Origin of the sequence: Belliella buryatensis (genome assembly GCF_900188245.1) — a bacterium.
Taxonomy (GTDB): Bacteria; Bacteroidota; Bacteroidia; order Cytophagales; family Cyclobacteriaceae; genus Belliella; species Belliella buryatensis.
Window position 1 is genome coordinate 1 of record NZ_FZOK01000002.1, and the last position, 57,671, is coordinate 57,671.

Annotated in this window: 50 protein-coding genes and 1 tRNA gene (1 of these 51 running past the window's edge); 25 read left to right on the top strand and 26 right to left on the bottom strand. The window is 39.3% G+C overall.

What is annotated here, in order from left to right; translation table 11 throughout:
* Positions 1-476: 476 nt before the first annotated feature.
* The 3 genes from era (at position 477) to CHB66_RS01965 (ending at position 2,974) form a co-directional block, all read left to right on the top strand.
* Positions 477-1,367, top strand: a complete 891-nt coding sequence (gene era, locus CHB66_RS01955) for a GTPase Era (protein WP_089237464.1) — start codon at positions 477-479, stop codon at positions 1,365-1,367.
* A gap of 11 nt (positions 1,368-1,378) precedes the next feature.
* A complete protein-coding gene (der, locus tag CHB66_RS01960) occupies positions 1,379-2,692 on the top strand; it encodes a ribosome biogenesis GTPase Der (RefSeq protein ID WP_089237466.1) in 1,314 nt (437 codons plus the stop codon).
* A gap of 84 nt (positions 2,693-2,776) precedes the next feature.
* Entirely contained in the window at positions 2,777-2,974 is a 198-nt protein-coding gene (locus CHB66_RS01965) for a hypothetical protein (RefSeq protein WP_076497502.1), read from the top strand.
* Between the two features lie 411 nt (positions 2,975-3,385).
* Here the strand turns inward: CHB66_RS01965 and gcvP are convergent, their stop codons facing one another.
* Positions 3,386-6,280, bottom strand: a complete 2,895-nt coding sequence (gene gcvP, locus CHB66_RS01970) for an aminomethyl-transferring glycine dehydrogenase (protein WP_089237468.1) — start codon at positions 6,278-6,280, stop codon at positions 3,386-3,388.
* A gap of 203 nt (positions 6,281-6,483) precedes the next feature.
* Here gcvP and CHB66_RS01975 point away from each other — a divergent pair, with 203 nt between their 5' ends.
* From CHB66_RS01975 to trxA, 3 genes are all read left to right on the top strand, one after another.
* Complete coding sequence (locus CHB66_RS01975) at positions 6,484-7,980, top strand: M28 family peptidase (protein ID WP_089237470.1); 1,497 nt, start codon at positions 6,484-6,486, stop codon at positions 7,978-7,980.
* A 225-nt stretch (positions 7,981-8,205) separates the two neighbouring features.
* Positions 8,206-8,793, top strand: coding sequence for a hypothetical protein (locus tag CHB66_RS01980; protein WP_089237472.1), 588 nt, complete (start codon positions 8,206-8,208; stop codon positions 8,791-8,793).
* 52 nt (positions 8,794-8,845) lie between these two features.
* Entirely contained in the window at positions 8,846-9,154 is a 309-nt protein-coding gene (gene trxA / locus CHB66_RS01985) for a thioredoxin (protein WP_089237474.1), read from the top strand.
* 200 nt (positions 9,155-9,354) lie between these two features.
* On the opposite strand, the gene CHB66_RS01990 is transcribed toward trxA, so the two are convergent.
* The 5 genes from CHB66_RS01990 to CHB66_RS02010 all read right to left on the bottom strand — a co-directional run bounded on the left by CHB66_RS01990 (position 9,355) and on the right by CHB66_RS02010 (position 14,846).
* Positions 9,355-11,103 carry a M14 family metallopeptidase gene (locus CHB66_RS01990; RefSeq protein WP_089237476.1) on the bottom strand — a complete coding sequence of 583 codons (1,749 nt, stop codon included), beginning with the start codon at positions 11,101-11,103 and terminating at the stop codon, positions 9,355-9,357.
* Positions 11,104-11,208: 105 nt separating this feature from the next.
* On the bottom strand, positions 11,209-12,825 hold the full coding sequence (locus CHB66_RS01995) for a M14 family metallopeptidase (RefSeq protein ID WP_089237478.1): 1,617 nt from the start codon (positions 12,823-12,825) through the stop codon (positions 11,209-11,211).
* A 469-nt stretch (positions 12,826-13,294) separates the two neighbouring features.
* The gene (locus tag CHB66_RS02000) at positions 13,295-13,861 is read right to left on the bottom strand and encodes an anthranilate synthase component II (protein ID WP_089237480.1); all 567 of its coding nucleotides are present in this window, start codon (positions 13,859-13,861) and stop codon (positions 13,295-13,297) included.
* A complete protein-coding gene (locus tag CHB66_RS02005; protein WP_089237482.1) occupies positions 13,845-14,390 on the bottom strand; it encodes a CvpA family protein in 546 nt (181 codons plus the stop codon). The genes CHB66_RS02000 and CHB66_RS02005 overlap by 17 nt, the downstream gene beginning before the upstream one ends.
* A 6-nt stretch (positions 14,391-14,396) precedes the next feature.
* A complete protein-coding gene (locus CHB66_RS02010) occupies positions 14,397-14,846 on the bottom strand; it encodes a GatB/YqeY domain-containing protein (RefSeq protein ID WP_076497479.1) in 450 nt (149 codons plus the stop codon).
* Positions 14,847-14,907: 61 nt separating this feature from the next.
* On the opposite strand from CHB66_RS02010, the gene CHB66_RS02015 reads away from it, so the two are divergent.
* From CHB66_RS02015 to CHB66_RS02040, 6 genes are all read left to right on the top strand, one after another.
* Positions 14,908-15,624, top strand: coding sequence for a pyridoxine 5'-phosphate synthase (locus CHB66_RS02015; RefSeq protein WP_089237484.1), 717 nt, complete (start codon positions 14,908-14,910; stop codon positions 15,622-15,624).
* 402 nt (positions 15,625-16,026) lie between these two features.
* A complete protein-coding gene (locus CHB66_RS02020; RefSeq protein WP_089237486.1) occupies positions 16,027-16,788 on the top strand; it encodes an alpha/beta fold hydrolase in 762 nt (253 codons plus the stop codon).
* A gap of 142 nt (positions 16,789-16,930) precedes the next feature.
* A tRNA-Pro gene (locus tag CHB66_RS02025) sits at positions 16,931-17,004 on the top strand.
* A 153-nt stretch (positions 17,005-17,157) separates the two neighbouring features.
* Entirely contained in the window at positions 17,158-17,436 is a 279-nt protein-coding gene (locus CHB66_RS02030) for a hypothetical protein (protein ID WP_089237488.1), read from the top strand.
* Entirely contained in the window at positions 17,436-18,248 is an 813-nt protein-coding gene (locus CHB66_RS02035) for a Cof-type HAD-IIB family hydrolase (protein ID WP_089237490.1), read from the top strand. Before CHB66_RS02030 ends, CHB66_RS02035 begins: the two co-directional genes overlap by 1 nt.
* A gap of 103 nt (positions 18,249-18,351) precedes the next feature.
* Positions 18,352-20,778 (top strand): penicillin acylase family protein, encoded by a 2,427-nt coding sequence (locus CHB66_RS02040; protein ID WP_089237492.1) that lies wholly within the window; start codon positions 18,352-18,354, stop codon positions 20,776-20,778.
* Between the two features lie 25 nt (positions 20,779-20,803).
* Here CHB66_RS02040 and CHB66_RS02045 read toward each other — a convergent pair whose 3' ends face one another.
* The 3 genes from CHB66_RS02045 to CHB66_RS02055 form a co-directional block, all read right to left on the bottom strand.
* Entirely contained in the window at positions 20,804-21,481 is a 678-nt protein-coding gene (locus CHB66_RS02045; RefSeq protein ID WP_089237494.1) for a DUF2461 domain-containing protein, read from the bottom strand.
* Positions 21,482-21,524: 43 nt separating this feature from the next.
* Positions 21,525-24,089, bottom strand: a complete 2,565-nt coding sequence (locus CHB66_RS02050) for a leucine-rich repeat domain-containing protein (RefSeq protein WP_141107354.1) — start codon at positions 24,087-24,089, stop codon at positions 21,525-21,527.
* A gap of 258 nt (positions 24,090-24,347) precedes the next feature.
* Entirely contained in the window at positions 24,348-25,649 is a 1,302-nt protein-coding gene (locus CHB66_RS02055; protein ID WP_089237498.1) for a UDP-N-acetylmuramoyl-tripeptide--D-alanyl-D-alanine ligase, read from the bottom strand.
* Between the two features lie 279 nt (positions 25,650-25,928).
* On the opposite strand from CHB66_RS02055, the gene CHB66_RS02060 reads away from it, so the two are divergent.
* The 3 genes from CHB66_RS02060 (at position 25,929) to CHB66_RS02070 (ending at position 30,007) form a co-directional block, all read left to right on the top strand.
* A complete protein-coding gene (locus tag CHB66_RS02060) occupies positions 25,929-28,043 on the top strand; it encodes a T9SS type A sorting domain-containing protein (RefSeq protein WP_245812649.1) in 2,115 nt (704 codons plus the stop codon).
* 112 nt (positions 28,044-28,155) lie between these two features.
* A complete protein-coding gene (locus CHB66_RS02065; protein ID WP_089237502.1) occupies positions 28,156-29,187 on the top strand; it encodes a hypothetical protein in 1,032 nt (343 codons plus the stop codon).
* A 67-nt stretch (positions 29,188-29,254) separates the two neighbouring features.
* Entirely contained in the window at positions 29,255-30,007 is a 753-nt protein-coding gene (locus tag CHB66_RS02070; RefSeq protein WP_141107355.1) for a hypothetical protein, read from the top strand.
* A gap of 5 nt (positions 30,008-30,012) precedes the next feature.
* Here CHB66_RS02070 and CHB66_RS02075 read toward each other — a convergent pair whose 3' ends face one another.
* The 8 genes from CHB66_RS02075 to CHB66_RS02110 form a co-directional block, all read right to left on the bottom strand.
* On the bottom strand, positions 30,013-30,630 hold the full coding sequence (locus CHB66_RS02075) for a response regulator (protein ID WP_245812650.1): 618 nt from the start codon (positions 30,628-30,630) through the stop codon (positions 30,013-30,015).
* 104 nt (positions 30,631-30,734) lie between these two features.
* Positions 30,735-32,738: a tetratricopeptide repeat-containing sensor histidine kinase gene (locus CHB66_RS02080; RefSeq protein ID WP_089237508.1), complete on the bottom strand. Its 2,004-nt coding sequence runs from the start codon at positions 32,736-32,738 to the stop codon at positions 30,735-30,737.
* A gap of 241 nt (positions 32,739-32,979) precedes the next feature.
* A complete protein-coding gene (gene panB, locus CHB66_RS02085; RefSeq protein ID WP_089237510.1) occupies positions 32,980-33,801 on the bottom strand; it encodes a 3-methyl-2-oxobutanoate hydroxymethyltransferase in 822 nt (273 codons plus the stop codon).
* Positions 33,802-33,807: 6 nt separating this feature from the next.
* Entirely contained in the window at positions 33,808-34,311 is a 504-nt protein-coding gene (locus CHB66_RS02090; protein ID WP_089237512.1) for a phosphoribosyltransferase family protein, read from the bottom strand.
* 62 nt (positions 34,312-34,373) lie between these two features.
* The gene (rsgA, locus tag CHB66_RS02095) at positions 34,374-35,297 is read right to left on the bottom strand and encodes a ribosome small subunit-dependent GTPase A (RefSeq protein WP_089237514.1); all 924 of its coding nucleotides are present in this window, start codon (positions 35,295-35,297) and stop codon (positions 34,374-34,376) included.
* A 10-nt stretch (positions 35,298-35,307) separates the two neighbouring features.
* A complete protein-coding gene (locus tag CHB66_RS02100) occupies positions 35,308-36,549 on the bottom strand; it encodes a 3-deoxy-D-manno-octulosonic acid transferase (protein WP_245812651.1) in 1,242 nt (413 codons plus the stop codon).
* Between the two features lie 134 nt (positions 36,550-36,683).
* Positions 36,684-37,313, bottom strand: a complete 630-nt coding sequence (locus CHB66_RS02105) for a peroxiredoxin (protein ID WP_089237516.1) — start codon at positions 37,311-37,313, stop codon at positions 36,684-36,686.
* Positions 37,314-37,330: 17 nt separating this feature from the next.
* Entirely contained in the window at positions 37,331-37,759 is a 429-nt protein-coding gene (locus CHB66_RS02110) for a Fur family transcriptional regulator (RefSeq protein WP_089237518.1), read from the bottom strand.
* 311 nt (positions 37,760-38,070) lie between these two features.
* Here CHB66_RS02110 and CHB66_RS02115 point away from each other — a divergent pair, with 311 nt between their 5' ends.
* Complete coding sequence (locus tag CHB66_RS02115; protein WP_089237520.1) at positions 38,071-38,556, top strand: low molecular weight protein-tyrosine-phosphatase; 486 nt, start codon at positions 38,071-38,073, stop codon at positions 38,554-38,556.
* Positions 38,549-39,424, top strand: coding sequence for a fructosamine kinase family protein (locus CHB66_RS02120; RefSeq protein ID WP_089237522.1), 876 nt, complete (start codon positions 38,549-38,551; stop codon positions 39,422-39,424). Before CHB66_RS02115 ends, CHB66_RS02120 begins: the two co-directional genes overlap by 8 nt.
* On the opposite strand, the gene CHB66_RS02125 is transcribed toward CHB66_RS02120, so the two are convergent.
* Positions 39,416-40,687: an aspartate kinase gene (locus CHB66_RS02125; protein WP_089237524.1), complete on the bottom strand. Its 1,272-nt coding sequence runs from the start codon at positions 40,685-40,687 to the stop codon at positions 39,416-39,418. The two genes, CHB66_RS02120 and CHB66_RS02125, sit on opposite strands and share 9 nt — an antisense overlap.
* A 57-nt stretch (positions 40,688-40,744) precedes the next feature.
* Between CHB66_RS02125 and fbp the strand changes: the two genes are divergently transcribed.
* A complete protein-coding gene (fbp, locus tag CHB66_RS02130) occupies positions 40,745-41,782 on the top strand; it encodes a class 1 fructose-bisphosphatase (RefSeq protein WP_089237526.1) in 1,038 nt (345 codons plus the stop codon).
* A 1-nt stretch (position 41,783) separates the two neighbouring features.
* Here fbp and CHB66_RS02135 read toward each other — a convergent pair whose 3' ends face one another.
* From CHB66_RS02135 to yihA, 3 genes are all read right to left on the bottom strand, one after another.
* The gene (locus tag CHB66_RS02135) at positions 41,784-42,086 is read right to left on the bottom strand and encodes a hypothetical protein (protein ID WP_089237528.1); all 303 of its coding nucleotides are present in this window, start codon (positions 42,084-42,086) and stop codon (positions 41,784-41,786) included.
* An 88-nt stretch (positions 42,087-42,174) separates the two neighbouring features.
* Positions 42,175-42,594 (bottom strand): DUF5606 family protein, encoded by a 420-nt coding sequence (locus CHB66_RS02140; RefSeq protein ID WP_089237530.1) that lies wholly within the window; start codon positions 42,592-42,594, stop codon positions 42,175-42,177.
* Between the two features lie 57 nt (positions 42,595-42,651).
* Positions 42,652-43,260, bottom strand: a complete 609-nt coding sequence (yihA, locus tag CHB66_RS02145; protein ID WP_089237532.1) for a ribosome biogenesis GTP-binding protein YihA/YsxC — start codon at positions 43,258-43,260, stop codon at positions 42,652-42,654.
* Positions 43,261-43,439: 179 nt separating this feature from the next.
* Here yihA and ubiE point away from each other — a divergent pair, with 179 nt between their 5' ends.
* The 3 genes from ubiE to CHB66_RS02160 are packed head-to-tail and all read left to right on the top strand — an operon-like array spanning position 43,440 to position 45,926.
* Positions 43,440-44,162 (top strand): bifunctional demethylmenaquinone methyltransferase/2-methoxy-6-polyprenyl-1,4-benzoquinol methylase UbiE, encoded by a 723-nt coding sequence (gene ubiE, locus CHB66_RS02150; protein ID WP_089237534.1) that lies wholly within the window; start codon positions 43,440-43,442, stop codon positions 44,160-44,162.
* Entirely contained in the window at positions 44,111-44,890 is a 780-nt protein-coding gene (gene porT / locus CHB66_RS02155) for a type IX secretion/gliding motility protein PorT/SprT (protein ID WP_089237536.1), read from the top strand. The genes ubiE and porT overlap by 52 nt, the downstream gene beginning before the upstream one ends.
* A 25-nt stretch (positions 44,891-44,915) precedes the next feature.
* Positions 44,916-45,926, top strand: a complete 1,011-nt coding sequence (locus CHB66_RS02160) for a cyanophycinase (RefSeq protein WP_089237538.1) — start codon at positions 44,916-44,918, stop codon at positions 45,924-45,926.
* Here CHB66_RS02160 and CHB66_RS02165 read toward each other — a convergent pair.
* Positions 45,913-47,040, bottom strand: a complete 1,128-nt coding sequence (locus CHB66_RS02165) for an App1 family protein (RefSeq protein ID WP_089237540.1) — start codon at positions 47,038-47,040, stop codon at positions 45,913-45,915. The genes CHB66_RS02160 and CHB66_RS02165 overlap by 14 nt on opposite strands.
* Positions 47,041-47,137: 97 nt before the next feature.
* Between CHB66_RS02165 and rlmN the strand changes: the two genes are divergently transcribed.
* From rlmN to CHB66_RS02180, 3 genes are all read left to right on the top strand, one after another.
* Complete coding sequence (gene rlmN / locus CHB66_RS02170; protein WP_089237542.1) at positions 47,138-48,202, top strand: 23S rRNA (adenine(2503)-C(2))-methyltransferase RlmN; 1,065 nt, start codon at positions 47,138-47,140, stop codon at positions 48,200-48,202.
* 255 nt (positions 48,203-48,457) lie between these two features.
* Positions 48,458-51,160 carry a TonB-dependent receptor plug domain-containing protein gene (locus CHB66_RS02175; protein ID WP_089237544.1) on the top strand — a complete coding sequence of 901 codons (2,703 nt, stop codon included), beginning with the start codon at positions 48,458-48,460 and terminating at the stop codon, positions 51,158-51,160.
* Positions 51,161-51,247: 87 nt separating this feature from the next.
* Positions 51,248-51,718 (top strand): hypothetical protein, encoded by a 471-nt coding sequence (locus CHB66_RS02180; protein WP_089237546.1) that lies wholly within the window; start codon positions 51,248-51,250, stop codon positions 51,716-51,718.
* A gap of 1 nt (position 51,719) precedes the next feature.
* On the opposite strand, the gene CHB66_RS02185 is transcribed toward CHB66_RS02180, so the two are convergent.
* Genes CHB66_RS02185 through CHB66_RS02200 form a run of 4 tightly spaced genes read right to left on the bottom strand, consistent with a single transcriptional unit; the run spans position 51,720 to position 55,744 of the window.
* Entirely contained in the window at positions 51,720-52,649 is a 930-nt protein-coding gene (locus tag CHB66_RS02185) for a rhomboid family protein (RefSeq protein WP_089237548.1), read from the bottom strand.
* Positions 52,650-52,660: 11 nt separating this feature from the next.
* Complete coding sequence (locus CHB66_RS02190) at positions 52,661-53,452, bottom strand: rhomboid family intramembrane serine protease (RefSeq protein WP_089237550.1); 792 nt, start codon at positions 53,450-53,452, stop codon at positions 52,661-52,663.
* 4 nt (positions 53,453-53,456) lie between these two features.
* Entirely contained in the window at positions 53,457-55,337 is a 1,881-nt protein-coding gene (mutL, locus tag CHB66_RS02195; RefSeq protein WP_089237552.1) for a DNA mismatch repair endonuclease MutL, read from the bottom strand.
* Positions 55,334-55,744: a hypothetical protein gene (locus CHB66_RS02200; RefSeq protein WP_089237554.1), complete on the bottom strand. Its 411-nt coding sequence runs from the start codon at positions 55,742-55,744 to the stop codon at positions 55,334-55,336. The genes mutL and CHB66_RS02200 overlap by 4 nt, the downstream gene beginning before the upstream one ends.
* A 165-nt stretch (positions 55,745-55,909) precedes the next feature.
* Here CHB66_RS02200 and CHB66_RS02205 point away from each other — a divergent pair, with 165 nt between their 5' ends.
* Positions 55,910-57,671: the 5' portion of a glycoside hydrolase family 3 N-terminal domain-containing protein gene (locus CHB66_RS02205; protein ID WP_089237556.1), read on the top strand. It continues 1,301 nt past the right edge of the window; 1,762 of the gene's 3,063 nt are visible here — the first part of the coding sequence; it begins with the start codon at positions 55,910-55,912; its stop codon lies off the right edge, out of view.

Genomic DNA, 57,671 nt, shown 5'->3' on the forward strand with positions numbered 1-57,671 from the left:
GGCAAAAGCAAACTGAGGTAATCCTTTTCTTCCAATTCTTTTTTTTAACAAAGAAAATCGATTGAACCCAATTCCCCAACTTTTAGGACTGATCCGTAGTCTGGTGGCTTGTGAATAGGGCAGTTAGACCTTTGAGGTGTTTTTTCTCCTAGAAGGTCTTTTTTTTGCCGCAGAGGACGATAGGGAGCACGGGGGTTGGATATTAGCTCCTAGGGATTGGAGAGATTCTAGATTTTTCGGGGGAGATTGGACATTATGGGGTCAAACCGATTAAAAAGGGGAGGAATGATGCCTAATTTCTATTTTTCTACTTCACAATAGCTTCATCCACCTGATTTAATCCCCTAAGCCTCGTGCAGGTACTTGGCACTTCATGTCACTCTGATCTAGCCATCTTCCCAAACTTTCTTTGGTTTATTCCTGTGTATGTGTGTCTTCACGGAAAATTTCAGCTACCTTTGTGAAAAATTATTGTCATGACCGAACAAACACACAAATCTGGCTTTGTCAATATTATCGGGAAACCTAATGTTGGCAAGTCGACCTTGATGAATGTGCTGATCGGTGAAAGACTTTCGATCATCTCCTCCAAGGCGCAGACCACTCGTCACCGCATCATGGGTATCATCAATGATGACAACTATCAGATTGTCTTTTCTGATACCCCAGGTATGCTGAAGCCGAAGTATGAGCTGCACAAAAACATGATGAGTTTTGTGCACATGTCTCTGGAGGATGCAGATGTGATCCTTTTCGTAACCGATCTATTCGAAACAGACGAAGAAATAGAAGACGTAATTGAAAAGATCAACCAATCGGGTGTACCCGTGCTACTTGTCATCAACAAGATTGACCTCAGTAAAGAAGGTCAATTGGAAGCGGTGACAGCTTATTGGACTCAACGCATCAAGACAGAAACGATCATTCCGATCTCTGCTACCGAAAGCTTCAACACCGAGCGTATTCTTCAGGAAATTTTAGACCGTCTTCCAGTACATCCGCCGTTTTATGATAAAGCGGAACTGACAGACAAGCCGGAGCGATTTTTCGCTTCGGAAATCGTACGCGAAAAGATTTTCATCAACTATAAAAAAGAGATTCCTTATAGCACCGAGGTCGCTATTGAGGATTTTTATGAAGAGGAAAATATCATCCGGGTACGTGCCATTATTTATGTAGAGCGAAATAGTCAAAAAGGCATCATCATAGGTGAAGGAGGGAAAGCCCTAAAGAGAGTTGGTATTCAAGCCAGAGCCGAAATGGAAAATTTCTTTGGCAAGAAAATCTTCCTCGAGACCTATGTCAAAGTAGAAGATGATTGGAGAAAGAACAAAAATAAGTTGAAGAAATTTGGTTACGACCAATAAGAAATAAGAAAATGTCAAATATAGTAGCAATTGTAGGGAGACCTAATGTAGGTAAATCTACATTTTTCAATCGTCTGGTTGAAGAAAGAAAAGCCATCGAAGACAATATGTCTGGAGTGACTCGTGACAGGCATTATGGCCATGCACAATGGGGAGGGAAATACTTTTCTGTCATCGATACAGGTGGCTATGTCACGGGGTCGGATGATGTATTCGAAGCTGAGATCAGAAAGCAAGTTACGCTCGCCTTGGAAGAGGCTAGTGTCGTTCTTTTCGTAGTAGATTGTCATGATGGATTAACTGACTTGGATAAGGAGTTTGCCAATGTACTTCGTACCTCTAAGAAGCCAGTTTATATAGTAGCCAACAAAGCGGACAATCAGTCGCAAGTATTGATGTCTTCGGAGTTTTATGCTTTGGGCTTGGGCGACAATGAAGTTTTTCCTATCGCCGCGATTTCAGGAAGTGGGACAGGGGAGCTGTTGGATGCCGTGATTTCCAATTTTCCAGATGAGGGAATCGAAGATCCAGATGCAGGAATCCCTAAGATTTCTATCCTAGGTAGACCCAATGTAGGGAAGTCTTCCTTCTTGAATGCACTCTTGGGAAAAGAGCGGTCTATCGTGACTGACGAAGCAGGGACTACGCGTGATGCAATCCATACCAGGTACAAGTTATATGGTCAGGATTTTATTATCACCGATACTGCGGGGATTAGGAAGAAGGCCAAGGTCAAAGAAGATATTGAGTTTTACTCTGTGATGCGTTCACTGCGGACCCTTGAAGAATCTGATGTTATTATTGTGATGGTAGATGCATCGAGAGGCTTTGAGGCTCAGGATATGAATTTGATTTCCTTGGGCATCAAAAACAATAAGGGCATCATGATCATGGTGAATAAGTGGGATTTGATCGAAAAAGATCACAAGACCATGGAGAAGTTTAAGAAGGATATTATGGAAAAGCTCGGTGAGAACCGTTGGATTCCGATGATCTTTACTTCTGTGATGAACAAGCAGCGAATTTTCCAAGCGATAGAATTAGCGGTGAAAGTTTACGAGAATAAAAATAGAAAAGTAGCCACTTCTAAGATCAATGATGTAATGCTTGCGGAGATCGAGAAGTATCCGCCACCAGCATGGAAAGGAAAGTACATCAAGATCAAGTATGTCACTCAGCTTCCTACCAAGAATCCGGTGTTTGCGTTCTTCTGTAATCTTCCTCAGTATATCAAAAACCCATACACTAGATACCTTGAAAATAGGTTGAGGGAAAACTTTGAATTTGAGGGTGTTCCGATTAAAATTGTGTACAAGAAGAAGTGAAAAATAAATTTTGTGCAAGTGCTTGACAATTACATAAACGGTTGTACATTTGCGTGCTTAATTTAAGAAACAAACAAAAAAACAATGAAAAAGGTATTTGCATTATTCGCTGTAGCTGGTATGCTATTCACTGCATCTTGCGGTAACAAAGAAGTTTCTGAAGAAACTGAAATCGAAGTAATCATCGAAGAAACTGAAGAAGCTACTGAAGAGGCGATCGAAGGTGCTGAAGAAGCAGTAGAAGAAATCGTTGAAGAAGTTGAAGAGACTGTAGAAGGTTAATCAACCCATTCTTCCAAAAAATAAAGGCCTCTGAGAAATCAGGGGCTTTTTTTTGCACACACAATATCAATGATTAATACTTTATTATGAGTATCCTCAATGTTGCACATTATGAAAGAAGAGGCTTTACATTTTGCTGATACTCGTCAACAGCAGAAAGTCAACCGAACATGAAATCGTACATTCTCCTATGGATTGTTTGGCTTCGTGCAAGAAAGCGGATATACATGAAAATAAATTCCCCTTGAAAAATAGGTTTCACATGTGACTCAAGATTTAAACACTCGAGCTTGCCTTCCATAGAGGATGGGTCAAAAAAAGACCTCAAGGGTTGTAGCAGGTAGTCCAATTCTACCAAACCCCACTAAAAACAAAAAATCCCCTGTCACTTTTGACAGGGGATTTTTTGTTTTACTCTGCTACTTCTGAAGCATATTCCTCAACAGGGATACAGCTACAGATCAAGTTTCTGTCTCCATAAGCAGAATCAATTCTTCTTACAGTTGGCCAGAACTTGTTACCTTTCACATAAGGTAGTGGGTATACAGCTTTGGTTCTGCTATATGGGAATTCCCAAGTGTCAGCCAAAGCCAGTCCTGCTGTGTGAGGGGCATTTTTCAGCACGTTATTTTCTTTGTCTGCTTCACCATCATAGATTTCTTGAATCTCAGCTCTGATCGCGATCATGGCGTCACAGAATCTATCCAATTCAGATACAGTTTCTGATTCTGTAGGTTCTACCATCAGTGTTCCCGCTACTGGGAAGGATACAGTCGGTGCGTGGAATCCATAATCCATCAAACGCTTCGCAATATCTTCAACTTCAACACCTACTTCTTTGAAAGCCCTACAATCCAAGATCATTTCATGTGCAGCTCTTCCACCTTTTCCTGTGTAGAGAATAGGGTAGTGAGACTCTAATCTATATTTGATATAGTTGGCATTGAGAATAGCTAGTCTTGTTGCATTTGTCAGGCCATCTCCACCCATCATAGCGATATATGCATAAGAAATTGGCAAAATACTCGCACTTCCAAATGGTGCGGCAGAAATTGCGTGGATTGCTTGCGTGCCACCAGTTTTTACGACAGGATTGCTTGGTAGGAATGGAACAAGCTGCTTGGCTACAGAGATAGGTCCCATGCCAGGTCCACCACCGCCATGAGGAATACAGAAGGTCTTGTGTAAGTTCAAATGACATACATCAGCGCCGATCAGACCAGGACTGGTCAGACCTACTTGTGCATTCATATTGGCGCCATCCATGTATACCTGACCTCCATTGTCATGGATGATCTGACAAATTTCTCGGATAGCTTCTTCAAACACACCATGAGTAGAAGGGTAAGTCACCATCAAACAAGCCAAGTTACTGCTGTGTGCTTCTGCCTTTTCTTTTAAGTCAGTGACATCTATATTTCCTTTTTCATCACATTTGACAAGGACTACTTTCATTCCCGCCATTACAGCAGATGCCGGGTTGGTTCCATGTGCAGATGTAGGGATTAGGGCGATATTTCTGTGATGATCTCCTCTACTTTGGTGATAAGCTCTGATGACCATCAAGCCAGCATATTCACCTTGTGCACCAGAATTAGGTTGCAAAGAAGTATCAGCAAAACCGGTGATTTCTGTCAGCCAGTTTCTCAAGTTTTGGAACATTTCATAATAACCCGCTGCTTGATCTTGTGGGCAGAATGGGTGAAGTTGACCAAATTCTGGCCAAGTCACAGGGATCATTTCCGCGGTAGCATTGAGCTTCATGGTACAAGAACCCAAGGAGATCATGGAATGAACCAAGGATAGATCCTTGTTTTCCAATCTTTTGATATACCTCAACATTTCGTGCTCAGCATGGAACTGATTGAACACTGGATGTGTCAGGAAATCTGAAGTTCTAGCCAAGCCTTGAGGCAGGTTGATATCCAAGTCAGCGGTCAATGCATTCCAGTCTAAATCTACCTTCTGATTGGTAGACATGGCGAAAATCTCTACTACAGCAATAGCATCTTCCAATGTTTTGGCTTCGTCAAATGATAAGAAGATAGCTCCTGGTTCGTACCTGAAGTTCATCTCTGCCGAGAGGGCAAAAGCTTGAATTTTGGATTGCTCTACATCGTTTACTTTGATCTTGATGGTGTCAAAGTAGGATTTATTTTCTTGCTCAAAACCGAGTTTTGCCAATGCTTTTGCAGTCAATTGTGCTAATCCATGGGTTCTTGAAGCGATTTCTTTTAGTCCTTTTGGTCCGTGATAGACAGCATAGAATCCAGCCATAACAGCTAGGAGTACTTGAGCAGTACAGATGTTTGAAGTTGCCTTCTCTCTTTTGATATGTTGTTCACGGGTTTGGAGGGCCATTCTGTAGGCTTTGTTGCCATCACGGTCTACGGAGACACCGATGATTCTACCAGGGACTTGTCTTTTGAAAGCTTCTTTGGTAGCGAAAAATGCAGCGTGAGGTCCACCAAAACCCATTGGTACGCCGAATCTTTGGCTGGTACCTACAACTACGTCTGCGCCCATTTCACCCGGAGGTGTCAAAAGCGTCAAGGCCAATAAGTCGGTTGCAAAAGCCGTCATTACATGATTTTCTTTCGCAGCAGCAACCAAGGCAGCATGGTCGATGGCTTCACCATCAATATTTGGGTACTGAATCAAAACACCAAACAGGTCAGAATCAGTCAAATCCAATTCGGACAATGGAGCGATATGCAATTCGATCCCGATCGGCGTGGATCTGGTGATTAACAAGTCTTTGGTTTGAGGAAATATTTTTTCGTCTACAAAGAATTTGTTAGCGTTTTTCTTTTCTCTTGGCTTGGATGCATGGAGCATGGTCATGGCTTCAGCAGCTGCGGTTGCTTCATCGAGAAGCGAAGCGTTTGCCATTTCCATCCCAGTCAATTCCATGACGGTAGTCTGGTAATTGATCAAAGCTTCCAATCTACCTTGTGCGATTTCGGCTTGGTATGGGGTGTAAGCAGTGTACCATCCTGGGTTCTCGAGGACATTTCTCAAGATTACTCCAGGGACAATGGTGTCATAATATCCCAAACCGATAAATGATTTGAAGATTTTATTCTTAGATGCCAAAGCCTTGAATTCCTTTAAGAAGGCTGCCTCAGATTTTGCCGCCGGCAGATCTAAGGGTCTGTTCATTTGGATAGACTTTGGGATGGTCTGGTCGATCAATTCTTCCATTGATGACGCACCGATTTTTTCCAGCATCATGGAAATATCCTCAGGGGAAGGTCCATTATGCCTGTTTTCAAACTTTGTAGTAGGGGAAAGATTAATCTTCATAATCAATATTGTAAAGGGAAATTATTCGGGTTATATCCTCATTGATTTTGGGTAGTGCAAAGGTATAAATTATTGATTCAATACAAGTTTCTACACCTAAGATTTCTACCTGCATAACCCTTCAAATTGATAAACGGTTTTAATCTGACAAGAATAATTTTTAAGTTTGATTTCTAATATTGTCAAACCATTAGAATATACTTATGAAGAGAAATTATTGGATAGCTGGACTGCTATCTTTGTGTCTGACTGCTCAAGTCAGCGCACAAGACGCCACAGCCTTGAAATATGCAGAAAAAATCACTGCGGCGGGCTTGGAAGAGAAGTTGACTTATCTCGCTTCTGATGAAATGGAAGGAAGAGATACAGGTGAAAAAGGCCAAAAAATGGCTGCAGAGTATCTTGCAAATCATTACAAAAGCCTAGGATTAGCTGGCCCAGTGAATGGGGACTACCTTCAAAAATTCAATTTGGCTTCAGTTTCTTTTTCTGATGTAAACCTCACTGTAGGCAAGCAAAAGTTGGTGAACAATGAAGACTTTGTGTTCATCGGAGACGGTGATATGAAGAAGGCCGAAAAGGCTGATCTGGTATTCTTAGGTCTAGCATCCGAAGAAAACCTAGCTAAAGTAGATGTCAAAGGAAAGTTAGTGGGGCTTTGGGCCATTGGTGAGAGAGCACAAACTGTCGTGAGAGATGTGATGGATGCAGGTGCTGCTGGTATCGTGATCGTGACCATGGAAGGTCAAGCCAATTTTGACAGATTGGCAAACAGGTATAAATCCCTGAGTGGAAGAGGTAGACTAGGTTTCGAGCAGCCATCTAAGCAGGAGCCGATCTTCTTGGTGAGTTCTGATAAAATGTCCTCTCTTTTTGCTACCCCAGTGGAGATTTTGAAAGAAGCTGCCAAAAACAACCCACAATCAATCAAGTCCCAGAAAGCTTCTTATTTGATTAAGAAAGCTACCAAATTGGTTCCTACTGAAAATGTGATGGGCTACTTAGAGGGTACAGACAAGAAAGATGAAGTTTTGGTGATTTCATCTCACTATGACCATACGGGTATCGATAGCCAAGGAAGAATCAATAATGGTGCAGATGATGATGGTTCTGGAACTGTCTCTGTGATGCAGATTGCTGAGGCATTTGCAGCTGCGGCCAAAGATGGCATCAAGCCAAGAAGAAGTATCCTTTTCTTGAATGTAACAGGTGAAGAAAAAGGACTATTGGGTTCTGAATACTATGCTAACAACCCAATCTTTCCTTTGGAAAATACTGTGAACAACATCAATATCGATATGGTGGGTAGAATTGATTATGAATATCAAGATGCTGAAGACCAAGACTATGTATATGTCATCGGTTCTGAGATGCTTTCTTCACAATTGAAAGTGATCAACGAGTATAATAATATTACTTACACTGGTTTGAAGTTGGATTACAGATATGATGCAGAGGATGATCCCAACAGATTCTACTACAGGTCTGATCATTACAACTTTGCTAAAAACAACATTCCTGTAATCTTCTTCTTCAATGGTGTTCATGATGATTACCATCAGCACACAGACACAGTGGACAAGATCGAATTCCCATTGATGACCAAAAGGGCAAAATTGATCTTCCACACTTCTTGGGATCTAGCCAACAGAGAGCAAAGAACCCCTGTAGATGGCACGAATACGAGAACGGATAGATAAGATTTAGAATTCAGATTTTAGATTGATTCCAAAGAGCCTGCTGGACATTATGTTTGGCAGGTTTTTTTGTTTTTGAAATGAGATTTGAGACGCAAGATAAAAGACATAAGATTCTATGGCGAACTTTGCCTCTTAGCTCACCTTTGCGAGAAACCAATAGACGCTCCATTTCCCTTTTCAATGAATATTCCTTAGCTTTAAGAGAACCCTAAACTCTGAGAAGCTATGAAGTATCAACTTACTTTTATCTGTATAATGCTATTTGTCACTTTTGTAAGTGCTCAAGAAATCCCCAGCAAGGCAATCCAAATCAAAACAGCCTTGCTTGCTGCTCCTGATGAGTTGAAAGAAGGGGCAATGATTTACGGTTATGATGAAAGAGGAGATTTTATTGTTTTGAGAAAGGGGAGTAATGATTTGATTTGCTTAGCAGATGATCCCAAGACCCCTGGGTTCAATGCTTCTTGTTATCATAAGGATTTAGATATTTTCATGGAGCGAGGTAGGCAATTGAAAAAGGAAGGGAAAAATGCCAAAGAGATTTTTGATATCAGAGAAGCAGAGGCTAAGAGTGGAAAATTGAAGATGCCAAAGGATGGGGCGACATTGTTTGTTTTGACTGCCGATGAAGCCGATTATGATCCGAAAACAGGTGAAGTCAAGGATTCTTACCTCCGCTATGTGGTCTATATCCCATGGGCAACTTCTGAAAGCACCGGTTTGCCACTTCGCCCTTCTGGTCCAGCCATGCCATGGATTATGGATCCAGGGACTCACCGTGCACATATTATGATCAATCCGCCAAGAAATTAATGAAGGCACTAATTGAATTCTTTTTTGGTTAGAATGCTGGAAATAGAAAATCATGGCAAAGAAGAAGTTTAAAGAGGTTATTCAGAAAAATGAGGAGGCAGTGTTGGTGGATTTTTATGCGGATTGGTGTAGTCCTTGTCAGACCATGAATCCTATCCTTGAGGCAGTAGTGGCTGAGCTAGATGGGAAAGTGAAATTATACAAACTCAATGTAGATAAGAACCCACAGGCAGCACAACAGTTTGGCGTGCGCTCGATTCCGCATTATATACTTTTCAAAAGAGGGAAGATACTTTGGAGAAAAGGAGGCTACATGACCAAGAGGGATTTATTGCAGGCGATGAAGGGATTTGTGGGATGAAGTAGTCCACAGACCAGAGTCAGCAGTCCACAGTTTTCGCTGAAATGGATAAAATTTTTTTAAGTATATATCTGTTAGGTAGTGGTTAGGTGTATGAAAAAACCTCCTCTGAATTTCTTCAGAGGAGGTTTTTTCATTAGGTATTAGTCTATTTAGCTATTGTATTTGATACCTAGTAACTAATAACTAATTCACCAAACTTACTTTTTCCAACTTGTCTTTCCCCCTTTGGCAGAATCTACGGTGATGCTGTAGTTGCCACCACCACTGACGATCCATCTCACTTTCACAGTGCCCATGCCTGGGATATTGGCTACTGAGAGTTTCTCAGGGCTGACTTTTTGCTCAGTCACTCTATTGAAATCTTCATTTTCTACAGTGAATCCAGCTACTACTTTTGCTCCAGAGATTGTCACATAATCAGGTCTTTCGATTTTGTATTTCAGATCTTGGCTAGAGTGTGTAGGGATCAATCGCTCATTGTATATGGTTGCAGTGATTTCTTTCAATCCACCACCAAGGTCTTTTTCATTGACCTCTGTTACACTAAGCTTAGGTGTATGGTAAGCATGAAGAATGGAGAAGGCTGCATTTCTATGTGCATCTTGTTCTAGCAAGAAGCCAGGATGCAATCTTCCGAAATTTTTCTTAAATCCACCGATCTCTACTTTTCCAAATTGCGGATGGTCGTATTCTTTCCAGTCTACGAAGGCATCACCGAAAGTTAAGTACTTATCTACTTTCATTTGTTCGTCTTGATTGCCTCTACCAGCATTTTCATGGAAATACAGGTAAGAAGTCATCAATTCATTGGAGTATGTGAAAATTCCTCTACCTCCATAGAACCAATCCAACTGTCCTCCAAATACAGAGTACAAGTCTTTGTATACTACCAAGTATCTGTATCCTGGCATGAATTCTTCACCTTTTTTTGCAATGGCATCATAAATTCTAACATCAGTTGCATTGTAAGTTCCCAAATCTTCCTCAGCACCAGGACCTCTTAGGATCATGCCGCCATAATTATGGTAAGATTGTGCTGCTGCGATATTTGGATGCTTCATGATGAATTCCATTACGGCTCTATTTTCAGGCACTGTGAAAGGGTACCTCAAGGCGCCACTTTGTACATAATCTGGCTGCCAGTTCCAGCCCCAGTCTCTGTTCGGGTCATAGTAACCGATGCCATCGTCATTGACTCTACCGTCACCATCTCTATCTAGGCCTTCTTGACCGATCATTTCGTATTCGCCTTTCTCATCGATTCCTACTCTGATCAATTTTCTAGGATCCATTGGGTCTTTGATCAAGTTGCCATAAGGAGACTTTCTGATCATTTGTGTGATGCTGCCATCACCATCCAAATCGTCCATTGGGTCTTCGCCAAACTCACCGTCACCGTCATTATCAAATACCATCATCCCTGATCTTGGGGAACTTCCAGTATTTGGCCCGGTCATGAAGTAATCATGGGCGTCAGGATTGATCGTAGGGGCAAAATAGAATGTCTTGTCTTTCAATAATTCTGTAATGAAGTCTAATTCTCCATACATTTCCATCAAGTACCAAGCTGTGTAAAGGGTGAACTCAGTACCTTGGATTTCATTGGAGTGGATGTTTCCATCGATCCACATAGCAGGCTTGTCTTCTGCTTTTCCAGCTTTGAAGTCTGTGACTGTCAGTACCCAGATGTCATTGCCTTCGTAAGATTTTCCGATACTTTCTAGCTTTACCAAATTAGGGTGTTTGGCTACCATGTCACGCATGATTTCCAAAAGTGCTTTGTTGGTATGGTACCTGTTCCAGGAAACCTGAACTTTTGGATTGTGCGGCGTACCGGCAGCACGGAAGTAGCGTCCGTCAGCTACCTGAGCTTCGGAGACTTGAGTCGCTCCTAGGCACATTGCTGCGCCGAGGGCGGTTGTATATATCCAGTTTTTAATTTTCATGTGTTTGTTATTTTTTTCAAAGGTCACATGGAATGCCTTTTCGAATTGGGTTCTATTTGTGAGAACTTACTTGTGTAGGCATTTCATTTAGCAGAATTTCTATGATTAGAGTTTTACATTCAAGGTTGCAAATCCGGCATGTGCTGCACCTGCCTTGATGTCTACACTACCGCTACCTCTAACTACCCAGCTGAGGGTTGTTTTCTCAAAAGCACCTACGCTTCTGATCAGTTGGATTTTTTCACCTGCTACAAGGTCTTTCTGATCCTTGGAGATATCGACTCTGATTTTTCTCAACCATCTAGAGCGCTCTCCTAGTTGTGAATGCGTTGGTAGGGGTGAGTTATTGAAAAGATCAGCGGTAATTCTTGTTAAGCCATTGCTCAATTTTTCAGTTTTGACATTGTGAAACTCCAGCTTAGGCTGCATGTCTGCTAGCTTGAGTATAAAGTTCGTGTGCTCTTCTGCAATTTCAGCTACTTTGCTGAAAGGAGGGTTGTACATTACAAAAGGTTTGATACCTCCTACTTCGACTTTTTGTCCTGGAAGGTCTGGGTGATCGATGGCTGTCCAAGGGACAAAGACATCATTCATGCCTTCTTGTTCTGCCCAAGCAAGGAAGTTTGCTTCTGGGTTGCCCAATGGCTTACCATCTGCATCTTTTGCTTCAGGCGCCCACCATCCCGGGGTACCGAAGCTTAATCTACCAAAGTGGAAATATGCCCACTGGAAGAAGTCACCATCTGTACCTTGGTTGGTTTGGTTGTATGCTTTTTGAGTGATTGTTTCATTGTAAATTCCAGATACCATGCTATTGATAGCTACATCCTTATCTAGCATGGAAGTTAGGATTCGCTTTCTGGCATCGGCTGGATTGTATTTCAATGGCGCTGAAAGATTGTTTGCAGGACTGAAGGTCACGATGGAAAAAATGTTCCACTGATCAAACAAGTAATCCAACATGGCTCTTGTCTCAACTTGAGAAGCAGCAAAGTCACCTGCCAAAGGCTGGAAGATTGGGAATTTGTAAGTCAATGATTTGTTGAAAGCGATACCTTCAGTCAGGTCTTCACCAAATTGACCATCCTTATCCTTGTCTCTACTTTCTGGGTAGATCATATAGCTTCCTTTTTGTCCTTTGCTACGATCTGCTTTGACCAAGATTCTTGGGTCTTTGTCAAGTGGCATGTAATCACCCATAGGGCTTTCTACACGCATCATGGTAATGACTCCATCTTTGTTGAGGTCTTCATATCCATCTTCGCTCACTTGACCATCTCTGTCATGGTCTACTTTGGCAGCATTACCCCTTCTTTCATACTTCAATGCAGCATGGTATTGCTCGTATGCATCAGGAGACATATTAGGGAAAATGTAAAAAGTAGTGTTGTCAAGCTTTGCGGAATGTTCTTTGACCAGTTTTTCAGCAAACTGCAAGGCTAGCTCAACGCTGAGTACATGAAAACCTTCAACCCCGCCTACTACAGCGATCCCAGGCTTATTGTCCATGTCGCCACGGCCCACTTTGAGTACCCAAATATCTTTTCCACCCTCTGTTTTGGTCAGAGAAGTGAGTTTGGCAGGGCTTCCGCTGCCAGAAAGGGCCTGAAGCCTTTGATTGACCTGACTCAGAGTTGGGTAATCACCCTGCGCCAGCGTGGTTGATGCTTGGGAAAATAAGAGTCCCGCACCAGCAACCAACGACAGATAAATCTTCTTCATAAAGTATAATTTGGTTTAGATTATTTGCCAGATGAAAATGTACTTGGCGCATCTATGTTACAAAAAATAATTAGCATAATTAAACGCTCTGTGGCTTGTGTAAAAAGCGGTATTTTGAAAGGTGTTTTGGGTGGATGAGTGGGAGAGGAGATAGTTTCCCGAGGGATCGGGAGTTGATTGAGAGATTGGGGCTGGAAGGTTGGGAAGGTTGTAAAATTGAAGGTTATTGGGATTGTAAGATTTGAAAATTGGAAGATTAGGAGTAGAAATAGAGGTTGGAAAGTTAAAGGTTTTAAGGTTTTGTTTTGAGTTGGATGTTATGTTTTGGAATATAAAAGACCCTGTATTGGTCAGATTTCTGTAGAATTTAAAAAAGATCAACGCACAGATATTGTTAGGATTTGAAATGAAAACCTTAGGAGGGGTGGGTAAATTTCTTACATTGTTTGAAAGTAAGAAAAGGAACAATTTAAGATTGTAGATTGGTTACCCAATTTTTGATCAGGGCTAGTCCGAATGCCGTCAGGTGGGCTTCAGGGTGGTATTGGATGCCTAAGATCGGGAGATTTTTGTGAGAAATGGCCATGATTTCAGCTTGATCAGTTTCTAGCAAACATTCCAATGAAGTTGGTAATTCCTTCAAAATCAAAGAGTGATAACGGGTCACTTCAAAGGTGTCCGGTAGACCAGTTAATACGAGGTGGTCAGCAACTTTTTTTACCTGATGAACCTTCCCGTGCACTGGGTGTAGCCCTTTTACTAATTGAGCGCCAAAGTATTCGCCTATGGCTTGGTGTCCCAAGCAGACGCCTAGGACGGGGAGTTTGTCATGGTAATAGTCTAAAACTTGCATTAGGTTGCCTGCCTTCTGAGGAGATTCGGGACCAGGGGAGAGGATTATAGCTTCATATTCTTCTATGATGATTTCAGCAAGTGGGACATCATTTCTGACGATTTTCAGATCCTTTCCCGTTTGTCTGATGTAATCCGCCAAGATGTATGCAAAAGAGTCGAAGTTGTCAATCAAGAGCAGCATCCTTGGCCGTGTTTACAAGTTTCTGAATAGATTCTACTGCTTCTTTGACGATGGGGGTATAAGCATCGAGTATGTTGATGGTAAATGGGGCTATGGGCTGTAAGAATGGGTACACCTTGGATTCAGAGATCCATGTTTCTGAAAGTTCAAATTCAAAAGAATTGGCTACCCAAAGCAGTAAACTCAAAATGAAACCAGTTTTGAGAATACCCAAAATGGCGCCAGCCACATTGTCCATAGAGCCAAGCATGGTGAGGTCTATGGTTTTTTTGACCAAATATGCCAAAGACCTGATACTGATGATCACGATCAGGAAGATGATCAAAAATGCCACAAAGGGCAACATAAAAGTAAGGTTTTCTACTTTATTAGCTAGTAGTTCTGCACCCCAATCCATCAACTGGAAAGCCAATAAAATGGCGAGAAAAAAGGCCACTATAGAGATGATTCCGATAAAGAGACCTTGCTTGTACCCGCTATAGGTACCAATAGTCAATATTGCCAGAATGATGATGTCTAGAATGGCCAAATTGAATTATGAAAGTAGAGATTTGACTTTGGCTGAAATGGCTTTGCCATCCGCTTTTCCAGCGAGCGACTTGGTAGCGGCTCCCATGACTTTTCCCATATCTTTAGGGCCTTCAGCACCTACCTCTGCGATGATCGCTTTCAGAGCTGCCTCAAGTTCTTCTTCTGTAAGCTGCTTTGGCAAAAATTCTGAGATGATTTCTAATTCAGCCATTTCAACAGCATAAAGGTCTTCTCTGCCTTGCTGCTGATAAATATCTGCTGAGTCCTTTCGTTGCTTGGCCGCTCTAGTCAAGAGCTTCAATTCTTCATCTTCAGAGATGCTCCCAGCTGCTCCACCTTTGGTTTCTTCTAACATGATCAAGGATTTGATAGATCTCAGTGCACGCAATCTATCCTTGTCTTTAGCCAACATGGCTTTTTTAATTTCACTTTCTACACTTAGCTTTAAACTCATTCCCTTGTTGTTTGTGTTATAGGTGTAAATTTGTCACAAAATTATCTTTTAATCTAGGAAAATGACCAAGTTAAGCGTAAATATTAACAAAATCGCTACCCTGAGAAACGCCAGAGGAGCCAATAACCCTAATGTAGTACAGGTGGCTATGGATGCTGAGCGCTTTGGTGCTGAGGGGATCACGGTGCACCCAAGACCAGATGAAAGGCATATTCGCTATCAAGATGTATTGGACCTGAGTAAGGTAGTCACTACGGAGTTCAATATAGAAGGCTATCCCGATCAGCGATTCATGGATTTGATCAAGACCGTCAAGCCAGCACAAGCTACTTTGGTACCAGATCCACCTAATGCCATTACTTCCAATTCTGGCTGGGATACCATTACCCATCAGGAATTTTTGAAAGATATAGTTGCAGAATTAAAAAGCTATGGCGCTAGAGTTTCTATTTTTATCAACCCCGAGACAAAGTTTTTTGAACCAGCAAAGACTACAGGGACAGACCGTGTGGAACTCTACACAGAACCATACGCTGTACAATTTCATCAGGATAGGCAGGCTGCAATTAAACCTTATGTGGAGGTGGCAAATTTAGCCAGGGAATTAGGTTTGGGTTTGAATGCAGGTCATGATTTGGATTTACATAACTTGAAATTCCTCAAAGGGAGCATTCCGTTCCTAGATGAAGTATCTATTGGTCATGCATTGATTTGCGATGCACTTTACTATGGTTTGGAGAATACCATTCAGATGTATAGGAGGCAGTTGGAGGTTTAAATGATATTGATGGGTACTTAGATATTAATTGATATTTGGATTTAAGTGAAGGGGGTGGAATAAAGTTGAAATAGGGTAGAAATAAGGTGGAAATATGGTAGAAATAAAGTTGAAATATGGTGGAAATAAAGTGGAAATAGGGGGGAGTTTTAAATGATATTGATGGATACTTAGATATTAATTGATATTTGGATTTAAGTGATGGGGGTGGAATAAAGTTGAAATAGGGTAGAAATAAGGTGGAAATATGGTAGAAATAGGGTTGAAATAAAGTAGAAATATGGTGGAGATAGGGGATTGATGAGGTGGGGATAAAGTGGGAATATGCCTGTGGTGAAATATTTACAAATTAGTAGACTGATTGAGGGAAATTCTTGATGTTGAAATTTATTGGATAAGGAAATGAAACTGAATTTTAGAAAAACTGGCTCAGGAGAGCCATTGATTATATTACACGGGCTTTTTGGATCGGCAGATAATTGGTTTAGCATTGCCAAGGAGTTGGAGAAGGAGTTTACACTGTACTTGGTAGACCAAAGGAATCATGGAGACTCACCTCACAGCGAAGAATGGAATTATAAAGTCATGGCTGAGGACCTTGCAGCATTGATGAAAGATGAAGGGATTGAAACGGCATACCTGATGGGGCATTCGATGGGTGGCAAGACTGTAATGAATTTTGCGTTGCGGTATCCTGAGAAGGTTAAAAAGCTGATCGTAGCAGACATTGCGCCAAGATACTATCCCATTCATCACCAAACCATATTAGAAGGCCTTTCCTCCATCAATCTCCATGAAATCAAATCCCGAAAGGAAGCTGATGACCAATTGGCTCAGTATGTTGCTGAGGCAGGAATCAGGCAGTTTTTGCTCAAAAGTCTGGGCAGAAATAGTGCTGGAGACTTTATCTGGAAGATCAATCTTTCGGTGATTATAGATAAAATCGAAAACGTAGGAGAGGCTCTTGATTATGAAGGCAGTTTCGACAAACCAACACTTTTCATGGGTGGAGCCAATTCAAAATATATTCAAGAAAAAGACAAAAAAGACATTGACAGGTTCTTCCCTAATAATCACCTGATCTACATCAAAAATGCAGGACACTGGCTTCATGCAGAACAGCCTCAAGCGGTGGTTGAGACAGTGAAAGCTTTTCTCAATTAAGATTGGGATTATCTGCGATGATGTCACAAACTAAACGGGAGGGAGGGGTTTAATGTGCATAATTCACTATTGTGATTTTAATGTGATCGAGTTTATTCCTATTTTGAAATAAAGTTTTGATCTATTTATTTCGCAAAATATTCGGGGTGTAGCGCAGCCTGGTAGCGTACTTGCATGGGGTGCAAGGGGTCGCTGGTTCGAATCCAGTCACTCCGACAATTTTCAAAACACTGATGAAATAGCGTCGGTGTTTTTTTGATTTTATGGCTTTTTAAAAATAATGGCTTAAATTAAAAGCGCTGAATTAAGCGATCAAAGCTGTTTTCAATATAGATTAATAAAAAATTTTATACCAAAACCCCACTCACTATGTACATCAATCAAGAGTTTCAACATCCACCTGTCAATACTTCCGACTGGTTTTTGACTGTATTTATTGCCAACATTCCTGTTGTAGGTTTTATCATGCTGATTGTCTGGGCACTGGACAAGAATGGAAACCCGAGCAAAGCCAATTGGGCTAAAGCGAAGTTGATTTGGACGGCAATGGCAGTAGGGTTGGGCTTATTAATCCTCTTTATCGTAGGTTTCGGAGCGATATCAGGGTTTTTTGATAACTTTGATCCGAATGATTTTGATATAGCCTGATGCAGATTAAAGCGATTTGTACTGATATAGATGGTACATTATTGAATGGGGACAGGGTGCTGTCCCCAAGATTACTTCAAGCGATAGCGCGATTACCCAAAGATTTTCCAATTATTCTCGCTTCTTCTCGGATGCCTGATGCCATGCGGCATTTGCAGCAAGATATGGGACGCTTGGGCGAACCATTGATATGCTACAATGGGGGATTTGTGATTCACGACAGCTATCAAGAGGTCTTGGATGATGTGGCGATAGGGCTTGATCATTGTGAAGCCTTGGTGAAAATAGCCAAGGGTACGCAGGTGCATGTGAGTCTTTATCAAGGAGAGGATTGGTACGAGCCTGCTTTTGATTACTGGGCGGAGCGGGAGGCTAGAAATACAAGAGTAGATCCCACCATTCAGCCCGCAGATCAAGTATTGGCCATGTGGAAAGCAAGGAGGAAAGGAGCGCACAAAGTCATGTGTATGGGACCTGCCGAAGAGATAGATTTTTTCTTTCAAAATGCCCAGCAACACCTTGGTGAGGACTTGCACCTCTACCGCTCCAAGGATACCTATATAGAAATCGCTCCCAAGTCTATTTCTAAAGCATCTGCACTGCAACTACTTCTAGAACGAAAATATGATATCGCAATAAGTGAAGTGATGGCTTTTGGGGACAATTATAATGATATAGATATGCTCCAAGCTGTAGGGATGGGAGTTGCCGTAGGCAATGCCCGAGCGGAAGTCAAGGTAATTTCAGATCGAGTGACTTTGAGTAATAAAGAAGATGGGGTGGCGGTGATGATTGAGGAGGTGTTGCTATGAAAATGCTCAACATTTTATCAATTTATATAATTGGTAGTTTTTTGTCAGTAAATATTGAGAAATTGGAGAGAAAGTAAAATTTAATACTAACTCTGGTTTAGCGATGAAAAATCCTTTTTTATTAAGATTAAGCTTACTCTTGTTTTTCTCAAGCCTTTTATTTTTTCAGGATCTCAAATCCCAAGAAATCCCGCTGAACTTACTCCAGGATAAGGTAGAAGTGATCCGGGATGAAAATGGTATCAATCATATTTATGCACAAAATGAACATGATCTGTTTTTCAGTCAAGGATATTTGGCAGCTAAAGACAGGTTGTTTCAATTTGAAATTTGGAGAAGACGGGCTACTGGAACAGCTGCTGAAATTTTTGGAGCTAGAGAATTGGAAAGAGATAAAGGAGCTAGACTGTTTCAGTTTAGAGGAGATAAAAAAAGTGAACTTTCTCACTACCACCCAAGAGGTGAAGCTATAGTAGATGCTTTTGTAGCAGGAATCAACACATATATTCAAGAAGTATTGGACAATCCTGAGTTGCTTCCCATAGAATTTCAGCTTTTGGATATTTTACCAGAGTTCTGGACTTGGGAAGTGGTGATTTCTAGACATCAAGGTTTGCTCCAAAATGTACAGGATGAATTGCGATACAGTAGGGTGGTTAGTTTGATTGGAGAAGAAAAAGCTAAAAACCTTTTTTATTTCCATCCCCAAGAGCCTGATTTGGAAATTCCTGAGTCAATTCCCCACGAGCTACTTTTCAAAGATATTTTGGCTCCATACAATGCTTTTCGGGCAGGTCTGATTTTCCATCCGGAAGACATCAAAAGTAAGAAGAAAGCGGATTTGCTGGCTTTTCAAGAAGGAAAAGTCGCTTATGAGCAAGAAGTAATGGAGACTTTGGATTTTGAAAAATTCTCCATAGGAAGCAATAATTGGATTGTGTCAGGTAAATACACCGAAAGTGGCTTTCCCTACATGGCAAATGATCCACATCGAGTTCATGCGATCCCGTCACTTCGATACATGGTTCATCTTCACGCCCCAGGTTGGAATGTTGTTGGTGGTGGTGAGCCTGTGATTCCGGGAGTTTCAATAGGCCACAATGAATATGGAGCTTGGGGATTGACGATTTTTGAAACAGACAATGAAGATCTTCGTGTCTATGACATCAATCCAGAAAATCATTTGCAATACCACTATAAAGGAGAGTGGAAGATGATGGAAAGTGTTCAGGATACGATTAAAGTTCTTGGTGAAAATGATCATTTGGTGACTCATTATTATACCATTCACGGACCTGTTACTTTCATTGATAAGGAGCTTCATAAAGCCGTGGCTGTAGAATGTGCGTGGCTCAAATCCGGAGGTGCTCCATATTTGGCCTCTTTGCGGATGGATCAATCTAAAAGCTGGGAGGAATTTAGAGATGCTTGTACATACAATCATATTCCAGCGGAAAATATGATCTGGGCAGATCGTGAAGGGAATATTGGATGGCAGGCAACAGGCATTAGTCCCATTAGAAATACACATTCTGGCCTAATCATCAGTTTAGGAGATGGCAGCATGGACTGGGATGGGTTTTTGCCCATTGAAAAAAGACCTAATGTGCTCAACCCAGAGGTAGGATACGTTGCTACTGCAAATGAAAATGTTACTCCCAATGATTATCCACACATGAATACGATTGGTTTTGAATGGGCAGATTCATTTAGAGGTGATAGAGTGAGAGAAGTTTTGGCTGAAGGTAGAAAGTTTACCATGGAAGAAATGGGAGCATTGCAGAATGACTACTTGGCTCTCCCTGCCAGAATTTTGATGTCTTACTTAAAGTCCTTGTTCTTTGAAGAGGAGTCAAGTCAAAAGGCAGCAGAGATGCTTTTGGAATGGGATTTTGTTCTGGATAAAAACTCTATCCCTGCTGGAATCTATGTAATGTGGGAACGGGTTTTGAGAAGAAAATTTAGAGAAGAAACGGTTCCGCAAGCAGTAAGGAAGTATATAGGAAGTATTCAATTTTCTCGAATCCTTGAATGGATTGCGGATCCAAAAATGATTTTCTCAGAAGATGCTGATCAAAATAGAGATCTGATTTTGAAGACTTCTTTTGAACAAGCCTTGGTTGAATTGGAGCAAAAACTTGGTCCAGATCGATCTCAATGGCAATATGGTCAAGCGGCCTATAAGCATGCGTTATTTAGGCATCCTTTAAGTTTAGCTTTGGGAGATAATTGGGATGAAATTCTGAATTCTGGACCAGTTCCGAGAGGTGGATATAGTTTTACTCCAGGAGCAAATGCATATGGCGACAACAATACGGCAGGGGCTTCATTCAGAATTATTGTGAACACCGGTGATTGGGAAAAGACTTTGATGATCAATACTCCAGGTCAATCAGGTGACCCCAAAAGTCCATATTATAAAAATCTTTTTCAGCTTTGGGCTGATGATGGCTATTTCGTCAATCCATTTTCTTATGAAAATGTGAAAGCTATCTCCAAGAAAAAAATAATGTTGGTTCCCGCAAAATAGAAAATTGGCATAAAAAAACACCTTATTAAAGTAACCCCTCTCCACTTTCAGCTTCATCCACCGCTTGATGCAGAAAATCGTGAAAGGGTTTCATCAGTCTGAAAGCATTGAGGGTTTTGGTTTTGAAGTCACCAGAAACAATGTCTTTGTCAGCCACAGGCGTAGATACGATAAAACTCTTGTATCTCAGCAAATCAATATGTGGATGCTCAGCATCGTAATCTCTTGGGCTTGTTTTAAGTTGCTCGCCTTCTAAGCTGGAAAAATGTTTCTTGAAATTGGGTTCATTGAGTATCTTAAGCAGTTCTTCCCCAGAGTAGTCGATTTCTTGACGGATTTTTTTCAAAATATCAGCGGGAGGCATCCATATCCCTCCAGCGATGAAACTGCCACCGGGTTGTATGTGGAGATAATACCCTGGATTATTGGATTTTTTGCCTCCTGTGGAGAAGTATGCTGCTAAATTGGTTTTGTAAGGGGCTTTGTTTGCAGAAAACCGAATGTCTCTATTTTGTCTGAAAACACAATCTTTGGCCTTAAATCCGGTAAGAGCTGGTTCCCAAGAACTAACTCCTTCCAGTAACTCAGCTACATCCTCCAAAAACACAGCCCTCACTTCTTGATACCAATCCCTATTGGCATCCATCCATTCTTTGGAGTTGTTTTCTGCGAGTGCTTTTAAAAATGATAGGTAGTCAGGCATGAATTATTGAATTTAGAGATAAATGTCAAACAGTTAAGTTAATCTATTGTTTTGCATGATTATCATGCCAATCACTTAGGGTATTTTTAAGATTTGGATCTTTGATCAAAGCAATCCATTGCTGAATCAATCCAAAATTCCAACCTTGGATTTTTTCTTCTGATTGCAGAGGAGGTTGGTTTCCATTTGAAATGGTAATCATACCATCCAAATATTTAAAAATTCTTTTTCTGTTATCATCGGCAGTATCAGACCAGGTAGAGAATAATTTTTTTGCTTTTTCTTGATGATAGTCATCACCAGCTATTAAAGCAACTTCCAAATAATCTAATGTCATGCCTATATCTTGGCGATTATTTGAAACATTCCAATCCATATTTTTTTCATGGGCAATCAATCCAAGATTAAGTAATGAGTCTGCCTTTGGTTTATTATCATCCCAGATTCTCAAAGCTGCTTTTGTGAAATTTGATAATTGATTGAACTCTACGGCTGTTTCTAACCATAAATCAACCAAGCTTTTTTCATTGCCATTTGATAAATATATCTTTTCTAATTTTTCAATTAAATCAGTAATACTATTTATGAATCTAAAAGAAGACTCTGATTCTTTTTTTAGCTCATTCAATATTATTGGTAGAGCTACTTCATAATTTTCATTTTCAAAAGCGGCCTTTCCAAGTGATGAGATTTGTAGTTTTTGCTGTGTTAATGATGGGTTTCGGCTATATGCTTTATTGTAAAATCCAAAGATAATCTCGGGAGCTTTACTTGAGGAGTATTTATTCATTAGATTTTCAATTCCTGCGATATACTGGTCATCATTCAAGTCATCCAAATCGACAGAATAACCGTGGGCATCCAAAAAGACCTGAAAGTCAGTTTTCGAATTGAACATAAAATTACTTGGACTCTTAGGGAAGGATTCTATTTTACCTAAACCCACCCAATTAAATTTTAAACCTCTTGCCCAACTTTTAGGTAATTTTGGAATAATGTTTTCTGTAAGATCTAAATATGTCCAATCAATTGAATTCCAAAAATCTCCCTCTGGTAACGTGACATACCCTATATCTCTTAGATCTAAAAAAAAAGGATGCTTTGGAGGTGTCTCTTTCAATAATATCCAGAGTGGATCAAGAATTAAGTTTTTGTTGCCACGAAGTTGAATCCTTTCCAACTGTGAATAGGTTTCAAAATCTTTTGAAAGGTGAGTTAAAGTACTTCTTCCTTCATTATCTCCATCAATATAAACTTTTTGATTCATCGCCATTAAGATTTGCAAGGATTTTAAGCCTGGAGGAAGACGATTTAAGGAATTATAGTTTAAATTGAGAAAGGTTAAAGTTTCTAAGTTTTCGAAACTCAGAGCTATTTGAGAAAGTCGGTTCCCTTCTAAATTGATATGTTGTAATGAAGAATGTGATGGAATTGGACCAGTTATTTCTTGAATCACATTTTTTTGAGCTTCCAGACGATTTAGTTTTGGTAGACTCGATAAATTTAAGGAAAGTGCAACCAGTGAGTTGTTATTTAATCTTAAGATTTCTAAATCTGGTAATCGGAGATGTTGATGATTAAATGAAGTTAAGGAGTTGTTTGAAAGGTCAAGGACTTTTAAATTAGAAAGAGAATTTAACGAAGGGACTTCTGACATTTCATTATCAATCATGTACAGTTTCTCTAATTTTTCATTTTGGAATGTATTCGGTGACAAATTGAGTTTTGGTAAAGAAACTAGGGAAAGTTTTTTGAGATTTTTAAAAGTTGAGAATTGTAATCTTTCTAAAGTCACGTTACTTCTAGCTAGATGAAGGATTTCAAGGTTTTTGAAATTATGTAAAAACTCAATCTCATTCAAGGAAGCGATATTGGATAAGGAAAGTCTCTTAATCTGGGTGAGTTTCCCAATAATAGCTATATTTTGTAAAGTGTCTTTGTCATTAAAAATATCTAATTGCTTTAAGTGCTTAAGGGTACTCAGTTCCTGATAGAAGTCAGTATTGGTTAAGGAGTCCAAGTTATTGATTTCTAGTTTCCTAACTCCTTTTACATGCTCAAAATATCTTTGTCCTTCGAATCTTGCATGATCTAAGTAAAGATTTTCAAGATTGGGAAAAGCTTTCATTTGTTCCATAGAATGATTGACGTTTCGATCATTTCTGGCAGAAAGTAAACCTACGTTCTTGACGCGTGGATTTATTGGGAGTTCTTGACCACGAAAATTTTTGCTTGTTAAAAGAATACTGTTCAGAGAAGGGTGATCCAGCACTTCCGCTCCAATGGAGTCGTAAAGAGATATGAAAAACAAACCTTCCAATTGGGGCATTTTTTTGGTATAAGCACTCAAATTGTCCAATGGAAAGTCAACGTGGAATTTGAAACTTAATACTTTTAATTGTTTTAATTCGGTTATGTACTCAGGGAATGGATTGTTTTTTTCAGGGAATGGCTTGAATAATGATCCAGCGGAGAACTGGATAATATCTAGGTTTGGAAATTGGGATAAAATTTCTCTAGTTGCATCTACTGGGAAATTCCCAATGGAATTTTCGAGTTGGATTCCACGAACCTTCTCTTTTGGTACTATCTGTGCAAAGTTATCCAACTGCTCAAATTTTTGAAAAGTGACGAAATATTCTTCAATATTGCTTAAGTTGTTGGCTGAAGGAGTGTATTGGAAGGATAGCTTGTGATAACTATCAAAGGCAGAATGAGACAAAGTGTCAAAATACCACTCTCCTGAAAATTTTTTTTGGGCGTAATTTTCTCCAAAAAACAAAAAAAGCCCTATTATCAGAAATAATTTTTTCATGATTGAAAGTAAGAGCAATTTAGTTTATGCCCAAATTATAAGACTTATTTCCTAAATAAAATCAACCAACCCCTCCAATTTCATTCCCCTACTACCTTTGATCAGGATCAGGTGATCTTCGAATTTGGAGTCTTGAAGCCAGTTTCGGAAGGAAAAAGGATCTGGGAAATAGAGTGCTTTCATTGGAGCTTTGGCTAAAGCCGCTTGCGTATGCTTTCCGGCAAAGCAAATTTTATCAAAATCATATTGGCTGACCAATTCACCCAATTTCTCGTGTTCAGCTTGGGTGCTTTCACCAAGTTCGTACATGTCACCCAAGATGATCATCTTGTGTTTTTTGCCAGTCATCTCGCCAAAAGTCTTGATCGCCACTTCCATACTCGAAGGGTTGGCATTGTATGCGTCTAGGATGATCAGGTTGCTTCGCTTTTCTACTAGCTGCGACCGCATATTGGAAGGCTTGTAATTGACGATAGCTTGTACTGCCTTTTCTATAGAAACACCGAAAAACTTCCCTAAAGTAATGGCGGTGGCAATATTCCCAAAGTTATATGCTCCTATCATGGAACTGAGATATGAATCTTCGCTTCCTTCTACTTTGAATCTTACAAAGGGATTGGCATCCACAAACTCCACTTCGCAATAATCACCTTTGGCTGGGTAGAGGACAGGGTTTTCAAAGCGCTTGGCCATATTGGAAAGGATAGGGTCTTGGGAATTGATAAAGACAGTTCCTTTGTTCTCTCTTAGATGTTGAAAAAGCTCTGTTTTTGTTTTCAATACACCCTCAGCTCCGCCCATTCCTTCTAAGTGAGCTTTCCCGATATTGGTGATAAACCCATGCGTAGGTTCTGCAATGTCACAGAGTTCTTTGATGTCGCCTTGTTTGTTGGCGCCCATCTCTACAATCGCAATCTCGGTGTCTTTTTCTATTGCGAGCAAAGTTAGTGGCACTCCAATATGGTTGTTGAGATTCCCTACTGTGGCTGAAGTTTTGAATTTTTGTTTCAATACGGCATGTAGGAGTTCTTTTGAGGTCGTCTTACCATTGCTTCCAGTCAGTCCTATGATGGGGATATTTAGTTGTCTTCGATGGTGTAGCGCAAGTGCTTGGAGTGTACTCAATACATCTTCACACAAGAAGTACCTCAAATCTCCTGCAATCACCACTGCAGGATCATCAACGACGACGAGTGAGGCACCCATCTCCAAAGCCTGTGCAGCAAAGCTGTTGGCATTGAAGTTTGGTCCTTTTAGGGCAAAGAAAATATTGCCTTGATCGATTTTACGGGTATCAGTACTGACTCCTGTGGATTGCAGGAAATGAGCGTAGAGTGATTGGGTATTGGACATAAGAACTCAATTTGAATCCTAAAATTAAGGTATTCGAGGCATCATTATCAAGAATTGATCGTTAATTTGAGAATTGATAGCAATGTCATCTATAAATTGTCGTAGGTTGAATTTATACTTCCCGAAAGTTGTGTAAAAAATAGGAGCAAACTCAAAGCACAAATTTGAACTTTGGGAAAGTTATCCTATACGATATTGGTGCTGATAGTCAAATTCCAACAAGCTGCTCTAGACTAAGTTCTACAAGTAATTATGCCATCTAAAATTATTCCTTCTTTTTTGAAAACAATCTACACAAGTCTACTGATCATTTGTCAGCTTTCAATGGTTGCTTATGGGCAAACAACCTTTGAATATGCAAATCCAGTGAATTTGATCAAAGATGGGGCAGCATTACCATTGACTTTTTCTGGCGGACTCAACGCTGGGCAAATTCAGAGTATGGATGTCAATGGAGATGGGGACGAAGAATTGGTGATATGGGATATCAATGTGAGGCAGGTTTCTGTTTTTAAAGAAGAGGATGGGGTTTTTACGCATTTGCCTCAGCTTTCTTATTATTTTCCTTCCGATGTCAGTGGCTTTTTAGTACTAGCTGACTATGATGGTGATGGGAAAAAGGACTTGTTTACTTCCAGTCCATTTGGGATCAGAGCGTATAGAAATGTCAGTCCCACAGGTGCTAATTTTCCTAGTTGGGAGCTGGCTCAGAACTTCCTTAGGTTGGACAATAACAGTAACCTCCAAGCCAATAACCTCGACATCCCGCTGATCATGGATATAGATGCAGATGGGGATTTGGATATTGTCACTTTCAATTTCGCTTCAGGGGATTTCTTGGAGTTTTACAGAAATACTTCCGTAGAACGAAAAGGAGTTCCAGATATTGATGGTTTTGCTTTTCCAGAGGCTAGGTGGGGAGGCTTTGAGTTTTGTGATTGTGGTCAGTTTAGCTTTGGGGTTACCTGCTCAGGAATGCCCATGGGTAGAGTTATGGAAGATGACAACATGCGGATAGAGCATGCTGGAGGCCATTCCATTCTCTATGCAGATTTCAATGGTGATGGGGTTATGGATTTATTGATGGGACAGGATGAATGTAATACGCTCTATTATCTTCCCAATAAAGGCACAAATGCCAATCCCAAATTTGATGAATTTTCGACATCGCTGCCGAGCATTGGAGTCTTGCCCGAGTTTCCGATTTTCCATGCAGCGCAGTTGTGGCGCGATCAGCTATTGATTACGACTAATTCTTCTTCGATAGCAGGCCCATTTCGGGCAGATTATCGGAGGAACTTCTTTTCCATGCCATTGCAAGGGGGAGCGATCAACCCTTTTTTACAAGATCAGATGCTTGACCTTGGAGAGAATACGCGACCTAGTTTTCAAGGAAATAAGCTGAATGGCAAACTTTACTTATCAGCTAATACACTAAAAGACAAACGAGTGGTCGGTAGCCTCAGGGCCATTGAAGTGACAGCGGGAGATTGGCGCTTGACCGAGGAAGACTATTTGAGTTTATCGGAGTTGGACTTGACAGACCTCCAATATCAAACCTATCGCAGTGCAGCTGGGCAAGAAAGTTACTGGCTAGCTGGCACGGATACGGTCAATTTTGCTTTGGTGAAGCGACTGTTTCATGCCGTATCCGAGGATTTTACTGTGAAGAATGAAGTCAATGTACCAGGCTTGACACCAAGGCCATTAGATCATTTTGAGTTATTTGCTTTTCAGAATCGAGACTATATGCTCTTGGCAAGGCAGACGGGGGAGTTGCTGCTATATGAGGTGAGTTTTGGTCAAGGAATTCCTACTTTGAACTTGTTAGAGCGGAATTTTCTTGGTTATCAAGATAATCCCGCTTCTAGGAACCTGACGGCACATGTAATACCTGGGCAGAGGCCTGGTTTGTATGTTGCTGATCAGCGTGGGCAGCTCTTTTGGATTGCAGATTTTATGAATGCTACGGATAGAGAAGAAGTATTGGTCAGGATTGGTGAGGAGTTGAGACCTGCTCGATTAGGTCGAAATACTTGGATATATAGGGTGCCGGATGCATTTGGTTCGAGCTATGATTTACTATTGGGGACTACCGGGGGAGGCTTATTGTACTTCAGGTCGATTTCAGATATGCCCAATCCAGAGGGAGAAGAGTTTCTAGTAAAAGTATATCCAAACCCTACTACGGGACCAGTGAGCATACTTGCCAATCAGGCAGCAGAAGTAAGGTTGGTAAATAGCCTGGGTCAGGTTTTGGTCGATCAGTTTATGCTGGAAGCCAATAGGGAAATATTCCTTCAGGCCGGTAATCTAGGTCCGGGGCTGTATATTTTGAACTTTAGGTTAAGCAATGGGCAAAGCCACAGTAGGAAGCTGATTGTACGGCCGTAGCTTATCCGTGCTAGTGGGTAGTCGAATTTACAAGCTGTAGGGTATGTTTTGATGGAGGGTGTTTTCGGAGCTTTGGGTATAGATTTTAGTCCCAACGAAAACCAATTCAATCATGAAAAAGATCATCTTATCCGTAGCGATACTGACATTGTCAGCGGGATCGCTATTTGCTCAAGAAATGTTCACTGGTATAGGAACCAAAGGGCATTATAACAAAACCATCAAGGGAGCAACTGCTTTTGCCATTCCTCAGCTGAGTGTGGGTTTTGAAACTTATGTAGAAACCAAGCAGGTGGTACAAGAAGGAAAGCTCAGTAAGTTGCAGAATGTCTTCGAAGCACATAGCAAAGGAGGGCAGTATGCAGGTCAACAAAGTGGTTCTGCACAAGTGACCACCATACTCAATGCGGGCATGACCTTGGAAGATTATCAAGCCCTAACCAATGATTTTCAGAAGATTTTAGAAAGAGAAATCGCCAATGCAGGCTTCAAAGTAGTTCCAGTAGAGGAATTGATGCAGCAGGATGCCTTTCAGAAAGTCAAAGATAGATTCGAAGGAAAAACTGACAAGAAGAAGGGGAAAGTTGATGAGTCTGACATAGGTAATGCCAAAGTTCAGATGCTTCCAGAGCAAGGAATTTTTATGTTTAATGAAAAGAGCTTTGCTGTAGGTGGGGTTCCTCTGGCTGTTGCCATCAAGAATTACTATAAAGCGAGTGATGCGATATTGATGACACAAAATATTGATGTGGATTTTTCTACTGTAGAACTGGATGTGGACTTGGATGCTGGTAGAAGAGGGAAGACTACCAGTGCAGAAATGAAAGTGGTTCCAAAGATGCGGATCACTTACAATACTTTTGATTTTATTTCGAAAAATGGATCGCCTAGCAGTACACCAGCGAGGCTAAATGCAGATTTTATTTCTGATAAAGAGTATTCAGCTGTAATTTCAAAGGATAAGGCCAAAGCGGAAAGCCTTATGAGCAAACTATTTTCATTGAAAGCTAAGCCAGACGTCAATTTCGATCCGAGAATCATAGAGATGTCCAAAGAAGACTATATCGCTGCCTCTAAAGACCTTTTTACCCAATACTCAAAGGAGTTTGCCAAAGCCTTGGTCGTTGGGGCCAAAGGGAAGTAATCCATTTACTGACCGGAGCCAAGGTTAGCGCCTTGGCTTTTCTTTCTCAACCCATACTCAATTTGCAATGAAGAAACTTCTACTTTCGATCATGATTACCCTTCCAACCCTAGTTGGTTTTGCTCAATCGACAAACTGGGATAATGTGAAGTATAATGGAGTAAGAACCATGGGGATATCTTACAAGTACCTCAACCTGACCAATACAGCAGATAAAGCAAACCAGTTAGGAACAACTTATTTTTTTCCAGAAATTGATTTTGTGAAAATGAATCTTGCCCCAGGAGCATGGAGCTGGTCTTACAGGAATAAATTGGTAGGGGGTTTTATTGGTTCTGGAATTCAACTGGTGTTCACAGGTGAAATGCCTTACTACACCTACCGACCTAATGCTACATGGATTCATAATTTTATTGGTTGGTGGAATATTGCGAAGAATGTTAAGATTACTGAAGATTTAGCAATAGCTGTGGGTGGGCATATTGGAGATTATTATTTAGACTATAGCTTAGCGCCAGATGTGTATTACAATCCACATGGTTTCTATGCCGGTATAGGGCCAGTAGTGATGGTTGATTATTTATTGCCTAGTGCTATGGTAGTGCATTTTGAAAGTAGTCTGGCTTATGGCCAGTACTTAGCAGATGGGGATGGTTTTGGGGCATATCCAGCTCCTTTGATCTCTAATACCATGCTGGAGTTGCATACCAATTCCAAGGTATTTATTGGTCTTGAGTATGTCACATTTTTTAATCGAGGCGATGATCCATTTAGAGGACAGCGGATAGAGCTGAAAGCAGGGTTCCGATTTAAGAAGTAGGTAAATCAGATTAAATTATTTGCGTAAGCGAACTTAATTAAGCCTACGAGGGAGTTTGTCTTGGTCTTTCGGAATATATTTTTTCTATGGGTCTCTACGGTACGTTCTGAAATGAAAAGTTGATCAGCGATATCCCGATTGGAAAACTCCTTGGCAATGAGCTTGAGTATTTCTCTTTCTCTATCCGTGAGCATTCTTTCTTCATCTGGGAATTGTAAGCTATTGATGATGATTTTATTGATATCATTGCTTAGGTATATTTTCCCAGCATCGACAGCAGCTATAGCTGATAGCAATTCTTTGTGGCTATCGTTTTTGAGAATATATCCATTTATCCCTTCTTTGAGGATTTCTTTGACCAAGTGTACTTCATCATGCATGCTAAGCATGATAATTTTGGTGATAGGGCTGATTTTTTTTACCAGCCTCACCAAGGCTAGCCCATCCATTTCAGGTAAATTGAAGTCTGTGATCAACAAATCAACTTCATTCTGTTTGATGAATTCTAATGCAACTTCTGCGGTATTGGCTTCGCCGATAACTTTAAGAGTGGGTTCTTTTTCAAGTATGCTTTTGATTCCATCCAATAGGATAGCGTGGTCGTCCACCAGAAATATTTTCATGGTCTGAGTTTTTATTTTAAGTTCCAGAAACTGGCTCAACATTGCAAACATGCCTACAAGTTACTAGCTATCTCAATGTGAGAAAATCCGTAGTAGTGGGTATATTATACCATTATGTCGGCTTCCTTGGCAATAGTGAGCTTATCTATCGGAAGATCGATAATCAAGCTACTTCCTTTTCTATCTGGATGGCTATCTATTTCAAAATCTGCATTGATTCTTTTAAGCCTTGATTGAATATTTCTCCAGCCATTTCCCGAACTATTCTGAAGCCTATTGACATCAAAGCCTGCTCCATCATCCTCAATTAATAAGTTGAGCTCAATGTCATGCCTGACTAGCTGAATTGTGATTTTGGAGGCATTGGCATATTTGATGACATTATTGACCCATTCTTGAATCACGCGATAGAGTGATATCTCTTGGATTTCACTGAGTCTCCCAGTCATCTCTTGGGTGTCTGTGATGATTTGGATTTTCCCAGAACTATTCATGCGTTGGGCAAATTCCAGCAGCGCTTCCTTCAATCCAAATTGGATCAATGTGGCAGGCATTAAATTGAAGGCGATGTTTCGGATTTCGGTATGCATTTCCTTGAGGATTGACTCACTCTTGTCCACAATAGCAATTCGGTCTTCCATTTCTCCATTTCTGTCATTCAGGTTGGAAATATTCAGTCTCAGAGCTGAAATCAATTGACCAAATCCGTCATGCAGGTCTTGTGCAAATCGTTTTCTTTCGACTTCTTGAGATTCAAGTGCTGCATTGATGTAGGCTTCCTTGATTTCAATTTCTTTTTGTTGAAGGAGAAGTTGGCGGGCTTTTTTCTGTCTGCTTTGATTGAGGAGAAATAGTATGCTTATCAAGAAAAGGATAACCAACAGAGAGAAGATCAATACCAGATTCCTTTGATTACTGGCTTTTTGTTTGGATAGTTCGGTCTCTTGAAGGATAATTTGGTTTTCTTTCTTTTCGGTTTCATACTTGGTTTCGATGTCTGCTAGCAAGGCAGCTTTATCCAAATTGAAAATACTGTCTCTAAAAGATTGAGCCATTTTGAAGGAAGACAATGCTTTTTGGAAATCTCCTTTTTCTTCATAGATATCACTTAGTACTGTGTGTGCAGCAGAGAGTCTTTTGTTATCTTTGATTTTTTCTGATAAAGCCAATGATTTTTTTCCATAATCCTCCGCTAAGGGAAAATTCTCTAGTTGTAGTTGAGCTTTGGCCATGGAGTGAAGAAGCACAGCATAATCATAATCATTATTGAGTTTTGATTGATAGATTTCTTGTGATTTTAGATAATGCTGATATGCTTCATTGGGTCTTCCGAGTTCCATATCAAAGTTTCCAAGGTTAGAAGATGCGATTGCCAAGGCTTTGTAATCCCCCAGTTCTTCGGATGTCATCACGCATTTGGAATAGTAAAAAGCAGCAGAATCCAATTCTTTTAAATTATGAAAAGAAGACCCAAGGTTTAGGTAGATTTTCTGGAGATTGTGCTTGTCGTTGACTTTGTTTTTGGTAGTCAGGGCTCGGCGATAATAGCTAAGGGCTTTGGGGTTGTCTTCTAATAAATAATGAATATTTCCAATAGAGAATAATGAGTTTCCAATCATTTTTTCATCTCCAATTTCTTCAGAAGTTTTTAATGCGAGTGTTGCATAGTCGAGCGCCTTGGTGTAGTCACTTTTGTTTTGATAGACCATTGAGAGGTTGTTGTAGACTGCCGAAAGTCCTCTAAGGTCATTTTTTGCTTGATAGGCCTCGGCAGACTTATTGAGATAGTAAGCAGCCGAGTCATAAGAGGACCCTACCCAATGTACTACCCCGATCACGGTATAGGCATATCCGATGATTCTTGGGCTGCTGACATTTTCCAAAGTTTTGATTCCTTGATGTGCTAGGTCTAACGCTTCAGTATTTTCAGCATACATTTTTTGCCAGGCTAGATCCATCAGGGCTTCTGCTTTGATGCTGTCTATCGATGAGGTTTGTATTAGGTTTCCCAAGCTATCTTGGATCGCCTGATTTTGTGCATGGCCTAGAAAGGTGAATAAAAAAAAGCAAAAAAATAAGGTCTTAATCTTATAGCTGAGGTTTTTCATTGTCTTGTGGCTTGTAGAAATACCTAGACAATATAGCTGATAATTACAGTTTTATAAAAAAAAATAATATGAGTGTTCGCAATGGAGCATGTTATGAAAAAAGAGGCATTATATTTTGCGAATACTCGTCAACAGACAACAGTCCACAGTCAACCGAAAATGGAATCATACATTCTATGATTAATTGTTCGGCCATTGCAAGTAAGCGGATATACATAAAAATAATATGAAAAAGTGAAATTTAATAACTCTCACTTTCATTAGGGAAGTCTTTGGCTTTGACATCAGTGATGTAGTTTTGGACTGCTTCAGTCATGGTTGTTCTCAAGTCTGCATATTGCCTGAGGAATCTAGGCTTAAACTCCTGAGTGATGCCTAGCATATCATGAACAACTAACACTTGGCCATCTACATCACCACCTGCGCCGATACCGATGACTGGTATGCTGACAGTTTCCGCTACTTGCTTGGCAAGCTTGGCAGGTATTTTTTCAAGCACAATCGCAAAACAGCCTGCTTCCTCCAATATTTTGGCATCGGCGATCAGCTTATTGGCTTCTTCTTCTTCCTTTGCCCTAACGGTATATGTGCCAAACTTATAGATGGACTGGGGTGTCAGTCCTAAGTGACCCATGACTGGTACTCCAGCGCTCAGTATTCTGGTGATGGATTCTTTGATTTCGGATCCTCCTTCTACTTTGACAGCATGTGCGCCAGATTCCTTCATGATTCTGATCGCTGATCGCAATGCTTCGGAACTGTTTCCCTGATAGGAACCGAAAGGAATATCTACTACAACAAAAGCACGTTTGACCGCTCTTACCACTGAGGTTGCATGGTAGATCATTTGATCCATGGTGATGGGTAAGGTGGTCTCATGTCCTGCCATAACATTGGAAGCGGAGTCTCCTACTAGGATTATGTCTATGCCTGCTCCATCTACAATTCCAGCCATGGAAAAATCATAAGCCGTAAGCATAGAAATTTTTTCACCACGACCTTTCATTTCCTGAAGCGTATGTGTGGTAATTCTTTTGATATTTGAAGACTGATGTACGGACATGTTAGCTTAGTGAAGATGTACGGTATAGGATTCTTTGGTAAGGTCTACGGCTATGTGTTCGTTAAGTGTGGTCGAGAGCTCAAGTCCTGTGTAATCTGCTGATACAGGGAAGAGTTTGTGGCTTCTATTGACGAGCACAGCCAATTCCATTTTCTTAATTGGGATTTCTAAAAAAGGTTTTAAAGCATAGGCCAGTGTTTTGCCTGTATTGAGTACGTCATCGACGAGGATCAAGCATCGGTTTTCAAGGATGACTTCCATGGAAAGCTTGACCTCTCCTTGTACGATAGCATTTTTATCCAAAAGGACTTCCATCACGACAGCTTGAAGTGGGGAGATTTCCTGAAGCTTTGAAGCCAACAGGTCAGCAAAAATTTTTCCCATTCCAGAAATTCCAGCGAAAAAAATTTCCTCCTCTGAGGAGTTTCTTTCATAGATTTCATAGGCCATGCGGGTGATTTTTTGTCCAATTTGACGGTGATTGAGTACTAGGGATTGATTTTCGCTCATTTTAGCTGTGATCCTGTTTTGAAGATGAAAATTAAGGCAATTGAAGTTAGAATCAAAAATCTTTATCGATGATCATCTTCTTCGTGAAGAATATTCACATAAGAATCATAGCGGTAGGGATGAATATATCCTTCTTCCAACTTTTCAAGTACCACACATCCAGGTTCATTCAAGTGACGGCAATTATTGTATTTACATTGCCCCAAATATTGGCGCATTTCGGGGAAGTAATGAGAAAGTTCGGAATCATCAATATCCAGAATACCAAATTCTTTGATCCCCGGAGTGTCTATCAAATATCCTCCCTTTTGTAGTGCAAACATTTCTGCAAAAGTAGTTGTATGAACTCCTTTGGTACTGAATTTTGAGATTTCTTTTGTCTCTTGATCGGCTGCTGGGATCAATTTGTTCAATAGTGTAGATTTCCCAACACCACTATGTCCTGACATCAAGGTGGTCTTCCCTTCCAGAAGTGGTAGGAATTTTTCTTTTAGTCCAGATTCATTGGTCGCAGATATTTCTATGACTGGATAACCTAGTGGTTCGTAGATTTCATGGATATCTTGGAGGTATTCTAAGTCTTTCTCTTTTTCTACCAAATCCATTTTATTGACAATAATGGCAGCTGGAATTCTAAAACTTTCTGTACTCACTAAAAACCTATCAATAAAACCAAGTGATGTTCTTGGATTTCGGATAGTAATGATCAGATAAGCTTGATCAATATTAGAGGCAATGATATGTGAAAAATGGGTTTTTCTCGTAGATTTCCTGATGATGTAATTTTCTCTTGGGAGAATCTCATCTATAGTCCAAGTAGGTAAATCAGCTTCCTGCACTACTTCTACATAATCTCCTACAGCAATAGGATTGGTGAGTTTGAGGTTGTCTTGCTTGAATTTACCACGCAGCCGAGATTTGACAAGTCCAGATTCTGTCTGTACCATGTACCAGCTACCTGTGGATTTGATGACTCTTCCTTGCATGATTTGAGTATTAAGTGGTATGGGTAAGAACCACTTGAATGATTTTTTTAGCACTACCACGGTTTTCCTTTACCAATTTTTCTGCTGCTTGACAGGTGGATTCATATAGTTCAGAATCATCCAATGCCTCCATGGTGGACTTTAAGTCTTCAAAGTTAGCAATAGAAGCGCTGGCACCATAATCTATACTGATTTTTGCTTCTGGAAATTTTTTTGGTTTTTTCAAATCTCCAAAGAGCACCGGAATTTTAAATGCCAAAGGTTCAAGGATATTGTGTAGTCCTTTTCCAAAAGCGCCACCTACATAAGCTATATGTGCATATTGGTACAAAGAAGAAAGCATTCCAATATTATCTATGAACAGTACAGATTCATTTTGTGATTCATTGATAGATGAATGCTTAATAGATGGTAACTCGATTTGTTCTGCCCAAAGGTCGATTTGATCAGGGTGGATATCATGCGGAGCAATGATGAATTTAAAACTTGAGGATTGATTGATCCAAGGTATCCAGATTTTCATATCTTCCTCCCATACTGAACCAATGACTATGGTTTTGGAACCTTTACAAAATGCGTCTATTTCTGGGAAGGTTTTTGGGTCAGCACTGATTTCACTTACTCTATCGAATCTAGTATCTCCAGTTTGGGTGCAGTTGGTTATTTTAATCTGATGGAGTAAGTCTATGCTTCGCTGGTTTTGAGTGAAGATATGATCGAAACAGCGAAGTGTTTTTCTGAAAAAACCGCCAAAAATCTGGAAATACACTTGATCCTCTCGCATAGAAGCCGAGAATAGGAAAAGAGGGATGTTTTGCTTTTTAGCTTCCAAGATATAATTAGCCCAAAGGTCATATTTCACAAAAAACGCTAAGCTCGGCTGAAGTAGATTGATGAATTTTTCGGAGTTTTTGGCAGTATCTACAGGAAGATAAATGATAAGGTCAATGTAATCTTGCCTTTTCTTTTTAACATTTTCATAGCCTGAGGGGCTGTAGAAAGTGAGGACTACACTTAGATTTGGTTTCTTTTCTTTGAGTTGCTTGATGACAGGTTTTGCTTGTTCGTACTCTCCAAGTGAAGCTACATGAAACCAAGCTACGGGAGATTGATTAATCACTTTGAAATTTTGAATCACTCGAAAAGTGTTTTTCCTACCTTCAACAAAAGCTTTGATTTTTGGCTGGCTGTTTTGGAGTAATTTCACCAAAACAGAAAATAAGGTCATTGAAAAATCATAGAGTAATTTCATTACGCAAAAATTGGTTTAAGTCTGGTAGGTTTGTTGAGTGCATTGAAATAATTAGGCAATAAATAAAATTTAAATGAAATGAGAAAGCCTCGATCCAAATGAATCGAGGCTTTCTTGATTTTTATTAATTAGAATCAATTTTTGCTCAAATAAGCAGAAACACCTTCTTTGGTAGCGGTCATAGCTTCCTTACCTTCTTCCCAGTTAGCTGGACATACTTCACCGAATTTTTCAACGTGCTGAAGTGCATCTACCAATCTGATCATTTCGTCAATGTTTCTACCTAGTGGAAGGTCATTGATGGTTTCTTGTCTAACAATACCATTTTTATCGATCAAGAATGTTCCTCTGAAAGCCACAGGAGCCCCTTCAAAAGTCAGTTCTCCCTCTTCGTTGTAGTTCCACTCACCAGCCAATACTCCGAAGTTGTGAGCGATAGTTTTTGCTGTATCTGCAACCAAAGGGTAAGTAACTCCTTCGATTCCTCCTTGCGCTTTTGGTGTAGCTAACCAAGCAAGATGAGTTTCTTCAGTATCTGTAGAAGCTCCCACTACTGCTACGCCTCTCTTCTCGAATTCAGCTAACTTTTCTTGGAAAGCTAAGATTTCTGTTGGGCATACGAATGTAAAATCCTTTGGATAAAAGAAGAATACAACTTCCTTATTGCCGATATATTGCTCCAAAGAGAAGTTTTCAACGATTTCTTCACCATTGATGACAGCTGCTGTGCTGAAAATTGGGGCTTTTTTTCCTACTAATGACATGTTTTTATGTTTTAAAATTAGATAATAGTTTCTGTTTTCTTGTAACCTTTAAATACCACTGAAATCTCGTCAATTTCAAAGTTTTCAAAGTTGTTTTCCGAAATGAAATTTTTCAATATTTGCTCAAATGCTTCATTTCTATAGTCTCTAATCTCGTGTGTTTCCTTACAATAAAGATGACTATGTGCATCTAACATCGCATCGAAGCGCATGACACCTTTTTGATCAATGAATTTTCTCAAAATCCCAGCTTGAACAAAGCTGTCTAGGGTCTTGTACACTGTTGCGAGGGAAATTGAAGGATTAACTTCTGAAATCAGTTCAAAAACCTGTTCCGCAGTGGGGTGAGCCACTGAAGCTTCCAAGGCATTGAGTATCACCATCCTTTGATGTGTGAATTTTAATCCCTTGTTTGTAATCTTATCTCTGACTGAACTCTTTTGCATTGAATAATCTCTAAATAATAATCATTATTATTTGCGAATTGTTATACAAAGGTACTATTCATTGTAAATCTTTCAAAAAATTAACCAAATAATATTTGGTTCAATTTGTTTATTTTGGATTGATGGTATTCAAATATTGTTTGATTGGCATTATTTAGGTTCTTAATTTGATTTGTGTGCTTATGGTAAAATAATATTTCGTGCATCTTATTTACTTTTTGAGTATTTATAGTGGAGTCATTTGAAATCCTTGGTAAAAATTATTTATCTTGTACCTTGCTTAAAAAATCCGCGTACAGATATTTGATTCAATGATTAAAGTATTATTTGTTTGCTTAGGTAACATTTGTCGGTCTCCGCTCGCTGAAGCCATTTTCAATCACAAAATAGAAGAAAATGGATTAACTGGTAAGTTTAAAAGCGATAGTTGTGGTACTTCAGATTATCATATTGGGGAACTGCCTGACGAGCGTACCATTCACTGTGCCTCCCAAAAAGGTATTCTCATCAATCACAGAGGTAGGCAAATCAATAGGGTTGACATCCGTGAGTTTGACTACATTCTTGCCATGGATAAATCGAACAAAAAAAATATTGAAAATTTGATTGTCAAATACGGGATCAACCATGATCAAGTTTTTCTAATTAGAGAGTTCCAGCCTAATGCGATAGATCTGGAAGTTCCAGATCCGTACTATGGCGGAATGGAGAAGTTTGAAGAGGTTTATGAAATTTTGGACGAATCGATCAGTCATTTTTTGCAATTCCTGAAACAGGAGCATCAGATGTATGTTTGATCAAGGACAAATTTATGAACAGATACTTTTTTTAAGTTTAGGGCATGATGTCAAAGTCAATCAAGCTCGATTAATAGCAGCGGGGAATTTTAATCAAGGTGTTCAATTAACGACTAGTTCAGGGGATTTCTTTTTAAAAATAAACTTTGATCAAAGAAATGATATTTTTCAAAAAGAGGCCGAAGGCTTAGCCTTACTTGGTGAATTTTGTCCACTTACGATTCCAAGAGTTTATCATTATGGTCAACTTGAAGATTACTGTTTTTTGTTGATGGATTGGGTGGATTCTACCCAGGCAAAACAGGACTACTGGGAACAAATGGGATATGGCCTAGCTCAGTTGCATATGGCTACACAAGCGTATTTTGGGTTGGATAGTGACAATTATATTGCATCTCTGGAGCAATATAATCAGCCTCACAATATTTGGTCTGATTTTTTTATCAACCAGAGACTGGAGCCGATGATTGGCAAAGCCCATTATGAAGGTCTTATCGGTGCTGAATTTTTAAGTAGGTTTAGGGAGATTTATCCAAGATTGCATCACTTTTTCCCAAATGAGAAGCCTGCACTTTTGCATGGGGACTTTTGGTCAGGAAATGTATTGCCAGATCAACTCGGTAGTCCATTATTGATTGATCCTGCGGTCTATTACGGGCACAGAGAGGTAGATTTGGCTTTTTCTAGAATGTTTGGAGGGTTTGACCCACGCTTCTACAAGGCTTATCAGGAAGTTTTCCCCTTGGAAAGTGGATTTGAAGAGAGAGTTGATGTTTACAATCTCTACCCATTATTGGTGCATCTATTGCTATTTGGGAAAAGTTATTTGTCAGGAATTGAAAAGACAGTAGATCGTATTTTAGGCTGAGGTTTTGTAAACAATCTGGAATGTAGTTCTGGTGATTTGTTCCATTAGCACAACTTTATCCTGCATCATTTTTTTGATCATTTTTGCAGTAGGATTTTTGATTGTAATCAGATTTAATCCTGTATTGTATTTGATTTGAAAAACAGAGTTTAGGCTTTTGATTAGTTTCTCTAGTTTAAAAAGTTGTTCATCTATTACTATAGAAATACTTATGGCAGATGTTTGGAGTAGATTTACTTTCAATTTGAGTTTTTCTAATTCTGAGTAAACTTGGTGCATGTGGTACTCATTGATAAAAGTAAAATCGGTAACCTTGAAAGTCACCAATATTTGTGCTTCTTTGAGAACGATACAAGGGACTGAGTTTATTTTTGCTACTTGATGGATTTTTGTTCCAGAACCTTCAGGTCTCAAGAATGATTTAACAAAAAGTGGGATGTTTTTATTTGCTAGAGGTTTGATCGTCTTTGGATGAATCACAGAAGCTCCATAGTAAGTCAATTCTGCGGCTTCGTGGTAATCTAACTCTTCAAATTTAGTTGTTTTTTTAAATTTTTTTGGATCTGCATTGAGTACACCCTCTACATCTTTCCAAATGGTAACAGCAGAAGCATCTAGACAATAAGCAAGAATTGAAGCTGTGAAATCTGAGCCCTCTCGTCCAAGAGTAGTACTTTTTCCAAAAGCGTCTTTACCTATGAAACCTTGCGTAACCACAAGAGAATGATTGGTTAGCGGCTTTAGTATTTCATTGATTTGAGTTTGGGTAGAAGTCCAGTTGACCTTAGCGAATCGGTATTCAGCATTGGTGCTTATGATAGCTCTCGCGTCTAGCCAAATAGAAGGAACATCTCTGTAGCTGATGTAGGCTTGAATGATGAGAGTAGATACAAGCTCTCCAAAAACGATGACTTGGTCATAAAACTCGTCATAATTCTCTTTGTCCACGGGGTTATGCAATTCTTTTAGCAGCATTTCAAATTGAAAAGATACTTTTTGAAAAATCTCGTGGTCTTTTGGAAATAGAGATTCGCAAATATTCAGATGTTGATCTTTTAAAATTGTACATTTCAAAGAATAGTCTTCCTGATTGAGTTTTGCTTTAAGAATTTCTTCTAAAGCGTTGGTAGTCTTTCCTATGGCAGAAATCACCAGAATCATGGGTGTTTGCAATCGTTTGAATAAAATATTGAATAGGTTTTTGATAGATTCGGCATCTTTCACGGAAGCCCCTCCAAATTTGAAAACAATTGCTTTTGACATCAGGATTTAAGTTGTAATTTCAAGTGTTCAATTTATTAATTTGTACTTTTCTAATATATGAAAATTAAGCCCTATATTCCCAACGATTCCTCCTTGGCCTATTCGGTTGGGGTAACCCTAGACAGATTCATCAAAAAGAAACAGGACGATTTCCCTTTTGCTTCTGGAGAATTATCTCAGTTGCTGAGAGACATTGCTCTTGCTACAAAGATAGTAAATCGCGAGACCAATAGAGCTGGTCTTGCAAATATTGGAGGGGCATTTGGTCAGACAAATATCCAAGGCGAAGAGCAACAGAAGCTTGATGTAATTGCTAACATCAGGTTTACTAGAGCTTTGACCAAAGGAGGTGAAGTCTGTGCTGTAGTATCCGAAGAAGATGATGAAGTTATAGATTTACAAAATTCTTCTGGAAAATATGTGGTGGCAATTGACCCTCTTGATGGCTCTTCAAATATTGACGTAAATATCTCTATTGGGACAATTTTCTCTATTTACAGGAGAGTAACTCCAGTAGGTAGTCCGATTCAATTGGAAGACATCATGCAGCCTGGTAGCAAGCAAGTTGCCGCAGGATATGTGCTCTATGGCTCATCTACCATGCTAGTGTATACCACGGGATGTGGTGTCAATGGATTCACCTACGAACAATCACTTGGTGAATTTTTCCTTTCTCATCCAGAAATGAAGGCTCCTGAAGACGGGAAGATCTTCTCTGTCAATGAAGGTGCTTCGAAAACTTTCAGTAAAGGCCTTAATGCCTATTTAGATGCTTGTAAAAGTAGAGAGTATAGTGCGAGATATATTGGTAGCTTGGTAGCAGACTTTCATAGAAATTTGCTAAAAGGGGGCATCTACATATATCCCGAAACTGCAAAAAACCCAGCAGGTAAACTCCGTTTACTTTATGAAGCCAATGCCTTGGCTTTTATAGCGGAACAGGCAGGAGCGGCTGCTACTGATGGTAGCCAGAGGATTTTGGATATTCAGCCAACTTCTCTCCATCAAAGGACACCATTGTATATAGGTTCAAAGAAGATGGTAGCCGAAGCCATGTCGTTTGTAGAAAAGGAAAATGTGGTGGCTGCTAAATAGCTCATTGCGAATATTTTCTACGAATTTCGATTTTCTGCTTTTGTCTCTTAATGATGGCGACACTTAGTTCATCCACCATCAGTTCTGGATCAGTTTCATGGAGAATTTGCTTGAGTCTATTTTCGCCAAGGTCGATTCGGTAGCAGACTTGGAGAAGCCTCTCAAAATCCCTGTTGAGCATTTGATGAACAATTGGTTTGAGAAATTGGAGAAGTGCCTCTTCTGCTTCAATAGACTCAGTGGTCTCGAGAGAAAAATCCTTCTTGATCAATTGAAAGGTGTCTTGGATGAAAGAGGCGTGCATATATGGGGTTATGAATAGATTGTAAATTAAAAAAACTCGCAGGAATAAATGTATCCTGCGAGTTTTATATTTTTAGGAGTAAATTATTTTATCCTTCATTTTCTTCAGGCTGCTTTTCCAATACCTCTGGTGCATGTGCTCTGATGATTTTATACCAGCTCACCAGTTTTTTGATATCTGATGGATATACCTTGTCTTCATCATAGTCTGGCAATACATGCTTTAGGAAAGCTTGCAATTCATCTGCGTCAGCAGTGCTATCTAAGCCAATATCTCCCTTGAATTCAGTTTCTATTTTGATCATGATGTCTTCCAAAGGAGAAGCTCCTTCTTCTGTCATGGTGTACATGGAGATCTCGCTAAGGACAGATACTCTTTGGTTGGCACCCACTACCAATTTGCCTTTTTTCTCATCCATGGACTCCAAAATCACACCACTTCTTGTTGGTTTCAAGATTTTGTAAAGTCCTGGTTTGCCCGATACGGTTGCTATTTCGTTAAATTTCATGGTTTCGTTTTCTAAATGAGCATGCAAATATAGACTTTCACTTTAAAAGCCCAAGGGCTAGTTTCTTTCCTGATAAAATTCTTCTACTTGTTCTTCAATGAAGCCGGTTAATTCTTCTTTTCCTTTGGCACTTTCAGCTGAAGTGATAAAGTAAAGCGGAGCTTCTTCAAAGATTGCTTTGGATGCTTTAATAAACTTGGCAACAATAGATTGTGTTTTTGGAAGCGACTGTTTATCGGCTTTGGTGAATACCAATACTATAGGGATACCATTTTCTCCACACCAGGTGATGAATTCCAAATCGATTTTTTGTGGTTCAAGTCTGCTGTCTATTAAGACAAAAAGGGCAACCAGATTTTCTCGATTCGAAAGGTAAGAGCGAATCATATTTTCCCAATCAGATTTTATGCTTTTGCTCACCTTTGCAAAACCATAACCTGGTAAATCAACCATGTACCATTTTTCATCAATCAAAAAATGATTGATCAGTTGGGTTTTTCCAGGCCTTCCAGAAGTCTTTGCTAGATTTTTATTATTAGCTAGCATATTGATCAAAGAGCTTTTGCCGACATTGGAACGTCCAATAAAAGCAAATTCAGGTTTATCAGGATTGGGGCATTTTTTGTAATCTGTGTTACTGATTAAAAAGGTTGCTTTTTTGATCATGATCTTAATTTTTGACAAAGTTAAGCCTTTCCAAAGAAATATTAGGACTTAAGAGGTTTATTACCTGTAATCCTTAGAAGACACCGAGCAATCAGGCACTGCAGAGGCTATTTATTCTTAACATTTTTCCATTGCTCGGGTTTACTTAGTAATATTGCAAATCATTAGAACAGGAATACATGTCAGTAGTACCATACAAAGAGAAAGACGCGGGGAAAAAGGAGCAAGTTGCGGAAATGTTCAACAACATCAGCAAGAAATATGATTTTTTGAATCATTTGCTCAGCTTAGGGATTGACATCATTTGGAGAAAAAAGGCGGTCAAAATGCTCAAAGCAGATCAGCCTAAATTGATTTTGGATATTGCTACTGGAACCGGGGACTTTGCTATTGAAGCCTTAGCCTTGAATCCAGATAAGATCATTGGGGTGGATATTTCAGCAGGGATGTTGGAAGAGGGCAAAAAGAAGATGAAGAAGCGTAAGCTCGACCACATCATTGACATGCAGATGGGTGATTCTGAGAAGCTGCTTTTTGAGGATAATAAATTCGACGCAGTCATCGTTTCTTTTGGAGTTAGAAACTTTGAAAATCTGGAAAAAGGACTCGCAGATATGTATAGAGTTCTTAGACCTGGGGGAAAAACAGTCATCGTTGAGTTCTCCAAGCCAAAAAAATTCCCGATGAAACAAGGATATAACTTTTATTTCAAATATATTTTACCTCAAATAGGAAAACTCGTTTCCAAAGATAACTCTGCTTACACCTATTTGCCTGAATCTGTTCAGGCATTTCCAGATGGAAAAGATTTTCTGAAAGTTTTGGAAAAAGTTGGCTTTAAAAACACAAAATGCAGACCACTGACATTCGGAATCAGCTCAATTTACATTGGAGAAAAATAATTGTTTTCAACTTTTTGTTCATCCTTTCTATCGGGTCTGTGTCGGCACAGGCGCGGTTTAAAGAGATAAGTCAGTCTGGTCAAGACGACAAGCTTATTTCTTATGGATTTTTTTTAGCTTCTCATACCAATTATTGGAGGTTGAAGTACACTGATGCTTTTATCAACGATCCTGCACTTGCCAATATTCAAAGTATTATGCCAATTTACACACCAGGTTTTTCATTGGGATTTTTGGCTACTTTCAGGTTACATGATCAGTTGAATTTAATTCTAACGCCTAAAGTCGGTTTCTACGAATTTAGGACAGATATCAATACCTTTGTAAGTAATCCGGATGCCAATACTATTGATGAAAATAACTTTTTTACTACGAGGACTACAATCAATGAGGCGACTATGGTGGAGTTTCCGCTCCATTTTAAATATAAAGCGCAAAGGTTCAATAATTCTCGCATGTTTTTCACCGCAGGAGGATCAGCAATGTTTCGTACCAAAGACCAAGAAGAAGCAGACATAGAGGATATTGGTACCTTGGGTCGAGATTTTACTGTGGATTTGGGGATTGGATTTGATATGTACTTCAAGTATTTCAAGTTTTCGCCAGAGGTAAGATTTTCTCATGGTCTATTGGATATGTATAGACCTGAAGCCACAGATCCGGCATTTAGGGATGCGATTCAATCACTAAGAAGAAAAAGCATTACTGTCTATCTCAATTTTCAATAAAGTGAATTGCTTTAATAAAAGCCTTATGACCATCCTACCCTTAGTGTTTTCCATGATGCTAGCTTGTGGAGGAGATGAGATTTCAGCTCCTATTCCCCCGAATCAAGATGGCAATCCCTTTTCTTTGGGTAGAGTTGGGAGTTCTGATGATATTCAGACCTCATCATCCACGGGAGTGGTTTTGATGGGAGGAAGTACTGACGTTGATCAAGCTTTCAGATGGATGATAGAAAAGTCAGGAGGAGGGGATTTTGTAGTTATTCGTGTGACAGGAGCTGATGCTTACAATAATTATATTCTTGGGCTTGGTAATGTTAATTCTGTGGAAACGCTTAGAATCAATACGCTGGAGGCTGCCAATGACCCAAAAGTAATTGAGACGTTAAGAAATGCAGAAGCTGTTTTTATCGCTGGTGGAGATCAATCCAATTACCTCAGACTTTGGGAAGGAACCAAAGTTGAGGAAGCGCTGCAATACTTGATTCAAGAAAAGCAAATACCAATCGGTGGAACAAGTGCTGGATGTGCTATAATGGGGGAGTATGTCTATACTGGTGAAAATGGCAGTATCATTAGTACAGAAGCACTAGCCAATCCATTTGATGAAAGGCTGACAGTAAGGAAATCAAGTTTGATCAATCATCCATTGTTACGAGGAGTTATTACAGACCAGCATTTTTCTCAGAGAAATAGAGAAGGACGTCTTTTTACTTTTATGGCAAGACTCAGCTCCGAATCTGAATTGCCAGTAAGGGGAATTGCAGTAGATGAAAGAACAGCTCTATTGATTGATTCAGAAGGTAGCTTAGAAGTAGTAGGTCAAAATGAAGTTTATTTTTTGGAGCAATCCGGTTTAGCTCCAGAAGTGATGTCAGTAGGAGTACCCCTGACTTGGGATTTGGAAGAATCAGCCATCAAAGTTTTCAAAGCAAGGACTACAACTACCTTTAACCAAGTGAATTTATCCCATTGGTTGTTTGACTGGACACATTATTGGTATGCTAAGCAAGGACAACTAGGGGTTAGGAATTATTGATTTCATCTTGATTTTTATAATTGATGATAATTTGAATGTCCTCAGCTCTTATCCAACCTTTTTTGAGGGCATGATTAGCGGCGATTATAGTGTCTTCGATCAAAAGTATTTCCACTCCAAGTGACTTCATTTCGGTTTTTATATCCAGTACTTTTTGCCTTCTTTTTTCAGAGACATGTCTTATGTAAATCATCTTAACTCTTCCTGGATAATCCTTTATTACTTGTAAGTAAATTTCAGGGTCATGCTGTCCCGAGTCCCCAATCAGTATAAAAGGTATATCAGGAACTAGTTCAAATATTTTTTCCACTTGTGAAAGCTTATGATCAAAATGACTTCCTGAGATAAACTGTTCTCTTGATAAGCCTAAATCCCTCAACATTAAGGGGCCAAGAGGAATATGGTGCACAGACATCATTTCAGTTAGAAAATCATAAAGATTCCAAGGGCTACTAGAGACATAAAACATAGGATTGTTTTCTTTGCCATCTGCACCTTTTTCGAGTGCTTGATAAAATGCAGAAACTCCTTCAAATGGAATTCTCGAATGTGCATTACCAAGAAAAGTAGTCTTGAGCATTTCCCAAATTCTAGTAGCCCCGGTGGGGACTATCGTATCATCAATGTCAGATATTATGCCGTACTCCACCTCTTTTGTGGGAATGAAGATACTTGCTGAAGCAGTCACTTTACCTTGATTAGGCAATACATGGTCTATAAGTTCTAAATCCAAACTGATCCAAGGACTGGTGTGCTGAATGAGCTGTTTGGGGTTGATGAAAAATTCAAAGTAGCCCTCGTCATCTGTTTCAGTTACCCAATAATCTTCTCCAAGAGTTGCACATACTTTTACTTTTGGAATTTCCCAAGACATAAATCGTTTGTACATCTTTGTGAAATTCTTCCATCGGCTATCACCTATTTCAGAAAGACCAATTCCGCGATCTTTTAATACCCTGCCTATCAAATAAATTTTTTCTCTACTTCCAAACCCTTTGTATGGAACGATTATGACGGATTTGACAAGTCCTGTTTTGATGCCGAATTTCAATTTGATTTTCGAAAAACTGACCTTAATGCGGTAGAGAAAAGTAAGAAGAGTTTTTTTGACCATGGATTAGATTTATAAACTCAAGTTAAAAAAATCAATTGGGAACTCTATCCAAAAATCGAAATAGTCAAAGCTCTTTGATTTTGTTTAACTTTGCAAAATGGAGAGTAGCGTAAAAAAAGACATCAGAAAGTTTTCATTGGAGAAGTTGGAGGAGTTTTTTGTCAACCAAGGGGACAAGAAGTTTCGAGCCAAGCAGGTTTATGATTGGCTTTGGAATAAGTCTTTGAAGAATTTTGACGACATGAGTAATATTTCCAAGGTAACTAGGGAAATGCTGAAGGCTAATTTCACTATCAATCACATTTTAGTAGACTTGATGCAGCATTCTTCTGACGGGACGATTAAGAATGCAGTCAAGTTATATGATAATAAAATTGTAGAATCAGTACTGATACCAACGACTAAGAGGATCACAGCTTGCGTATCTTCTCAAGTAGGTTGTAGTTTGGATTGCAATTTTTGTGCAACAGCTAGGTTGAAGCGCATGCGTAATCTTAATCCTGACGAAATTTACGATCAGGTAGTGGCGATCAAAGATGAAGCTGAAACTTACTTTAGCAGACCATTGACCAATATTGTGTTTATGGGAATGGGAGAACCCTTGTTGAATTACAATAATGTGGTCGAAGCGATTGATAAAATCACTTCTCCAGAGGGACTAGGTATGGCACCTAGGAGGATTACACTTTCTACTGTAGGAATTCCAAAGATGATCAAAAAAATGGCTGATGATGGGGTGAAGTTCAACCTCGCGATCTCTCTTCACTCAGCTATCAACGAAACCAGAAGCAGATTGATGCCCATCAATGATGTCAATCCCCTTGAAGATCTTGCTGAGTCGCTCAAATATTGGTATCAAAAGACTAAGAGGAAAGTGACTTATGAATATGTGATTTGGGACGGAATCAATGATGATGAGAAGCATGCAAGGGCTTTGGCGAAATTTTGTAAAATCATTCCTTCCAAAGTGAATATCATTCAATATAACCCAATTGATGAGGGTGAGTTCAGGCAGGCTTCGCAGGAAGCTGTCGATATGTATATCAGAATATTAGAAAGTCAAGGTATAATAGCCAAAGTTAGGAAATCTAGAGGTCAGGACATAGATGCAGCCTGTGGGCAGTTGGCCAATAAGAATGAAGTTGGTGAGCTAGGTGAGTGATTGTATTTATTAATATTCTGATGGAAGGATATGTGAAGTAAAGTAAAAAATGGTGATTTCATGTGAATAGAAAATATTAAGTAAGTTTTATAAGTTGAAGAAATTAGTTTTTTTTCATTTCTAAGAGAAACTATTAATCTATAAATTAAACAAATGTAAAATCTCCTAAATAATCCTTAATTTATCTAAAAATTATTTGGTTAAGCAGTATCCTTTCTTGTATATTGCTCAACTAATTCAATAATCCATTAAATCATGAAAAAAGTTTTTTACAAAAAGACAGTCTTTTCTTTGGTATTAATTTCCAGCTTTTTTTTCTGGTCTTTTCAATCCAATGATCCAATCACGCAAAAAATATTAACTTACTTCAACAAGCTTCAAGCGGAGTTCCCTACAGAAAAAGTTTATCTTCATTTAGATAAGCATACATATACCCTGGGGGAAGACGTATGGTTCAGTGCTTATGTGACAGCTGGTGGGAACCAGATTCCTAGTCCATTGAGTAGGACACTTTATGTTGATCTTTTCAATGGAGAAGGTGTTTTAGTTAGTCAAAGAAAAGTATTAATTGAAGATGGCTATGGTAAAGGCGACTTTAAACTCCCAGATTTCGGAATTGAAGGGGTTTATAGAATCAAAGCTTATACGGCTTGGATGGAAAATTTTGGTGATGAATTTTTTTATCACAAAGAAATTGAGGTTTTTGATGCTGCAAGCACCTCTTTTTTTCCAAATGTTACTTTTGAAAGCCAAGATGTCAATGGTGATCAAGTAAAATATGCTGTTAGTCTTGATGTGATAGATGGCAAAGGGAATCCATTAGTTAATGAAGTAATACAAGTCAAAGTATTTGGAGAAGATGAAGAAATTTCAGAAAGAAGCATTCAGCTGAATAGTCAAGGTCAAGCTTCTTTTACTTTTAACTTACCTTTAAAACCATTCAAATTTCAGTGGATGGAATTGACATACTTGGAAAGCGAAACGTATCCTGTTATCAAAAAAGTTAAGATTCCTTACAGTTTTCAAATGGCTGATATTCAATTCCTACCAGAAGGAGGTCATTTACTTGAAGGATATAAAAGTAACATAGCTTTTAAAGGTATCTATCCAGACGGTAGCCCCGTGGAATTAGAAGGTACTGTACTTGACACTGAAGAAGTTGTTGAGTTTAATACTTTTTTTGCTGGAATGGGTAAGTTTGAATTTACACCTCAAAGTGAGAGAGATTATCAAGTTAGAGTCTCAGAACCAACTTCTGGAGAATTTCAAGTTTTAAAACTCCCTAAGGTAGAATCGAAAGGGATGGTCCTTCAAGTATTGAATAGTCCATCAGCTAATTATGTAACAGTTTTTGTTCAGGGCAATTATGAAGAACAAGATTTAGTTCTTGTTAGTCAAACAAGAGGAATTATTAATTATATGATCAATGGCTCCTTAACTAATGGTATATGGGGCGTCAGGATTCCAAAAGAAGAGCTTATTACAGGGATCAATCAAATTACAATTTTAAATCAAAAAGGGGATCCTTTATTAGAGCGTTTATTTTTTTTCCAAAGTGAAAAGGATTTTGTGAATATCTCAGCAAAATCAACTGTTGTTTCATCATCACGGGGACCCATAGAAGTAGAAATAGAAACTTTTTCACAGAATGAGACAGTATTTGGAAGTTATTCTGTAAGTATTACCGATTTGGATCAAGTTTCAAATGAATCCATGCTTAGAGGAAATATCATTTCTGACTTATTATTGACATCTGACCTAAAGGGAAATATCCATCTTCCAGGTTATTATTTCAAAGATCAAGAACCTGGTACGCTTGAAGCCTTGGATTTGGTGATGATGACTAACGGTTGGAGGAGATTTGATTGGGGAAGTGTAATGGATGACAGATTTCCTACTATTGATAAATTTATTGAAAGGGGGATTACTATTGAAGGTACAATTATAGATCAGGAAAATAGTAAAAGGGGGCTTAGAGGTGGTAAGGTGTCTGCCATGGTTGGCCAAGGAATTGACATGGTTACTTCAGAATATGGTCCAAATGGCAGGTTTATTTTAATGGAGTTGGAGTATTTGGATACAGCGCAAGTGACTATTACTGCTGAAGACCTTAGGCTTAAAAATTTTGTTGATATTTCCATTGAGCAACCAAAACCTTATTTTCTAAACATTTCACCTAGAATAACATCTGATATCAAAATACCAGCTGAGCTTATAGCAACTTATCAGGAGCGTACTATGATGAATAGGCTTTTTGATGAAGAAAAGATAATAGATTTGGATGGAGTAACAGTAGAGGGGCAAACACTTGCGAGGGAAGATGAACAAATGAGAAAGATATATGGCGTTGGAGATGTTACGATTGATCCTGAAAATATACTTGGCTCAGTAGCTTTTACCAATGTCTTTCAGATGATTCAGGGTAGAGTTTCTGGAGTTCAAGTTTTCTTTTCAGGAATGAGTGTAACAGTACAGATCAGAGGAGTAGGCTCTTTACAAAGTGGAGGAGATCCTCTATACTTGTTGGATAATATGCCAGTAGATGCAGGAACTATGATGTTGGTTAATCCTCAAGATGTTGCTTCAGTGGATGTATTTAAAGACCCTGCAAAAGCTGCAATTTTTGGAGCACAGGGAGCCAATGGGGTAATTGCAGTATACACAAAGACAGGTTTTGGAGGGGCAAATGCTGAGGTACCTGGTAAGCTTATCACCAAATATGGAGGCTACTCAGCTGCTCGGGAATTCTATCAGCCGAATTATGAGACAAAGACAGCTGAAAACTCTATCCCTGATAAGAGAAGTACCATCTATTGGAATCCAAATTTGAAAATTGATGAATCAGGAAAAGCGCAGATTAAGTATTACAATACTGATATCGCTAAGAAGCACCTTATCATCATCGAAGGCATGGATGCTCAGGGTCGCTTGGCTAGGTTTGAGAAAATATTAGAATAAACACGTGAATATCTTTGAATCCTTGGTAAAGCCACTTAATTTCTGCTCTGAAATCAGGTTTTATCAAGGACTTTAAATTTTATAATCATGAAAAAAATAGTATTAATTTTCTTTCTTAGTTTTTTAACTGCTGGAGTATTTGCTCAAGAACAGGGAGAAGCACGATTGATGGCTGGAGGTGATTATCGGCTTACCATCAAAGATTTAGGGACTTTTATAGGTGTTGAGTATTTCTTTGCCGATAGATTTTCTCTAGCTCCTACATTTACAGTGTGGTTTCCAGAAATTGGCAATTCTTTCAATCTCAATGCTGATTTGAAATATTATTTGACTGAAGGAGTTTCTCAGGTATATCTCCTTGCAGGTTATAGCAATTATTGGATCAATACGCAACCGGGAGATCCGGGGTTGTTACAAACAAGACCTGGAGGAAACCTTGGTGTAGGTGCTTATCTTGCCGCTACAGAGAAATTCGGCTTTATTACCGAAGTGAAAATGCAAAGTCAGAATACAAGATGGCCAGTATTGAGGGTAGGGGCAGTTTTGAATTTGAATTGACTTATTTCTTACTGAATTCGAAAAGTTTTCTCTTTTCGTCTTTACTGAGTGCTTCGTAGCCTTTTTCTGCAATTTTATCCAGAATCATATCAATTTCTTCTTGTGTAGTCTCGGAGGAATTGGGAAATGAAGCAGTAGGACGATTTGTTCTGCTGCTTTTTGTTTCTTGTCTAGAGTAAGTTTTTTTCTTGTAGGTAACCTTTATTTTACCTCTATTGGAAAGAATCCTTTCAAAAAACTGTCCTACAGCCTGAATTGGTCTACCCCAGTCACTTCCTTTTTTGAGTTGAAGGATATACCAAAAACCCATCGCAGCGCCACCTAAATGTGCCAACTCACCTCCAGCATTGCTTCCAGCTGAATTAGCAAAAGCAATAAATACATAGAATATAGCGATATATTTGATTTTTACTGGACCTAAAAGGATTAAACGAAAGGTAGTGTTAGGAGCCAAGGTAGCTGCTGCCACAACAATTGCATACACCCCTGCACTCGCGCCTAGCATTTTAGCTGCTGGTAGTACTTCTGTGAACATGGGTGAAATGTTATACATCAATACGTATAAAGCAGCACCCGCTAGTCCTCCTAAGATATAAATATTAGCAAGCTTTCTGCTTCCCAAGTATTCATTGACCAACATTCCGAACCAAAACAGGAAAAGCATATTGAAAAGAATGTGGAAAATGCCCTCATGAAGGAACATGTATGTCAAGACCGACCAAGGTTGAAATATAAATTGCTCTAGATCAGCAGGCATCATCAAGTATCCTAGTAGTGTCTTGTAAAGCGCTCCAGCCCCTGAGAAACTCAGAACTATCCTCACTACCAAAACTGTCACAAATACCAAGAGATTGATGGCAATCAGCTTGTATAGGCTGTTGTTGCTGTGTCGAAACGCATTCTTCAAATTATCCCAAAATCCTCCGTACATAGCCTTTTCTTTTAGTAAAAGTTATTTCTGTTTTTCTTCCAATAATATACCAAGCCTGCTCCTATTATCAACCCACTCAGATGGGCAAAGTGTGCCACATTATCAGTCGGACTATTATTAATGATATTATAAATTGTATACAAGCTATAAAAAAAAACTAAATACTTAGCCTTCACGGGCATAGGAGGGAAAAGTAAAAGCAATTCTGTATTTGGAAAAAACATTGCAAAGGCAATAAGAATTCCAAATAATGCACCAGATGCACCTACCATCGGGATGTTTATTTGAATGTCTCTGATTCCCATATAATTTTCCTTAGCCCTTTGAATCATACTCTTGCTTTCTGGATTTTTGGTATAGTCATCAATGAAGTCATAAACCCCTGATTTGAACAAATGTCGGTTATCTTTCACAAAATCATTGAACCTTTCAGGACTTGGGTCAGCGTAAAATGCTTCTATTTGATTATCTAGTTGTCCGATTCTGTAGGCATTGTATCCAGAGTAGAGTAAACCACTTCCTACACCACAAACCATCCAGAGCGTAAGAAGTTTTTTAGGTCCAAGAAATTGCTCCAGTAATGGTCCGAAAATGAATAGTCCAAACATATTACTGAACAAATGCCAGAAATTGGCATGCATGAACATATAAGTCAAAAACTGAGTAGGCATGAACCTTGGGCTTTGAACATAATAAAGTGCAAACATCCTTTCTAGCTGAGGCATAAAATAACTAGCCACTACAAACATGGCGATATTGATTAGCAGAAGGTTCTTGACTACTGGTGTGAGGTTTCTGAACATGAGCTTATCTATTGAAAAAAGCGTGTATTTTATTTAAATCTAGTTTGACAAAGGTTTTGTTCCCAGCAAGCCCATAATTTGGATTTTGGCAGGCGAATAATTGTCCAACCAAGGTTTCCATTTCTGAGGTGTCTAGCTTCTTGCCTTTTTTGATTGATGATCTTTTGGCGAGTGATCTTGCTAGGTTTTCCCTATTATCCAAGGATAATTCAGTTTTGAAATGTTTGAACTGCTCCAGCAATCCTTCAAAAAGGATTTTTTCATTGGTCATCTGTATATTTGCTGGGGTACCTTGTATCAAGATGGTCTCTTTTCCAAATACATCTATTACGAAGCCTAAGCTTTGAAGTTCCTCTTTGATATCTAAGACCAATGCAAAATCAGCTGGGCTCAATTGGATATGCTGTGGGAACAAGCACTGCTGAGATACCCCAGCATTGTTATTGAGTTGCCTGCTGTACCTTTCGTATAGAATTCTTTCATGGGATGCTTGCTGATCCAATATCAAAAGTCCGGATGACATCTGAGCTATGATATAACTTTGCTCCACTTGGAAAGTAGCGCCTGTATTTTCTTGGTCTTTTGGGAAAATATTTTCCTTCAAGTCATCTTCATTTGCTTTGGAAGAGAAGGTTAGAAAATCCTTTTCTTCTTCTCTTTTTGGAGATTCAATTTCCCGGTTTTTATTGTTGTCAGCACTTTCAAAAAGTCTTTCCCAACCTGAGACATCTTGTTTTTTGATGGTAGGTGTCTGGAAGCTCTTATAAGCATTGTCTTTATAAGGTTCGTCTGGCTTATAGCTGTTTTCTATACCTACAGCTGCTTTGCGATTTTCGTCATTTCCCCAGTTTTCAGCAAAGTTTACATCCATGTTGAAATCCAGTGTAGGTACTACATTGTGAGCTCCTAGTGCTTGCTTGACTGCGGATCTAATTACAGCATATATAGTCCTTTCATCGTCAAATTTAATTTCTGTTTTGGTTGGATGAACATTGATATCAATATGTGAAGGATCGATTTCTAAGAATAGAACGTAGAAAGGGTGCATTTCTGAAGGCATTAGTCCTTCATAAGCATTGGCTACTGCATGATGCAAGTAGTTGCTTCTTATGTATCTATTGTTGACAAAGAAATATTGTTCACCTCGCGTTTTTTTGGCATTTTCGGGCTTGCCTACGTAGCCTTTTACATTCAAGTGTGGTGTTTCCTCTTGGCAGCTGACAAGTTGAGATTGATAGTTTTTTCCAAAGATTCCCACTATTCGTTGACTGAGCTTTCCTGGGTAAAGATTGAATAGCTCCATGTCATTTTGGTGGAAAGTAAATCCGATTTCTGGATAGGAAAGTGCTACTCTTTGAAACTCTTCTACCAGATGTTTCATCTCCACAGGATTAGATTTGAGGAAATTTCTTCTTGCAGGGACATTAAAAAATAGGTTTTTAACGGCGATTGAGGTTCCTTCAGAACAAGAGATAGGTTCTTGTTTTTTGAATTCAGAGCCTTCGATCTGAATTAAGGTTCCAAGTTCTTCTCCTCTCTGACGTGTTCTCATTTCTACCTGAGCTACAGCAGCGATAGAAGCCATGGCCTCACCTCTAAACCCGAATGTTCGTATAGCAAAGAGATCTTCAGAGGTCCTGATTTTGGAGGTTGCATGCCTTTCGAAGCACATTCTCGCATCTGTCAGGCTCATACCCTTTCCATCGTCAATGACTTGCATCAAGGCTTTTCCAGCTTCTTTGACGATGACTTGGATTTGTTTGGCTCCTGCATCTACTGCATTTTCGAGCATTTCCTTGAGCGCAGAAGCTGGTCTTTGTACCACCTCACCCGCTGCAATTTGATTTGCAATAGCATCTGGAAGGAGTTGAATGATATCGCTCATTTCCTTCTACTCGCTTTCAGTCTGAAAAATAATCCTGTCAATCCTCCTCCAATAGAGAGATATAAGACAATGTAAAGGACGATAGATCCAAAGTAAATATAGCCCATCATACCTCCTATCAACAGCATAAAAATAAACAGCCTGAGCATACCAGCAGAAGTTACAATAGAACTCTGTCTCCCTTTGATTGGGCCACCTTGAGCAAAAGCACCTCTTATGGGAGAGCCATAGTCACTCCTGAAAGCATCAGTAATTTCCTCGTCAGATTTGAGTTTTCCGTCTGCCTGTAGCTGTCTCTTGATCCTTTGTGTTCTTTGGTCTATTTCTTCTTTGACAGGATCATAATACCTTGGTTTGATGTCAAAGCTCATGGGTCTTGCCGTTTTGAAGATTGATGGAAATTTCATACTCAGTTTAGATTCTTTTGTACTTTATTACGTTGTACTCAATATATATCACCTTCTATCAAAATTGGATATTTCTAATGATGAAGTTGAGGTATGTTTGATGAATAGATTGTATATTCATACAAAGTTATTTTAAATATTAAGCAATAAAAATTAAACATAAGCATGCGGATAAAAGTTTGGAGCGCACTTTTAGGCTTGGTAGTGATATTTCATACCGACGCTGCAAGGAGTTGGGATTTGCCTTTGGGGCTTGCATCTAACTCCTCCGAAACTAGTATTGCCATAAATGAAAAGGATTCTACGCTAATAGTCGAGAGAAAAAAGAGAGACCCTCTTGCGTCTAAGGATTACCGCAAGCAAATGGAATGGGTGGATTCTGTTTTTAATTCACAAAGCTTTGAAGAACGCCTAGGGCAACTTTTTATGGTAGCGGCTTATTCCAACAAAGGAGAGCAGCATAAGCAGGAGATTGCAAAATTGATCAAAGAAGAGAGTCTAGGAGGGTTGATATTTTTTCAGGGAGGTCCAGTGAGACAAGCTAGCTTGACTAATTATTACCAATCGATTTCTAAAACACCACTTTTTATTGCCATGGATGCTGAGTGGGGTATCAATATGCGGCTAGATTCTGTTTTGACATTTCCAAAAGCTATGACATTAGGAGCTTTGCCTGATGAACAGTTGATCTATGATATGGGTCAAGAGATTGCTAGACAGTTTAAAGAATTAGGAATGCATATCAATTTTGCTCCTGTAGTGGATGTAAATTCTAATCCTGAGAATCCTGTTATTGGATTCAGAGCTTTTGGAGAAGAAAAGAGATTGGTTGCTAAGAAATCCAAAGCCTATATGAAAGGCTTACAAGACCACGGGGTTCTTGCCAATGCCAAGCACTTCCCTGGCCATGGAGATACAGAATCTGATTCGCATTATTCCTTACCTGTCATCAGGCATTCTGAAAATCGTATCAAGGATATTGATTTGTATCCATACAGAGAGTTGATCGACGAGGATTTGATGTCTGTGATGGTTGCCCATCTCCATATCCCAAGCTTGGATGCTGAAAAAAATAAAGCCACAACACTCTCCAAATACGTTGTCACAGACCTTTTACAAAATCAAATGAATTTCAGTGGGCTTATTTTTACCGATGCATTGAATATGAAAGGAGTGAGTAATTATTACAAGCCAGGCGAGGTGGATTTATTAGCCTTGCTAGCGGGTAATGATATCTTACTTTATTCTCAAGATGTGCCAAAGGCAAAGCAAATGATCATTCAAGCTGTAGAAGATGGAAAGATAACCAAGCAAGAAGTGGACGATAGGGTGATCAAGGTGCTCAAAGCTAAATACTGGGCGGGACTTCATAATAGACCTGTCATTAATACGAAAGGTCTTATTGAGAGATTGAATACCAAAGAAACGGAACTTCTTGTAGAACGATTACATGCCAATTCGATCACAGTTACTTCCAACAAGAACAACTTTTTACCGCTAAGAAATCTAGATTTATTAGATGTAGCTACTTTGACGATAGGTGATGATGGCAAAGTTTTCACAGATAAGGTGGATAAATATACCAAAGCCGATCACTTTAAGTTGGAAAAAGGAGCTAATGGTTCTGCACATGTAATTCTTAAAAAAGAACTTGAAAAGTACAATACAGTCATAGTAGGTTTGATGGGACTCAGTAATAGTCCCAATCGTTCTTTTGGCATCAATCAATCAGATATCAGTTTTATTAAAGATTTAAGTAAGGAAAAGTCTGTTATAGTGGCAGTTTTTGGGAATGCCTACGCTGCCAAATACTTAAATGGCTTACCACATAATATTTTGGCATTTGAAAATAATGATTATACACAGAATTTGGTGCCTGAAATTATATTTGGAGGAAGAGATGCTTTGGGAATGATGCCTGTTTCTA

Coding starts and splice junctions, on each gene's coding strand:
- era (WP_089237464.1), top strand. CDS start 477: ATGACCGAACAAACACACAAATCTGGCTTTGTCAATATTATCGGGAAA.
- der (WP_089237466.1), top strand. CDS start 1,379: ATGTCAAATATAGTAGCAATTGTAGGGAGACCTAATGTAGGTAAATCT.
- CHB66_RS01965 (WP_076497502.1), top strand. CDS start 2,777: ATGAAAAAGGTATTTGCATTATTCGCTGTAGCTGGTATGCTATTCACT.
- gcvP (WP_089237468.1), bottom strand. CDS start 6,280: ATGAAGATTAATCTTTCCCCTACTACAAAGTTTGAAAACAGGCATAAT.
- CHB66_RS01975 (WP_089237470.1), top strand. CDS start 6,484: ATGAAGAGAAATTATTGGATAGCTGGACTGCTATCTTTGTGTCTGACT.
- CHB66_RS01980 (WP_089237472.1), top strand. CDS start 8,206: ATGAAGTATCAACTTACTTTTATCTGTATAATGCTATTTGTCACTTTT.
- trxA (WP_089237474.1), top strand. CDS start 8,846: ATGGCAAAGAAGAAGTTTAAAGAGGTTATTCAGAAAAATGAGGAGGCA.
- CHB66_RS01990 (WP_089237476.1), bottom strand. CDS start 11,103: ATGAAAATTAAAAACTGGATATATACAACCGCCCTCGGCGCAGCAATG.
- CHB66_RS01995 (WP_089237478.1), bottom strand. CDS start 12,825: ATGAAGAAGATTTATCTGTCGTTGGTTGCTGGTGCGGGACTCTTATTT.
- CHB66_RS02000 (WP_089237480.1), bottom strand. CDS start 13,861: ATGCTGCTCTTGATTGACAACTTCGACTCTTTTGCATACATCTTGGCG.
- CHB66_RS02010 (WP_076497479.1), bottom strand. CDS start 14,846: ATGAGTTTAAAGCTAAGTGTAGAAAGTGAAATTAAAAAAGCCATGTTG.
- CHB66_RS02015 (WP_089237484.1), top strand. CDS start 14,908: ATGACCAAGTTAAGCGTAAATATTAACAAAATCGCTACCCTGAGAAAC.
- CHB66_RS02020 (WP_089237486.1), top strand. CDS start 16,027: ATGAAACTGAATTTTAGAAAAACTGGCTCAGGAGAGCCATTGATTATA.
- CHB66_RS02030 (WP_089237488.1), top strand. CDS start 17,158: ATGTACATCAATCAAGAGTTTCAACATCCACCTGTCAATACTTCCGAC.
- CHB66_RS02035 (WP_089237490.1), top strand. CDS start 17,436: ATGCAGATTAAAGCGATTTGTACTGATATAGATGGTACATTATTGAAT.
- CHB66_RS02040 (WP_089237492.1), top strand. CDS start 18,352: ATGAAAAATCCTTTTTTATTAAGATTAAGCTTACTCTTGTTTTTCTCA.
- CHB66_RS02045 (WP_089237494.1), bottom strand. CDS start 21,481: ATGCCTGACTACCTATCATTTTTAAAAGCACTCGCAGAAAACAACTCC.
- CHB66_RS02055 (WP_089237498.1), bottom strand. CDS start 25,649: ATGTCCAATACCCAATCACTCTACGCTCATTTCCTGCAATCCACAGGA.
- CHB66_RS02065 (WP_089237502.1), top strand. CDS start 28,156: ATGAAAAAGATCATCTTATCCGTAGCGATACTGACATTGTCAGCGGGA.
- CHB66_RS02070 (WP_141107355.1), top strand. CDS start 29,255: ATGAAGAAACTTCTACTTTCGATCATGATTACCCTTCCAACCCTAGTT.
- CHB66_RS02075 (WP_245812650.1), bottom strand. CDS start 30,630: ATGAAAATATTTCTGGTGGACGACCACGCTATCCTATTGGATGGAATC.
- CHB66_RS02080 (WP_089237508.1), bottom strand. CDS start 32,738: ATGAAAAACCTCAGCTATAAGATTAAGACCTTATTTTTTTGCTTTTTT.
- panB (WP_089237510.1), bottom strand. CDS start 33,801: ATGTCCGTACATCAGTCTTCAAATATCAAAAGAATTACCACACATACG.
- CHB66_RS02090 (WP_089237512.1), bottom strand. CDS start 34,311: ATGAGCGAAAATCAATCCCTAGTACTCAATCACCGTCAAATTGGACAA.
- rsgA (WP_089237514.1), bottom strand. CDS start 35,297: ATGCAAGGAAGAGTCATCAAATCCACAGGTAGCTGGTACATGGTACAG.
- CHB66_RS02100 (WP_245812651.1), bottom strand. CDS start 36,549: ATGAAATTACTCTATGATTTTTCAATGACCTTATTTTCTGTTTTGGTG.
- CHB66_RS02105 (WP_089237516.1), bottom strand. CDS start 37,313: ATGTCATTAGTAGGAAAAAAAGCCCCAATTTTCAGCACAGCAGCTGTC.
- CHB66_RS02110 (WP_089237518.1), bottom strand. CDS start 37,759: ATGCAAAAGAGTTCAGTCAGAGATAAGATTACAAACAAGGGATTAAAA.
- CHB66_RS02115 (WP_089237520.1), top strand. CDS start 38,071: ATGATTAAAGTATTATTTGTTTGCTTAGGTAACATTTGTCGGTCTCCG.
- CHB66_RS02120 (WP_089237522.1), top strand. CDS start 38,549: ATGTTTGATCAAGGACAAATTTATGAACAGATACTTTTTTTAAGTTTA.
- CHB66_RS02125 (WP_089237524.1), bottom strand. CDS start 40,687: ATGTCAAAAGCAATTGTTTTCAAATTTGGAGGGGCTTCCGTGAAAGAT.
- fbp (WP_089237526.1), top strand. CDS start 40,745: ATGAAAATTAAGCCCTATATTCCCAACGATTCCTCCTTGGCCTATTCG.
- CHB66_RS02135 (WP_089237528.1), bottom strand. CDS start 42,086: ATGCACGCCTCTTTCATCCAAGACACCTTTCAATTGATCAAGAAGGAT.
- CHB66_RS02140 (WP_089237530.1), bottom strand. CDS start 42,594: ATGAAATTTAACGAAATAGCAACCGTATCGGGCAAACCAGGACTTTAC.
- yihA (WP_089237532.1), bottom strand. CDS start 43,260: ATGATCAAAAAAGCAACCTTTTTAATCAGTAACACAGATTACAAAAAA.
- ubiE (WP_089237534.1), top strand. CDS start 43,440: ATGTCAGTAGTACCATACAAAGAGAAAGACGCGGGGAAAAAGGAGCAA.
- porT (WP_089237536.1), top strand. CDS start 44,111: ATGCAGACCACTGACATTCGGAATCAGCTCAATTTACATTGGAGAAAA.
- CHB66_RS02160 (WP_089237538.1), top strand. CDS start 44,916: ATGACCATCCTACCCTTAGTGTTTTCCATGATGCTAGCTTGTGGAGGA.
- CHB66_RS02165 (WP_089237540.1), bottom strand. CDS start 47,040: ATGGTCAAAAAAACTCTTCTTACTTTTCTCTACCGCATTAAGGTCAGT.
- rlmN (WP_089237542.1), top strand. CDS start 47,138: ATGGAGAGTAGCGTAAAAAAAGACATCAGAAAGTTTTCATTGGAGAAG.
- CHB66_RS02175 (WP_089237544.1), top strand. CDS start 48,458: ATGAAAAAAGTTTTTTACAAAAAGACAGTCTTTTCTTTGGTATTAATT.
- CHB66_RS02180 (WP_089237546.1), top strand. CDS start 51,248: ATGAAAAAAATAGTATTAATTTTCTTTCTTAGTTTTTTAACTGCTGGA.
- CHB66_RS02185 (WP_089237548.1), bottom strand. CDS start 52,649: ATGTACGGAGGATTTTGGGATAATTTGAAGAATGCGTTTCGACACAGC.
- CHB66_RS02190 (WP_089237550.1), bottom strand. CDS start 53,452: ATGTTCAGAAACCTCACACCAGTAGTCAAGAACCTTCTGCTAATCAAT.
- mutL (WP_089237552.1), bottom strand. CDS start 55,337: ATGAGCGATATCATTCAACTCCTTCCAGATGCTATTGCAAATCAAATT.
- CHB66_RS02200 (WP_089237554.1), bottom strand. CDS start 55,744: ATGAAATTTCCATCAATCTTCAAAACGGCAAGACCCATGAGCTTTGAC.